At 70.9% G+C, this 56688-nt stretch carries 51 protein-coding genes, 2 tRNA genes, 3 pseudogenes and 1 riboswitch (1 of these 57 only partly in view); of the genes and pseudogenes, 34 read left to right on the top strand and 22 right to left on the bottom strand.

Annotated elements, in window-relative coordinates; genetic code table 11:
• A protein-coding gene (locus ACFHWY_RS16475; RefSeq protein WP_416581070.1) for a hypothetical protein crosses the window boundary here: on the top strand, positions 1 to 188 show its 3' portion. Its footprint begins 40 nt before the window's first position; only the last 188 of its 228 coding nucleotides appear in the window; the start codon falls outside the window, past its left edge; the stop codon is at positions 186 to 188.
• Positions 189 to 387: 199 nt separating this feature from the next.
• Here the strand turns inward: ACFHWY_RS16475 and ACFHWY_RS16470 are convergent, their stop codons facing one another.
• The 3 genes from ACFHWY_RS16470 to ACFHWY_RS16460 form a co-directional block, all read right to left on the bottom strand.
• Positions 388 to 1188, bottom strand: coding sequence for an energy-coupling factor transporter transmembrane component T family protein (locus tag ACFHWY_RS16470; RefSeq protein WP_416581069.1), 801 nt, complete (start codon positions 1186 to 1188; stop codon positions 388 to 390).
• Entirely contained in the window at positions 1185 to 2717 is a 1533-nt protein-coding gene (locus tag ACFHWY_RS16465) for an ABC transporter ATP-binding protein (protein ID WP_416581068.1), read from the bottom strand. Before ACFHWY_RS16465 ends, ACFHWY_RS16470 begins: the two co-directional genes overlap by 4 nt.
• 103 nt (positions 2718 to 2820) lie before the next feature.
• A complete protein-coding gene (locus ACFHWY_RS16460; RefSeq protein ID WP_416581067.1) occupies positions 2821 to 3411 on the bottom strand; it encodes an ECF transporter S component in 591 nt (196 codons plus the stop codon).
• A gap of 69 nt (positions 3412 to 3480) precedes the next feature.
• Positions 3481 to 3586, bottom strand: a riboswitch (TPP riboswitch).
• A gap of 196 nt (positions 3587 to 3782) precedes the next feature.
• On the opposite strand from ACFHWY_RS16460, the gene ACFHWY_RS16455 reads away from it, so the two are divergent.
• The 5 genes and pseudogenes from ACFHWY_RS16455 to ACFHWY_RS16435 all read left to right on the top strand — a co-directional run bounded on the left by ACFHWY_RS16455 (position 3783) and on the right by ACFHWY_RS16435 (position 8958).
• On the top strand, positions 3783 to 4859 hold the full coding sequence (locus ACFHWY_RS16455) for a permease (protein WP_416581066.1): 1077 nt from the start codon (positions 3783 to 3785) through the stop codon (positions 4857 to 4859).
• Positions 4856 to 5620 (top strand): TIGR03943 family putative permease subunit, encoded by a 765-nt coding sequence (locus tag ACFHWY_RS16450; RefSeq protein WP_416581065.1) that lies wholly within the window; start codon positions 4856 to 4858, stop codon positions 5618 to 5620. The genes ACFHWY_RS16455 and ACFHWY_RS16450 overlap by 4 nt, the downstream gene beginning before the upstream one ends.
• Positions 5621 to 5664: 44 nt before the next feature.
• Positions 5665 to 6495, top strand: a complete 831-nt coding sequence (locus tag ACFHWY_RS16445; protein ID WP_416581064.1) for an alpha/beta fold hydrolase — start codon at positions 5665 to 5667, stop codon at positions 6493 to 6495.
• A gap of 89 nt (positions 6496 to 6584) precedes the next feature.
• A pseudogene (locus ACFHWY_RS16440) lies at positions 6585 to 6842 on the top strand (DUF6328 family protein); the annotation flags it as partial.
• 211 nt (positions 6843 to 7053) lie between these two features.
• Complete coding sequence (locus ACFHWY_RS16435; protein ID WP_416581121.1) at positions 7054 to 8958, top strand: acyl-CoA dehydrogenase family protein; 1905 nt, start codon at positions 7054 to 7056, stop codon at positions 8956 to 8958.
• 42 nt (positions 8959 to 9000) lie between these two features.
• Here ACFHWY_RS16435 and ACFHWY_RS16430 read toward each other — a convergent pair whose 3' ends face one another.
• The 7 genes from ACFHWY_RS16430 to ACFHWY_RS16400 form a co-directional block, all read right to left on the bottom strand.
• Positions 9001 to 9612 (bottom strand): hypothetical protein, encoded by a 612-nt coding sequence (locus ACFHWY_RS16430; protein ID WP_416581063.1) that lies wholly within the window; start codon positions 9610 to 9612, stop codon positions 9001 to 9003.
• A 145-nt stretch (positions 9613 to 9757) separates the two neighbouring features.
• Positions 9758 to 10156: a Fur family transcriptional regulator gene (locus ACFHWY_RS16425; RefSeq protein WP_416581062.1), complete on the bottom strand. Its 399-nt coding sequence runs from the start codon at positions 10154 to 10156 to the stop codon at positions 9758 to 9760.
• Positions 10157 to 10223: 67 nt separating this feature from the next.
• Positions 10224 to 10523 (bottom strand): ArsR/SmtB family transcription factor, encoded by a 300-nt coding sequence (locus tag ACFHWY_RS16420; protein ID WP_092381975.1) that lies wholly within the window; start codon positions 10521 to 10523, stop codon positions 10224 to 10226.
• A gap of 37 nt (positions 10524 to 10560) precedes the next feature.
• Positions 10561 to 11430 (bottom strand): metal ABC transporter permease, encoded by an 870-nt coding sequence (locus ACFHWY_RS16415; RefSeq protein WP_416581061.1) that lies wholly within the window; start codon positions 11428 to 11430, stop codon positions 10561 to 10563.
• Positions 11427 to 12191, bottom strand: a complete 765-nt coding sequence (locus ACFHWY_RS16410) for a metal ABC transporter ATP-binding protein (protein WP_416581060.1) — start codon at positions 12189 to 12191, stop codon at positions 11427 to 11429. Before ACFHWY_RS16410 ends, ACFHWY_RS16415 begins: the two co-directional genes overlap by 4 nt.
• Positions 12188 to 13198, bottom strand: coding sequence for a metal ABC transporter substrate-binding protein (locus ACFHWY_RS16405; RefSeq protein ID WP_416581059.1), 1011 nt, complete (start codon positions 13196 to 13198; stop codon positions 12188 to 12190). Before ACFHWY_RS16405 ends, ACFHWY_RS16410 begins: the two co-directional genes overlap by 4 nt.
• A gap of 54 nt (positions 13199 to 13252) precedes the next feature.
• On the bottom strand, positions 13253 to 13510 hold the full coding sequence (locus ACFHWY_RS16400) for a hypothetical protein (RefSeq protein ID WP_416581058.1): 258 nt from the start codon (positions 13508 to 13510) through the stop codon (positions 13253 to 13255).
• Between the two features lie 29 nt (positions 13511 to 13539).
• On the opposite strand from ACFHWY_RS16400, the gene ACFHWY_RS16395 reads away from it, so the two are divergent.
• From ACFHWY_RS16395 to dusB, 4 genes are all read left to right on the top strand, one after another.
• On the top strand, positions 13540 to 13881 hold the full coding sequence (locus tag ACFHWY_RS16395; RefSeq protein WP_416581057.1) for an antibiotic biosynthesis monooxygenase family protein: 342 nt from the start codon (positions 13540 to 13542) through the stop codon (positions 13879 to 13881).
• A 154-nt stretch (positions 13882 to 14035) separates the two neighbouring features.
• Positions 14036 to 14563: a hypothetical protein gene (locus ACFHWY_RS16390; protein WP_416581120.1), complete on the top strand. Its 528-nt coding sequence runs from the start codon at positions 14036 to 14038 to the stop codon at positions 14561 to 14563.
• A gap of 113 nt (positions 14564 to 14676) precedes the next feature.
• Positions 14677 to 16056, top strand: coding sequence for a glycine--tRNA ligase (locus tag ACFHWY_RS16385; RefSeq protein ID WP_416581056.1), 1380 nt, complete (start codon positions 14677 to 14679; stop codon positions 16054 to 16056).
• A 308-nt stretch (positions 16057 to 16364) separates the two neighbouring features.
• The gene (dusB, locus tag ACFHWY_RS16380) at positions 16365 to 17456 is read left to right on the top strand and encodes a tRNA dihydrouridine synthase DusB (protein WP_416581119.1); all 1092 of its coding nucleotides are present in this window, start codon (positions 16365 to 16367) and stop codon (positions 17454 to 17456) included.
• Positions 17457 to 17678: 222 nt separating this feature from the next.
• Here the strand turns inward: dusB and ACFHWY_RS16375 are convergent, their stop codons facing one another.
• Together ACFHWY_RS16375 and ACFHWY_RS16370 are read right to left on the bottom strand one after the other, a co-directional pair.
• Complete coding sequence (locus ACFHWY_RS16375) at positions 17679 to 18338, bottom strand: C39 family peptidase (RefSeq protein ID WP_416581055.1); 660 nt, start codon at positions 18336 to 18338, stop codon at positions 17679 to 17681.
• Between the two features lie 388 nt (positions 18339 to 18726).
• A complete protein-coding gene (locus tag ACFHWY_RS16370; protein WP_416581054.1) occupies positions 18727 to 20469 on the bottom strand; it encodes a beta-N-acetylhexosaminidase in 1743 nt (580 codons plus the stop codon).
• Positions 20470 to 20784: 315 nt separating this feature from the next.
• Here ACFHWY_RS16370 and ppdK point away from each other — a divergent pair, with 315 nt between their 5' ends.
• Positions 20785 to 23541 (top strand): pyruvate, phosphate dikinase, encoded by a 2757-nt coding sequence (ppdK, locus tag ACFHWY_RS16365; RefSeq protein WP_416581053.1) that lies wholly within the window; start codon positions 20785 to 20787, stop codon positions 23539 to 23541.
• A gap of 26 nt (positions 23542 to 23567) precedes the next feature.
• Here ppdK and ACFHWY_RS16360 read toward each other — a convergent pair whose 3' ends face one another.
• A complete protein-coding gene (locus ACFHWY_RS16360) occupies positions 23568 to 24065 on the bottom strand; it encodes a roadblock/LC7 domain-containing protein (protein ID WP_416581052.1) in 498 nt (165 codons plus the stop codon).
• A gap of 290 nt (positions 24066 to 24355) precedes the next feature.
• On the opposite strand from ACFHWY_RS16360, the gene ACFHWY_RS16355 reads away from it, so the two are divergent.
• The 7 genes from ACFHWY_RS16355 (at position 24356) to ACFHWY_RS16325 (ending at position 31458) form a co-directional block, all read left to right on the top strand.
• Positions 24356 to 24709: a VOC family protein gene (locus tag ACFHWY_RS16355; protein ID WP_416581051.1), complete on the top strand. Its 354-nt coding sequence runs from the start codon at positions 24356 to 24358 to the stop codon at positions 24707 to 24709.
• The gene (locus tag ACFHWY_RS16350; protein ID WP_416581050.1) at positions 24706 to 25947 is read left to right on the top strand and encodes a deoxyguanosinetriphosphate triphosphohydrolase; all 1242 of its coding nucleotides are present in this window, start codon (positions 24706 to 24708) and stop codon (positions 25945 to 25947) included. Before ACFHWY_RS16355 ends, ACFHWY_RS16350 begins: the two co-directional genes overlap by 4 nt.
• A gap of 97 nt (positions 25948 to 26044) precedes the next feature.
• Positions 26045 to 26890, top strand: a complete 846-nt coding sequence (locus ACFHWY_RS16345) for a siderophore-interacting protein (protein ID WP_416581049.1) — start codon at positions 26045 to 26047, stop codon at positions 26888 to 26890.
• A 131-nt stretch (positions 26891 to 27021) separates the two neighbouring features.
• A complete protein-coding gene (locus tag ACFHWY_RS16340) occupies positions 27022 to 28662 on the top strand; it encodes a BCCT family transporter (protein ID WP_416581048.1) in 1641 nt (546 codons plus the stop codon).
• A 122-nt stretch (positions 28663 to 28784) separates the two neighbouring features.
• On the top strand, positions 28785 to 30647 hold the full coding sequence (dnaG, locus tag ACFHWY_RS16335; RefSeq protein ID WP_416581047.1) for a DNA primase: 1863 nt from the start codon (positions 28785 to 28787) through the stop codon (positions 30645 to 30647).
• Between the two features lie 2 nt (positions 30648 to 30649).
• A complete protein-coding gene (locus tag ACFHWY_RS16330) occupies positions 30650 to 31186 on the top strand; it encodes a hypothetical protein (RefSeq protein WP_416581046.1) in 537 nt (178 codons plus the stop codon).
• Entirely contained in the window at positions 31075 to 31458 is a 384-nt protein-coding gene (locus ACFHWY_RS16325; protein WP_416581118.1) for a Scr1 family TA system antitoxin-like transcriptional regulator, read from the top strand. Before ACFHWY_RS16330 ends, ACFHWY_RS16325 begins: the two co-directional genes overlap by 112 nt.
• On the opposite strand, the gene ACFHWY_RS16320 is transcribed toward ACFHWY_RS16325, so the two are convergent.
• The 5 genes from ACFHWY_RS16320 to ACFHWY_RS16300 all read right to left on the bottom strand — a co-directional run bounded on the left by ACFHWY_RS16320 (position 31443) and on the right by ACFHWY_RS16300 (position 38459).
• Positions 31443 to 32450 (bottom strand): TAXI family TRAP transporter solute-binding subunit, encoded by a 1008-nt coding sequence (locus ACFHWY_RS16320; protein ID WP_416581045.1) that lies wholly within the window; start codon positions 32448 to 32450, stop codon positions 31443 to 31445. The genes ACFHWY_RS16325 and ACFHWY_RS16320 overlap by 16 nt on opposite strands.
• Positions 32447 to 32839: a roadblock/LC7 domain-containing protein gene (locus ACFHWY_RS16315; RefSeq protein ID WP_416581044.1), complete on the bottom strand. Its 393-nt coding sequence runs from the start codon at positions 32837 to 32839 to the stop codon at positions 32447 to 32449. The genes ACFHWY_RS16320 and ACFHWY_RS16315 overlap by 4 nt, the downstream gene beginning before the upstream one ends.
• Positions 32836 to 35193 (bottom strand): nitrate- and nitrite sensing domain-containing protein, encoded by a 2358-nt coding sequence (locus tag ACFHWY_RS16310; protein ID WP_416581043.1) that lies wholly within the window; start codon positions 35191 to 35193, stop codon positions 32836 to 32838. Before ACFHWY_RS16310 ends, ACFHWY_RS16315 begins: the two co-directional genes overlap by 4 nt.
• A 63-nt stretch (positions 35194 to 35256) precedes the next feature.
• A complete protein-coding gene (locus ACFHWY_RS16305) occupies positions 35257 to 36273 on the bottom strand; it encodes a TAXI family TRAP transporter solute-binding subunit (protein WP_416581042.1) in 1017 nt (338 codons plus the stop codon).
• A 17-nt stretch (positions 36274 to 36290) separates the two neighbouring features.
• Positions 36291 to 38459: a TRAP transporter permease gene (locus ACFHWY_RS16300; protein ID WP_416581041.1), complete on the bottom strand. Its 2169-nt coding sequence runs from the start codon at positions 38457 to 38459 to the stop codon at positions 36291 to 36293.
• A gap of 559 nt (positions 38460 to 39018) precedes the next feature.
• Between ACFHWY_RS16300 and ACFHWY_RS16295 the strand changes: the two genes are divergently transcribed.
• From ACFHWY_RS16295 to ACFHWY_RS16250, 10 genes and pseudogenes are all read left to right on the top strand, one after another.
• Complete coding sequence (locus ACFHWY_RS16295; RefSeq protein ID WP_416581040.1) at positions 39019 to 40002, top strand: YihY/virulence factor BrkB family protein; 984 nt, start codon at positions 39019 to 39021, stop codon at positions 40000 to 40002.
• Between the two features lie 179 nt (positions 40003 to 40181).
• Positions 40182 to 41360 carry an ROK family protein gene (locus tag ACFHWY_RS16290; RefSeq protein WP_416581039.1) on the top strand — a complete coding sequence of 393 codons (1179 nt, stop codon included), beginning with the start codon at positions 40182 to 40184 and terminating at the stop codon, positions 41358 to 41360.
• Positions 41357 to 42946 (top strand): sugar ABC transporter ATP-binding protein, encoded by a 1590-nt coding sequence (locus ACFHWY_RS16285; RefSeq protein ID WP_416581038.1) that lies wholly within the window; start codon positions 41357 to 41359, stop codon positions 42944 to 42946. Before ACFHWY_RS16290 ends, ACFHWY_RS16285 begins: the two co-directional genes overlap by 4 nt.
• On the top strand, positions 42943 to 44058 hold the full coding sequence (locus tag ACFHWY_RS16280) for an ABC transporter permease (RefSeq protein ID WP_416581037.1): 1116 nt from the start codon (positions 42943 to 42945) through the stop codon (positions 44056 to 44058). Before ACFHWY_RS16285 ends, ACFHWY_RS16280 begins: the two co-directional genes overlap by 4 nt.
• Before the next feature lie 96 nt (positions 44059 to 44154).
• A complete protein-coding gene (locus ACFHWY_RS16275; protein WP_416581036.1) occupies positions 44155 to 45207 on the top strand; it encodes a substrate-binding domain-containing protein in 1053 nt (350 codons plus the stop codon).
• A 26-nt stretch (positions 45208 to 45233) separates the two neighbouring features.
• On the top strand, positions 45234 to 46433 hold the full coding sequence (locus ACFHWY_RS16270) for a Gfo/Idh/MocA family protein (protein ID WP_416581035.1): 1200 nt from the start codon (positions 45234 to 45236) through the stop codon (positions 46431 to 46433).
• Between the two features lie 448 nt (positions 46434 to 46881).
• A pseudogene (locus tag ACFHWY_RS16265) lies at positions 46882 to 47696 on the top strand (inositol-3-phosphate synthase); the annotation flags it as partial.
• Between the two features lie 44 nt (positions 47697 to 47740).
• Positions 47741 to 47974 carry a polyprenyl synthetase family protein gene (locus tag ACFHWY_RS16260; protein WP_416581034.1) on the top strand — a complete coding sequence of 78 codons (234 nt, stop codon included), beginning with the start codon at positions 47741 to 47743 and terminating at the stop codon, positions 47972 to 47974.
• The gene (locus ACFHWY_RS16255) at positions 47953 to 48582 is read left to right on the top strand and encodes a polyprenyl synthetase family protein (protein ID WP_416581033.1); all 630 of its coding nucleotides are present in this window, start codon (positions 47953 to 47955) and stop codon (positions 48580 to 48582) included. The genes ACFHWY_RS16260 and ACFHWY_RS16255 overlap by 22 nt, the downstream gene beginning before the upstream one ends.
• 186 nt (positions 48583 to 48768) lie before the next feature.
• Positions 48769 to 49266 (top strand): hypothetical protein, encoded by a 498-nt coding sequence (locus ACFHWY_RS16250; RefSeq protein WP_416581032.1) that lies wholly within the window; start codon positions 48769 to 48771, stop codon positions 49264 to 49266.
• Positions 49267 to 49669: 403 nt separating this feature from the next.
• Here the strand turns inward: ACFHWY_RS16250 and ACFHWY_RS16245 are convergent, their stop codons facing one another.
• Complete coding sequence (locus tag ACFHWY_RS16245) at positions 49670 to 49795, bottom strand: hypothetical protein (RefSeq protein ID WP_416581031.1); 126 nt, start codon at positions 49793 to 49795, stop codon at positions 49670 to 49672.
• A 177-nt stretch (positions 49796 to 49972) separates the two neighbouring features.
• Here ACFHWY_RS16245 and ACFHWY_RS16240 point away from each other — a divergent pair.
• Positions 49973 to 50181, top strand: a pseudogene (locus ACFHWY_RS16240) (RICIN domain-containing protein); the annotation flags it as partial.
• Positions 50182 to 50422: 241 nt separating this feature from the next.
• Positions 50423 to 51430 carry a sugar phosphate isomerase/epimerase family protein gene (locus ACFHWY_RS16235; RefSeq protein ID WP_416581030.1) on the top strand — a complete coding sequence of 336 codons (1008 nt, stop codon included), beginning with the start codon at positions 50423 to 50425 and terminating at the stop codon, positions 51428 to 51430.
• Between the two features lie 119 nt (positions 51431 to 51549).
• On the opposite strand, the gene ACFHWY_RS16230 is transcribed toward ACFHWY_RS16235, so the two are convergent.
• The 3 genes from ACFHWY_RS16230 to ACFHWY_RS16220 all read right to left on the bottom strand — a co-directional run bounded on the left by ACFHWY_RS16230 (position 51550) and on the right by ACFHWY_RS16220 (position 53082).
• Positions 51550 to 52383 carry an ROK family protein gene (locus ACFHWY_RS16230; protein WP_416581029.1) on the bottom strand — a complete coding sequence of 278 codons (834 nt, stop codon included), beginning with the start codon at positions 52381 to 52383 and terminating at the stop codon, positions 51550 to 51552.
• Positions 52380 to 52523 carry a hypothetical protein gene (locus ACFHWY_RS16225; protein WP_416581028.1) on the bottom strand — a complete coding sequence of 48 codons (144 nt, stop codon included), beginning with the start codon at positions 52521 to 52523 and terminating at the stop codon, positions 52380 to 52382. The genes ACFHWY_RS16230 and ACFHWY_RS16225 overlap by 4 nt, the downstream gene beginning before the upstream one ends.
• Before the next feature lie 169 nt (positions 52524 to 52692).
• On the bottom strand, positions 52693 to 53082 hold the full coding sequence (locus ACFHWY_RS16220; RefSeq protein ID WP_416581027.1) for a hypothetical protein: 390 nt from the start codon (positions 53080 to 53082) through the stop codon (positions 52693 to 52695).
• Between the two features lie 275 nt (positions 53083 to 53357).
• Between ACFHWY_RS16220 and ACFHWY_RS16215 the strand changes: the two genes are divergently transcribed.
• The 4 genes from ACFHWY_RS16215 (at position 53358) to ACFHWY_RS16200 (ending at position 56344) form a co-directional block, all read left to right on the top strand.
• Positions 53358 to 53430, top strand: a tRNA-Asn gene (locus ACFHWY_RS16215).
• Between the two features lie 449 nt (positions 53431 to 53879).
• Positions 53880 to 53956: transfer RNA gene (locus ACFHWY_RS16210), tRNA-Ile, on the top strand.
• A 139-nt stretch (positions 53957 to 54095) separates the two neighbouring features.
• Positions 54096 to 54545 (top strand): hypothetical protein, encoded by a 450-nt coding sequence (locus ACFHWY_RS16205; protein WP_416581026.1) that lies wholly within the window; start codon positions 54096 to 54098, stop codon positions 54543 to 54545.
• Between the two features lie 551 nt (positions 54546 to 55096).
• Entirely contained in the window at positions 55097 to 56344 is a 1248-nt protein-coding gene (locus ACFHWY_RS16200; protein ID WP_416581025.1) for a hypothetical protein, read from the top strand.
• Positions 56345 to 56688 lie beyond the last annotated feature (344 nt).

The raw sequence follows: 56688 nt of genomic DNA, 5'->3' as shown, positions 1-56688 counted from the left end.
ACCCCGCGCCCCAGGTCGCGGACCTCACGCCGGCAAACCTCGACCAGGTCGTCGTCGCGCCGGCCGCCGCCCTGCCGGCGGCGCGGCCGGCGGCACCGAAGGCCGGCCCGCCGGTGACCGGCGTCCCGGGCGTGGGGCGCGGGCAGCAGGCCGGCCCGGCTCGCCGGTACGCCTTCCGGCGTAGCTGACAGGTCGTCGGGTGTGGTCGCCGTACGGTGGCGACCACACCCGGTCTAAGTGGTCGGCGCAGCAGGGCGTCGCCCCGCACCTCGAAGGGGGCCAGACCTGCCGGGTGGTGTGGCCCGGTCGCCAGCACCAACTCGCCGGCCGCCTGGGTCGCCGCGCTCGACGCTGGCGGGGATCGCTGCACCCGCTGAGGGTGTGCGGTCAACCGATCAGCGGGCGGAAGGTGCCGAGCGTGATGCTGATCGCCAGCGCGGTGCCGGCCACCGCCGTCGCGCCGGCCACGAGCAGCCAGTCGGCGGCGCCGAAGTGCTGCCGGCGGGCAAAGGTGCGCGGCACGCCGGAGTCGAAGCCGCGGGCGTCCATCGCCACCGCCAGCCGGGTGCCCCGCCGGATCGCTCCGACCAGCAGCGTGAACGCGGTCGAGACGAACAACCGCAGCCGGGCCGCCGGGTTGCGGCCCGCCTCCACGCCGCGTGCCCGGCGGGCCATCGCGATCATCTGCCACTCCGCGCCGAGCAGCGGCACCAACCGGAACGCCGCCAGCGCCCCGATCGCGAACCGGGCCGGCACCTTGGCGTTCTGCACCAACGCGTCGGCCAGGTCGGTCGGGTCGGTGGTGGCGAAGACGATCACCCCGGGGAGGGCCACCGCGAACAGTCGCAGCACCAGACCGAGCGCGGTGACCAGCACCCCCGAGGTCACCAGGACCGGCCCCGCGTCGAGCAGCACACGTCCCGACCGGTCCGCCGCGAAGAGCACCAGGGTGACCAGTACGCCGCCGGCAGCGGCCAGCAGCGGCCAGGCCCGCCGGACCAGCACCCGGGGGTGTATGCCGAACAGCGGCAGTACCGCCAGCTCCACCGCGATCGCGATGGCCGGCGCCACCGGGTCCAGCGTTGCCATCAACGGGATCGCGAACAGCACCGCCGCCGCCAGCTTGGCCACCGGGTTGCGCCGGGCCAGCGGCGCGTCCGGCCGGGCGATCGGCGCCAGGTCGATCATCGCTGCTCCGGCGTGGGGCCGGTGGACACGGGCGTCGCGGTTCGGGCGCTGTCGGTGCCCGCGGCCGTACCCGCGGTTGCGGCCGGGGCGGAACTGGCAGTCTCGGCCGGTGCCGGCGGGTGGCCGAGGGTCAGCGTGCGGTCGGCGAGTGCGGTAACGAACTCGGTGTCGTGGGTGACCGTGACCAGGCCATGGCCCGCCTCCCGCAGCTCCGCGAAGAGATCCACCAACTCCCACCAGGTCCGCCGGTCCTGGCCGAAGGTGGGTTCGTCGCAGATCAGCAGGCGGGGGGCGGTGGCCAGGGCGGTCGCCACGCTCAACCGCCGCGCCTCGCCACCGCTGAGAGTGTATGGGTTGGCTCCGGAGAGCCGGGCCAGCCGTAGCCGGTGCAGCAGCTCCTCGACGCGGTCGTCGACCGCCGCCTCGGTGGCACCGGACCGGCGGGGACCCAGCGCCAACTCGTCGCGGACCGTGGCGGTGACGAACTGGTGCTCGGGGTCCTGGAACACCGAGCCGATCCGGCCGGCCAGCGCAGGAGCCCGCCAGCGGTGCGGGGCAGTGCCGGCGTCCTTTCCGGCCAGTTCCGGGCTTGCCGTCAGCCGCCCGCTGCCAGGTCTGCGCAGCCCGCCGAGCAGCAGCGCGAGGGTGGACTTGCCGGCGCCGTTGCGGCCGAGCACCGCGAGCGTCTCACCAGCGCGTACGGTCAGGTCGGTGGGGGCCAGCCGGGGCGGCAGGCCGAGCCGGTCCGTGGTGAGCAGCACCTCGCCGGCCGGGCCGGTGGCCCGGCGCGGTGGGATCTCCCGGCCGGGCACCCACACACCCTCGGCGGCGAGCGTGGCCCCGTGGGCGGCGAAGATCGCCGCTGGCGGTCCGTCGGCGCGCACTCCGCCACCGGGTTCGAGTACCACCACCCGGTCGACCAGGGGCAGTGCGTCGGTGACCCGGTGCTCGACCAGGATCAGCGTGGTCTGGTCGCCGACCGCCCGGGCGAGTGCCGCGCGGATCAGGGCGGCGCCGGCCGGGTCGAGGTTGGCGGTGGGCTCGTCGAGCAGCAGCAGCCCGGGGCGCAGCGCGAGCACGCCGGCCAGGGCGAGACGCTGCTGTTCGCCGCCGGAGAGGGCGGCGGTGGGTCGGTCCCGGTGGTAGGGGAAGCCGACCCGGTGCAGCGCCTGGTCCACCCGGGGCCAGATCAGCCCGGCCGGTACGCCCCGGTTCTCCAGCCCGAACGCCACGTCGTCGCCGCTGCGGGCCATCACGAGCTGCGTCTGTGGGTCCTGGAAGACGATGCCAACCCTGTCCCGGGCCTCGGCGGCCGGCCGGCCGCCGACCTCGATCGAGCCCTCGTGTTCGCCGGAGTCCTCGGGCAGCAGCCCGGCCAGCGCGGCCAGCAGTGTGCTCTTGCCGGCGCCCGAGGGCCCGAGGAGCAACACCCGTTCGCCGCGCTCGACCCGCAGGTCCACTCCGCGTACCGCCCAGGCTCGTCGCCCGGCGTGCCGCCAGCCGAACCCGCGCAACCTCACCCCACCCACGCCCCCACCCCCTCTCCCATGCTCGGCCGTGCCCGGTTGATCATGAGTTGGCGTGACTCGAAGGTCGGGCTGCCTCCTAATCATGATCAACGCGATGGCGAGGTCAGACGAGAGGGCGGTCGCGGCCGGAGGGGAAGCGGGCGAGGACGCCGGTGCCGGCCAGGGCGCGGGTGAGCAGGTGCGCGCCGGCGCCCGCGATCACGGTGGCGCTGAGCACGGTGAGCAGCGCGTACGGGATGCGGTAGCTGGCCATCGCATACGCGGCGTTCCAGACGAAGAAGTCGAACAACGCCGCGCCGAGCCCGGTCAACGCGCCGGCCAGCAGCGCGGTCGGCAGCCGGAACGAGCGGTATCGGAAGGCGGCGAACGCCAACTCCGCGCCGAGACCCTGGATCAGTCCCTGGAGGATGGTGATGCCGCCCCACTCCGAACCGAGCAGCGCGGAGACCGTCGCGGCGACCGCCTCGCAGAACAGCGCGGCACCCGGCTTACGGATCACCAACCCGCCGAGCACCGCAGGTACCAGCCAGACGCCGTACATGAGGGCCTGGCTGGCCGGGAAGAACGCGAAAGCCGGGTCGGCGGCCCGCCAGAGCAGTCCCCAGGCCCAGAAGATGACACCGAAGCCGACGGCGATCACCGCGGCCACGACGATGTCGATGGTGCGCCACCGGCTGCTGGTCGGTTGATTCATGATTGCTCCCAGTTCAAGGTCGAACCAAGGCAAGACGCACGCTCGGCCCGGCGGTGCCGGGCGTGGCGGGCTGGAGGTGGACCGAACTCCCTGCGCTGGCATTACCCAGATCAGGTATCGAGGGTCTGCGGGCGGACCCGCACTCTCAGCGCTGTGCGCTCCCCTGTCGGAGGTGTTGTCTGTCCCGCCGACGCTAGCATCCCCGAAGATCGACAGACAATGTGATCTTCGCAGGTGGCGAAGGGTGCTCGCCTCCGACCTGGCGGCGCGGATGGCACTCGGGCCCGGCCAATTTTGTGACGTTCATCGACGTTGCCGGCTCTGGGCGGTAATCTCAGGCCGCCGATCCGCAACTGGCCGAGGGGCGACGGGTGACCACAGACACTGAACATGCCTCGGCGGCCGGTGAGCCGGAAGGTCCGCTCACTGGCACAGGGGTCGTCACCAAGGCCCGCCCGCCGGAGACCGCCGCGGCGCCGCCGCCCCGCCGGTGGCTCGGCGACCGGATCGGGTCGGTGGAGGTCCTGGCGGCACTACTGGTCCTGCTGATCATCTTCCGGGATCCGCTGGCCGCCGCACTGGACGATCCCCGGATACAGACCTGGACCACCGTCTTCGTCTCGATCATGGTTCAGGCGGTGCCGTTCCTGGTCTTCGGGATCCTGCTCTCCGCCGTGATCGCGGTCTTCGTACCCCGGTCGTTCTGGGCGCGGGCGCTGCCTCGGCATCCGGCCCTGGCGGTGCCGGCGGCCAGCGCGGCCGGGGTGGTGCTGCCGGGCTGCGAGTGTGGCGCGGTGCCGATCGCTGGCTCGCTGATCCGCCGGGGCGTCACCCCGGCCGCCGCGCTCGCCTTCCTGCTCGCCGCCCCGGCGGTCAACCCGATCGTGCTCACCGCCACCGCGGTCGCCTTCCCCAACAACCCCGAGATGGTCGTCGCCCGGGGCGTCGCCAGTCTGGTGGTCGCGATGGTCATGGGCTGGCTCTGGCTGCGGCTCGGCCGCACCGAATGGATCAGGATGCCGCGCCGGCCAGAGTTGGACGACGCCTCCCGGACCCGCGCCTTCTGGGCCGCCGTCCGGCACGACGTGACCCACGCGGGCGGGTTCCTGGTGCTCGGCGCGATGGCCGCGGCCAGCATCAACGTGCTGGTGCCGGAGCGATGGCTGCAGACCCTGGCCGACAACGCCTGGCTGTCGATCCTGGCGCTGGCGTTGCTCGCGGTACTGCTCTCGCTCTGCTCGGAGGCGGACGCCTTCGTCGCGGCCTCTTTGTCGCAGTTCTCTCTCACGTCCCGACTGGTGTTCCTGGTGGTGGGGCCGATGGTCGATCTCAAGCTCATCTCGATGCAGGCCGGTGTCTTCGGCCGCCGGTTCGCCTTCCGGTTCGCGCCGACCACGTTCGCGGTGGCCCTGCTGGTCGCCACCGGAGCCGGCATGGTGCTGCTGTGAACCGGCAGGCGCAGGCGGTGGTCCTGCTGCTACTCGGCGGCGCGGTGATCCGGGCCAGCGTTACCGACCTCTACCTGCGATACGTCAAGGAGGGGCTGCGCCCCTTCCTGATCGCCGCCGGCCTGCTGCTGGTGGTCGCCGCGATCATGACGCTCTGGCACGAGCTGCGTCCGGCCGCGCCCGCCGCGCTCGCGCCGGCCGGCGGTGCCGCTGACGGCCCCGGCGTCGCGCCCGCCGACCGTGCCGCCGGCGACCACGACCATCACGAGCCGCGGATCGGATGGCTGCTCATCCTGCCCGTGCTCGGCCTGCTGCTGGTCGCCCCGCCGGCCCTCGGGTCGTACGCCGCCGGGCAGGCCGGCACCGCGCTCAGCAGCCAGCAGCAGTCGGACTACCCGCCACTGCCCGAGGGTGACCCGGTGCAGGTAAGCGTCCTCGACTACGCCTCCCGGGCGTTGTTCGACCGGGGCGCGTCGATCGGCGACCGGCGGGTACAGCTCACCGGTTTCATCGCCAGCGGGGCCGGTGGGGAGCCGATCCTGGCCCGGATGGTGCTGTCCTGCTGTGCCGCCGACGGCCGGCCGATCAAGCTCGGGATGCTCGGCGACGTGCCCGCCGGGCTGCCCAACGACAGCTGGGTGGAGGTCGTCGGGCGCTACAGCGACCGGCTGGGCCGGGATCCGGTCAACGACGCGGAGATCCCCTACCTCGAGGTCGAGTCCTGGCGGCAGGTGCCGGTACCCAGGCAGCAGTACGACTGACCCGGCCGGGCAGACCGGGTACGGGGCGTCGGTAGGCTGCCGGCATGCGTGTCGACGCCCGAGGTCTGCGGTTCGAGGTCACCGTCGGGGGACCCGAGCAGGGGGAACCGGTGCTGCTGCTGCACGGATTCCCGCAACATTCGGGTGAGTGGGACGGCGTGTCGCCAACCCTGCACGCCGCCGGTCTGCGCACCTACGCTCTGGACCAGCGGGGCTACTCGCCGCAGGCGCGACCCACCCAGGTCGAGGCGTACCGGCTCGCTGAGCTGGTCGCCGACGCGGCGGCGGTGCTGGACGCCCTCGGCGTGGCCACCGCGCACGTGGTCGGACACGACTGGGGCGCCATCGTCGGCTGGGCGCTGGCCGCCAGCCGACCGGATCGGGTACGCACCCTGACCGCGGTCTCCGTGCCGCACCCGGCGGCCATGGCGCACGCGCTGGACAACGACCCGCAGCAGAAGGCGCGCTCGGCGTACATGCTGCTGTTCCGGCAGCCGGTGGTGGCCGAGAAGACCCTGCTGGCCCTGGGCGCCGCCGGGCTGCGCCGGCTGCTGCACGGAGTCGGTGACGCCAACCGGGCGGCCGGGTACACCGATCCGATGCGTGGGCCGGGCGCGCTGACCGCCGCGTTGAACTGGTACCGGGCGATGTCCCGGCGGGAGTTCGCGGCGGTCGGCCCGGTGGCGGTGCCGACCACCTATGTGTGGAGCGACGGTGACGTCGCCATCGGACGGGTCGCGGCGGGGGCCTGTGCCGCCCACGTGAGCGGCGACTTCCGGTACGTCGAACTGGCCGGGGTCAGCCACTGGATTCCGGACGAGGCGCCGGCGCCGTTGGGCGAGGCGATCCTGGCCCGGACGCTTCCGGCCGGCTGAGTGAGCGCAGGGAAGACGCCGCCCGGCACCGAGGACCACCTGGTCACGGTGGCGAGACGATGAACCGGGTGGCGTACGGCCAGCGCGGGCAGGGTCGCAAGCCGGAGCTGGTGCGTTTCGCGCACCGGATGGCCAGTGGTGGCCTGGCCCTCATGCTGGTCGCGATGGTCAGCGCGGTGCTACTGATCACCGACTTCGTGCTGGACCGGCTGGTCGCCTTCCTGCTCAGCGCGGTCACCGGTCTCTGGTTTCTCACCTTCTGGGTGGCGCTGCCGTTCGCCCGGCGAGGTTGGGGTGAGGACGATATCGACGACGAGGAGGATCCGAGCGGCCTCCAGCAGAGCTGAGCACGAGGCCGCCGCGGATAATCGTGACTACCTTTGGGTAACAAACGCGGGTAGCCTACTGAGCAGGCGGAACAGTCTCCAGTGTCCGGATCGAGCCCGGGGGTTTGCCGTGGCCATTGCCGAAGACGACCGTTCGTCAGCCACCGACGACCGCCGCGCCGACCCACCGCCCGACGCGACAGGTCAGGCGTCGACCGACGCGGCGGCCACCGTGTCCGAGAAGGAGGCCCGCCAGGTCGCCGAGGGGGCCCGGCACACCAGTTGGGATCGGCCCAGCTTCGGCAAGGAACTCTTCCTGGGCCGGCTGCGGCTCGACCTGATCGACCCGTGGCCCCGACCGGACCAGGCCGAGCAGGCCCGGGCCGAGGATTTCCTCGGCAGGCTCCGCGACTTCGTGGCGTCCGAGATAGACGGTGCGGCGATCGAGCGGGATGCGCGCATTCCCGACGAGATCTTCCAGGGCCTGGCCCGGTTGGGCGCCTTCGGGATGAAGATCGACCGGGAGTACGGCGGGCTCGGGCTCAGCAACCTGCACTACTGCCGGGCACTCATGCTGGCCGGCTCGGTGAGTCCGGCGATCGGTGCGTTGCTCTCGGCGCACCAGTCGATCGGCGTGCCGCAGCCGGTGAAGATGTTCGGTACCGACGAGCAGAAGCGGCGGTTGCTGCCCCGGCTGGCCGCCGGTGAGGTATCCGCGTTCCTGCTGACCGAACCGGACGTGGGCTCCGACCCTGCCCGGTTGGCGACCAGCGCGCAGCCGACCCCGGACGGTACCGGCTACCGGCTCAACGGCGTCAAGCTGTGGGCCACCAACGGCACCGTGGCCACCCAACTCGTGGTGCTGGCCCGGGTGCCGAAGGGCGCCGGGCACAAGGGTGGCATCACCGCCTTCGTGGTCGACGGCGACGCCGAGGGCATCACGGTCGAGCGCCGCAACGCCTTCGTCGGCCTGCGCGGCCTGGAGAACAGCCTGACCCGCTTTCACGACGTCTTCGTGCCGAGGGAGAACGTGATCGGCGGCGAGGGCAAGGGGCTCCGGATCGCCCTGAGTACGTTGACCACCGGTCGCCTGTCGTTGCCGGCGATGTGCGTCGGCGCCGGCAAGTGGGCCCTGCACGTGGCCCGGGAGTGGTCCGCCGATCGGGTGCAGTGGGGCCGGCCGGTCGGCGAGCACGAGGCGGTCGCGCAGAAGCTCGCCTTCATCGCCGCCACCACCTACGGCATGGAGACGATGCTCGACCTCTGCTGCCTGCTCGCCGACGACGACCGCAACGACATCCGGATCGAGGCGGCGCTGGTGAAGCTCTACGCCAGCGAGATGGCGTGGCGAATCGCCGACGAACTGGTCCAGATCCGCGGTGGCCGGGGGTACGAGACGGCCGAGTCGTTGGCCGCCCGGGGCGAGCGCCCGGCCGCGGTCGAACAAATGCTGCGCGACCTACGGATCAACCGGATCTTTGAGGGGTCAACCGAGATCATGCATCTACTCATCGCCCGCGAGGCGGTGGACGCTCACCTTTCGGTCGCGGGGGACATCGTCGACCCCGACGCCGGGCTCGGCAGAAAGGCCAGGGCCGGTGCGCGGGCCGGCGCGTTCTACGCACGGTGGCTGCCGACCCTCGCGGTCGGCAAGGGACAGCAACCGACCGGGTACGCCGAGTTCGGTCCGCTCGCCGGGCATCTGCGTCACGTCGAACGCGCCAGTCGGAAGCTGGCCCGGTCCACCTTCTACGCGATGTCCCGCTGGCAGGGGAAGCTGGAACGCAGACAGGCGTTTCTCGGCCGGGTGGTGGACATCGGTGCGGAGTTGTTCGCCATGAGCGCGGTCTGCGTGCGCGCCCACTCGGAGCGCGACGCCCGACCGGAGAACGTCGAGCTGGCCGACCTGTTCTGCCGCCAGGCCCGGGCGCGGGTCGATGCGCTGTTCACCGCCCTGTGGGACAACACCGACTCGGTCGACGTGGTGGCAGCCAAGCGGATCCTCGCCGGCCGCTACGCCGCCGTGGAAGAGGGCGTCATCACCCCACCGGCCGACCTGCCCTGGGTGACCGGCTGGACTCCCGGCCCGTCCACCGTCACCACCGACGCCCGCCGCCGCATCCCCCCACCCGCCTGAACTTCGTTACCCCACGGCTTCTGTTGGTCAAGATGGGGTGGGTCAGTCGTGGTGAGGGTCGCGGAGGCCGAGGCGACGTAGTTCGAGGGCGGCCAGGGCGTCGACGGTGGCGTCGTCGCCGCGGCGCCACGCCTCGGCCACGTCCGGGGCGATCCGGGTCAGCTTGCGTAGCGGCTGTCCGGCCAGGGCGCGCAGGGCAAGCAGGTCCCGGCCGGCGGGCGCGCCGGCCAGCGCCGCCGCCGACCCGGCCCGGCGCATCCAGCGCACCCGAAGCGGCAGCCAGCCGAACAGCACCAAACCGAGCGGGACGATCAACAGGCCGACGGCCAGTGCCAGCGCCAACTGGTCGACGAGTTCCTGCTGGTCCCGTCCGGCCTCGGCGAGCGAACGGGCCGCATCGGCCGCCCGTTCGAACGGCGCGGTCAACTCGTCTCCGACCAGCGGTACCCGGCCGACTTTTCCGCCGGCCTCGGCGAGGTTGTCGGCGAGCCCGCCGCCGGCCCCCTCCATCTTCTGGCCCGGCACGGCCAGCTCCTGCACCAGATCATGCAGCCACCGCGCCCCCCGAATCGTCGCGTACACCCAGGCGACGACGAGCAGATCGGTGAGCAGTTGCCGCAGGGCGGCCGGAAAGCGATCAGCGTAGATCTTCACGCCGGACAGCGTGCCACGGCACGACCCATCAGGCATCCCGACGTCGGCGGTCGCCGGCCCGCCGATCATGCACTTCAGGTCGCCGGTGTGCCCACACCGACGGTTCTCGCCCGACGGACCGTACAAGGTCGGTAGGGCGGTGGGGTCAGCGGGCGCAGGCGGGGCAGGTGCCGAAGATCTCCAGGGTGTGGCTGACGTCGGTGAAGCCGTGCTGTGCGGCCACCCGGTCGGCCCAGGTCTCCACGGTGGGGCCGGCGACCTCGACCGCACGACCGCAGGCCCGGCAGACGAGATGGTGGTGGTGGCCCTGGCTACACCGGCGGTAGAGATGCTCCCCACCCGGGGGTCGCATCACGTCGATCTCGCCCGCTTCGGCCAAACCCTGCAACGTCCGGTAGACCGTGGTCAACCCGACCCGCTCGCCCCGATCGCGCAGCATCGCGTGCAGGTCCTGGGCGCTGTGGAAGCCCTCCACCTCCGCCAGCAGAGCACTCACGGCGGAGCGTTGGCGGGTGTTGCGGACAGCGGTACCGCTCTCACTCATGACTGCACTCCGTTTCGCCACACGCCGCCCTGAGGCGTCGCCGCGTCCAGCCGCCTGGTTCGCTCGCTCATGATCCCTCCCCGGCGTGGCTGACGGCGTCGGCCACGATATGCGCGACGTGCTCGTCGACCAGGGTGTACGCGATCTCCCGGCCCCGCCGGGAACCACGAACCACGCCCGCCCCACGTAGCACCCGCAGATGTTGGGAGACCAGCGGTTGCGTGACCCCGAGCTTGTCCACCAACTCGTGCACGCAACGCTCACCGCCGGCCAGTTCGCTGACTATGGCCAGCCGGATCGGCGCAGAAAGAGCGCGCAGAAGCTCGCTGGCACCCTCGTACGCGTCGTAGCCGGATCCACTGGTCACCCTGCAACGGTAACCAATACCGGCGTGGACCTCGTGGTCAGGATCCGCCGAGCACGACCTCGTGGGGTTCGGGGGTGGCCGCCGGCTCCGGTCTGGACCGCCGAATCCGCCGCCAGACAGCGGCCAGCAGGGTGACCACGACGAACGAGGCGATCGCGAGCACCACCACCGAGGCACCGGGCGCGGTGTCGGCGACCGCGGCCAGCCAGACCCCCGCGCCGGCGGCGAAGAGGCCGAGCGCCATCGCCGCCGCCATGGTGCTCCGGAACCCCCGGGTCACCTGCTGGGCGGTGGCCACCGGGACGACCATCAGGGCGCTGATCAGCAGTACGCCCACTGCCCGCATGGCGATTGTCACCGTGATCGCGGTGGTCACCGCGAGCAGCAGGTTCAGTGCCCGCACCGGCAGACCGGACACGCGGGCGTACTCCTCGTCATGGCAGACGGCGAAAAGGGCGGGTCGCAGCGCGATCATGGTGATCAGCACTGCCGTGCCGAGCACCGCGATGGTGGCCAGGTCGTTGCGGGAGGTGGTGGTGAGCGCACCGAACAGGTACGCGTTGAGGTTGGCGCTGGTGCTGTCGGAGAGCCCGACCAGGACCACCCCGCCGGCGATGCCGCCGTAGAACAGGAGCGCCAGGGCCAGGTCGCCGGAGGTACGGCCGCGCTCCCGGATCAGCTCGATGACGACCGCGCCGATGGTGGCCGCCAACACCGCCATGATCACGGGGGAGGTCTGAAAGAGCAGGCCGGCGCCGACCCCGGTCAGCGCCACGTGCCCGATGCCGTCCCCGATCAGTGCCAGGCGCCGTTGCACCAGGTAGATGCCGAGCGTCGGCGCGGCCAAGCCGATGATCAGTGCGCCGATCAGGGCGCGCACCATGAACTCGTACTGGAAGAGGCTCATCGGGATGTCCACAGCCCGACGGGTTCCTCGGGACCGTGCGGGTGCACGTGGTCGTGGTCCGGCGCGGCGTGGTGCCCGGCCGGTTCGGGCACGGCGCCGTCGTGCGCGATCAGCCCCTGGTGTACGACGACCGCCCGACTGATCAGCGGTCGCAGCGGACCCAGTTCGTGCGCGACGAGCAGCACGGTCCCCCCGTCGTCGACGAAGCTGCGCAGCGCACCGGCGAAGGCCTCCTGGCTGGCCGCGTCCACGCCGGCCGTCGGCTCGTCGAGCACCAGCAGTTCGGGCCGACCGGCCAGCGCCCGGGCGATCAGGGTGCGTTGCTGCTGCCCGCCGGAGAGGGTGGCCACCGGGTCCTTGGCGCGGTCGGCCAGCCCGACGGCGCGCAACGCCGCGCCGACCGCCTCCCGGTCGGTGCGCCCTGGCGGACGCAGGACGCCCCGGCGGGCCAGCCGCCCGGAGGCGACCACCTCGGCCACCGTCGCCGGCACGCCGCTGCCGGCACCGAGGCGTTGCGGGACGTACCCGATGCGGCGCCATTGCCGGAACCGGCGCCCCGGCTCGCCGAAGAGGCTCACGGTGCCGGCGCTGAACGGGACCAACCCGAGGATGGCGCGGATCAGGGTGGACTTGCCGGAGCCGTTGGCGCCGAGGACCGCGATCACCTCACCGGCGGTCACGGTCAGCGAGACGTCACGGAGCACGGGGCGGCCGTCATAGCCGACCACCCCGTGCGTGACGGCGATGACTTCAGGTGTCACGAGCAGCTCAACGCCGTCCTCAGGGCCTGCAGGTTGGTGCGCATGACCGAAAGGTAGTCCCCGCCGTTTTCCTCGGACAGTCCCTCGATGGGATCGAGCACCGCGGTCTGGGCGCCGACCTCCCGGGCGATCGTCTCGGCGACCTTGGGGCTGACCAGCGTCTCGAAGAAGATCGTGGTCGCTTTGTGCTCCCGGGCCTCCTCGGCGACCGCGGCCAGCCGCTGCGGCGACGGCTCGTCCTCCGGGGTCAGGCCGCTGATTCCGATCTGCTCCAGCTGGTACTTCTGCGCCAGGTAACCGAAGGCGGCATGGCTGACCACGATCTCCCGACGCTCGCAGGTCTTGAGGCCCTCGGTGAACTCGGTGTCGAGCTTCTCCAGCTCGGTCCGCAGGGCAGCCGCCCGCTGGGTGTAGTCGCCGGCCCGGTCCGGGTCGACGGCGCCGAGCCGATCGGCGAGCTTGTCGCCGACGGTGGCGAGCCGGGTCGGGTCGAGCCAGAGGTGTGGGTCCTTGGCGTCCGACTCGCCTTCGGCGTGCTCCTCCTCGGCGTGCTCCTCGTCCTCGTCGTGGCCGTGCTCGTCCTCGTCGGCGTGCTCCCCGTCGTGGTCGTGGTCGTGCCCGCCGGCCGCGGCGTCAAGCAGCGGCTGCACGCCTGCCACGTCGAAGGCGTGGTCACCGGCGTTCTGCTCGATCGCCTCGTCCACGGCGGGCTGGAAGCCGTCCAGGAAAACGACCAGCTGCGCCTCGCTGATCTGCCCGACCTGGCTCGGGTTCAGCTCCAGGTCGTGCGGCTCGGCACCGGGCCGGGCCAGGTTGGTCACGGCGACGCCGTCGCCGCCGATCTGCTCGGCGAGGAACTGCAACGGGTAGAAACCGGCCACCACGTCGATCCGCTCCGGGTCGGCGCCGGCCGGGTTGTCATCGGTCGAGCACGCGGCGACGCCGGTCAGGGCGAGCAGGGCGGCCGTGGCGGTGGCCAGGGCACGCGGGGCGGGGCGGAAGGTCATGTCACCGACTGTCCGCGACAACGAGAATGATTGTCAAAAAAGCATAATTGCATGTCAGAGCAGCTTCACCAGGGCCGCGATGACCAACAGGGTCAGCGCCAGCAGCCGGATCACCCGGGTCTGCGGGGTCTGCACCCGCCAGGTCGTCACCAGCAGCGCGACCAACCCGCCTGCCAGCAACAAGGTCAACAGCCCGCCGGGTACCCCCGGGGTGAAGAACGCCACCAACACGAGGAGCAGGGTGACCAGGAACACCGTCGTCGGGTTGACCCGGGCCAGCCGGCCGGTGATCCCGTGCTGCGTACGCTGCATTCCTCAGACTCTACGAGGAGGATGCTCCGGTGCTGGTGACCAACCGGTTCGTGGTGGACGACGACAACGCCGAGGCATTCGCCGCCCGGGCCCACGCGGCCCTCGCCGCGCTCGCCGCCGCGCCCGGCTACCTGCGCGGACAGCTGGTCCGGGCGCTCGACGACCCCCGCCACTGGTGCCTGGTCACCGAGTGGGAGTCGGTCGGCACCTACCGCCGCGCGCTCGGCGGATTCGACGTGAAGATCACGGCGGTGCCGCTGCTCGCCGAAAGCGTCGACGAGCCGTCCGCGTACGAGGCGTTGGCCACCGCCGCGCCGGGCGGTGACGTGGTGACGGTCGCCAGCGACCGGGCTGCGGGTCCTTACCGCTGAGCCACCGGGCACTACGCTGGCCCCTATGACCGCTCCCGGACCGGCAGCCCCACCACCGGACCCGTCGCTGCCCGACCAGCAGGGACCTCAGGTCTCGAGCGAGACCGGCATGTTGCCGGGCGCGTCCGGTCCGCCGTCCACCGAGGGCACCGCCGTGACGCCCACAAGTCCCGCCGCGTCGGCATCTCCGGATGCCTTCGAGCCGGGCGTCCCTGCGCCGCCGCCCGGTCCCGGAGTCGCACCGCCGTTCGCGGCCCCACCGACCGAAGGCGGCCGGTCCCGGCTCTGGCTCGGCCTGGGTGCCGGGGCGCTGGCCCTGCTGCTGTGCTGCGGTGGCGGCGGCACCGCGGTGGTCGGCCTGCTGGTCAGCGGGGTGCAGGCAATCGAGGAGCAGGGCCGTACGGTCTCCGGGGACTACTACCGGGCCCTCGCCGACGGTGAGTACGGCCGGGCGTACGACCAGCTCTGCGAGGACGCCCGGCGGCGCGAATCCCGGCAGGAGTTCGAGCGCCGTACCGCCGCGGAGCCGCAGATCGCCGCCTACCGGGTCGGCGAGGTGAACACCACCACCCTCACGGTGCCGGTCGAGGTGACCTTCGCCGGCGGTGGCCAGGAACGGCAACAGGTCGTGCTCGCACAGGACACCCAGACCGGTGGCATGGAGGTCTGCGGAGTCAACTGACCGGGCGCAGGTAATGTGCTCGGGCGGTGCCCACACCGGCCGTACCGTTGTCTGCGACTGTTCGATCCATCCCACCACGTCCCCGCCGACCGCCAGTCGGCGTAGGAGGAAAAATGCCAGCCGACCGAATCGACGCCGTCGTCAGCCTCGCCAAGCGCCGAGGCTTTGTCTTCCCCTCCAGCGAGATCTACGGGGGCACCCGGTCGGCGTGGGACTACGGTCCGCTCGGTGTGGAGCTCAAGGAGAACGTCCGCCGGCAGTGGTGGAAAACCATGGTCCAGCAGCGCGACGACGTGGTGGGCCTGGACTCTGCGGTGATCCTGGCCCGCGACGTGTGGGCCGCCTCGGGCCACCTGGACGCCTTCGTCGACCCGCTGACCGAGTGCCAGTCCTGCCACAAGCGGTTCCGTGCCGACCACCTGGAGGAGGCGTACGAGGCCAAGCACGCCCGCCCGCCGGCCTCGCTGGCCGAGCTGAACTGCCCCAACTGTGGCAACAAGGGCACCTTTACCGAGCCGCGGATGTTCAACGGCCTGATGAAGACCTACCTGGGCCCGGTGGAGAGCGACGAGGGCCTGCACTACCTGCGCCCGGAGACCGCCCAGGGCATCTTCGTCAACTACCGGAACGTGGAGACCGTCGCCCGCAAGAAGCCGCCGTTCGGCATCGCGCAGACCGGCAAGTCGTTCCGCAACGAGATCACCCCGGGCAACTTCATCTTCCGTACCCGTGAGTTCGAGCAGATGGAGATGGAATTCTTCGTCGAGCCGGGCACCGACGAGCAGTGGCACGAGTACTGGCTCACCGAGCGCTGGAACTGGTACCTCGACCTCGGACTGTCCGAGCACAACCTGCGCCTGCACGAGCACCCCAAGGAGAAGCTCTCCCACTACTCGAAGCGCACCGTCGACATCGAGTACCGGTTCCAGTTCGGCGGTACCGAGTTCGCCGAACTGGAGGGCGTCGCCAACCGCACCGACTTCGACCTCTCCACGCACAGCAAGCACTCCGGCGTCGACCTTTCCTACTTCGACCAGGCCAAGCAGGAACGGTGGATGCCGTACGTGATCGAGCCGGCGGCCGGCCTCACCCGCGCGGTGCTGGCGTTCCTGCTGGAGGCGTACGACGAGGACGAGGCACCGAACACCAAGGGCGGCGTCGACAAGCGGACCGTGATGCGCTTCGACCCGCGGCTGGCCCCGGTCAAGGTGGCGGTGCTGCCGCTGTCGCGTAACGAGGCGCTCTCGCCCAAGGCGAAGGCCCTCGCCGCGCAGCTGCGCAAGCGTTGGGTGGTCGAGTTCGACGACTCGCAGGCCATCGGCCGCCGCTACCGTCGTCAGGACGAGATCGGCACCCCGTTCTGCGTCACCGTCGACTTCGACACCTTGGACGACGACGCCGTGACCATCCGCAACCGGGACACGATGACCCAGGAGCGGATCGCCCTGGACCAGGTCGAGCGCTTCCTGATCGATCACCTCCCCGGCTGCTGACGGATAAGGAGGGGCCTTCCTGATCAGCGTCGTCCGGCTTCGTCGGGCCCGGCGGATCTCCTCGTCCAGGGACGCTAGGTCGGCGTAACCCGCTGGACGGCCGCTGCGACGGCCGCTCGCACCAGACGTAGCTGCCGCAGGTCGCGCGCCGCGTCCACGACCGCGCGAGCCGGCTCGCAGACCGGTAGAGCGGCGGGCGTCAGCAGGTGACCCCTCCTTACACTTGGGCGGTGCCGAAGATCGTTGCTGCCCCACGCCCGCTGAGCATCGCGCCGCACCAGGTGTGGCCGCCGGTGGTGCTCGCGCCGATGGCCGGCATCACCAACGTCGGGTTCCGGCAGCTCTGCCGGGAGCAGGGCGGCGGCATCTACGTCTGCGAGATGATCACCACGGTCGCGCTGGTCGAGCGGAATCCGAAGACGCTGCGGATGATCGCGTTCGGGCCGGACGAACGCCCGCGCAGCCTCCAGCTTTACGGTACCGATCCGGAGACGACCGCCGCCGCCGTGCGGATCGTGGTCGCCAAGGGGCTCGCCGACCATATCGACCTCAACTTCGGTTGCCCGGTCCCGAAGGTCACCCGTCGCGGTGGCGGTGCGGCGCTGCCCTGGCGGCGTCGGCTCTTCGCCCGCCTGGTGCGGGCCGCGGTGGACGCCGCGTCGCCCGCCGGTGTGCCGGTCACGGTGAAGATGCGCAAGGGCATCGATGACGACCACCTGACGTACGTCGAGGCGGGGCTCGCCGCGCAGGAGGCCGGCGTCGCCGCGGTCGCGCTGCACGGTCGTACGGCGGCGCAGCGGTACTCGGGCACGGCCGACTGGGATGCCATCGCCACGCTCAAGCAGGCGCTCGACGTGCCGGTGCTGGGCAACGGCGACATCTGGGAGGCCGCCGACGCGCTGCGGATGGTGGCGCACACCGGTGTAGACGGGGTGGTGATCGGGCGCGGCTGTCTCGGCCGGCCGTGGCTCTTCGCCGACCTTGAGGCCGCCTTCGACGGCCGCCCGCAGCGGCGGCTGCCCAACCTCGGTGAGGTGGCGGTGACCATGCGCCGGCACGCTGAGCTGCTGGTCGAGCAGTTCGGCGTGGGTGCGCGTAGCCCGGCCCGGGGGGAGCGCGACGGCTGCACCGATTTCCGTAAGCACGTCGCCTGGTATCTCAAGGGCTTCCCGATCGGCAGTGAGCTGCGCCGCGCCCTGGCGATGATCGACAGTATGGCGCAGCTCGACGACCTGCTCGGCAAGCTTGACCCGGTTGTGCCGTTCCCGGTGGAGACGCTGGGCCAGCCACGTGGGCGGACCAACTCCCCGGGCAAGGTCTTCCTGCCGGAGGGCTGGCTGGCCGGCCGGGACGACGACACCGTCCCCGAGGGCGCCGAGCTGGCCGACTCCGGCGGCTGAGGTGGAGCGCCGGCCATGGGCGACCTGCCGGCGCACGGAGCCTCCGAAGCGACGTCGCATGTTCAGGGATGTTGTGGTTTGCCGTGGCCGGGCAGGTCACGACATTCCTGATGGCACGGCCTGCCGGAGGTCACGGCCTGCCCGGGGATGAGGCGGCTCGGGGCGGAGGGCGGAGACGACGAAGGGCCGACCCGGTGGGGTCGGCCCTGTCGTGTGGTGTGGTCAGGAGGTGGCGCTGTAGCCGCGGGTGGCGATCCAGTCGGCGAGGTTGTCGGTGCTGATCTGGTAGGAGGCCTGGTTGGGGTCGGCGGAGTCGGCGATGGTGACGGTGTCGCCGTTGTCGTGGTAGCCGACGACGCTGATGTAGTGCCCGCCTTCGAAGGCGTGGGTGGTGCCGTCGGTGTCGGTGGTGGTGCCGGCGATGTTGGCGACCACGGCGCGGCCTTCGTCGACGGTCCGGACGATGTCTTCGCGCAGCTTGTGGGTCTGCTTGTCGTCGGCGGTGGGGTCGGGGATCTCGACGGACTTGTAGACGTCCTTGCCGGTCTCCTTGTTCAGTACGGGGGTGATGTCGTTGATGGAGTCGGTGCCGGCCTCGGTGGTGCCCATCTGCTTGGCCATGGCGTGCACGTCGATGTTCTTGCCCTGCACGCTGAGGGCGTTGCGGGTGGCGGCGGGGCCGCAGTAGTAGAAGTTCGGCTGGGCTTCGTAGCGCACGTCGAGCTGGCGCTCGCCACTGGTCTTGCGGTCGGCCTGCACAGTCGTGGTGATCTGCCCGGTCGGGGCCGCGTAGGCGGCGGTGACGGGGCCGGCGATGGCGCCGCCGGTGAAGGCGAGGCCGGCAGCGGTCAGGGCAGCCTTACGAAGAATGGCGGTACGCATGGTGAGTCACGCCTTTCGTTCGGGGGGTTCCGCAGGCACGCGGGGGTGCGAATGTGCTGCGGGAGGGGGACCGTGCTCGGGACCGTCGGAGATCCGGGGGGACCTGTTCACGACGCCGGGGATGTAGCGCCGGGCGGGGCGGGGTCATTCCGACCCGGGGGCCGGGGCCCGGGGTCGTGCCATGGTGCGGCGCCGGTGGGCACTGCGGTCACGCCATGTACAACGGCGGGGGTGGGGCCATGATTCCGCCGGGCGGGTGACAGGCACTACGCACTAAACTCGCATACCGGACGTTCATTACGACGTCCAGGGACGAACCCGACTCCGTCGACGAATGGCCGCAGGGCACCGTCCCGGAGCACGTCTCGCCCAACAGCCCCACCCGACCTCACCCGGGCGCCGGCTCCGCTCCTCCGGTTCGGATCGACTCCTGCTCCTGCGCCGGGTCACGCGGCGCGGGGACGCCCGCCGGTGTGCGCCAGGGCACCTCGGCGCTGCGATGGAAGGTGATCCCCGCCGTGGTCCAGCGGGGTCCGTGCCCGGCCAGCCGGCGCCGGAATCCGTCCCAGTCGTGTGTCGAGCGTGGTGACCAGCCCAGCTCGGCGATGGCGGGCAGTCGAGGAAGGAGCATGAACTCGATCTCGGCGAGCGTCGTCACCGACTCGGTCCACAGCGGCGCCTCCACGCCGAGCACCGCATCGGCGTGGACGCCGGTCAGGTGCGTCGCAGGATCCCAGTCGTACGCGCGGCGCACGTCGACGAGGCCGGCCCAGTCGTGCCCGATGGGGGTGTCCGGGGCGTACCTCATGTCGAGGTACGCGTGGTTGCCGGGGGAGAGGATCAGCTTGGCGCCCCGGCGTACCGCCTCGGCGGTGACCGGGTCATCGCCGGCGGTACCCCACCACTGGAGGATCCGCCCGTCGGCATGGGCGGCGGGGGCGATCTGGTGCCAGCCGACGACCGTCTTCCCGAGCCCGGCGACGATGCCCTGCACCCGCGCGACGAAACGGGCGTACACCTCTGCGGGCACCTTGAACGCCTCGTCTCCGCCGATGTGCAGCCACTGGCCGGGGGAGAGGGTGGCGAGTTCGCCGAGCACGTCGGCGACGAAATCGTACGTCCGCTCGCTGACCGGGTCGACGTAGCTGAACCCGATCTCGGTGCCGGTGTACGGCGGCGGTGCCAGCCCGTCTGGCGCCAGTTCGGCGTACGCGGTCAGCGCCGCGTTGGTGTGACCCGGAAGGTCGATCTCGGGGATCACGGTGATGTGCCGGTCGGCGGCGTACGCCACGATCCGGCGGTACTCGGCCTGGGTGTAGTGCCCACCCGGGCCGCCGCCCACCGCGCCGGCCCCGCCCACGGTGGCCAGCGCGGGCCAGGAGTCGATGGCGACCCGCCAGCCCTGGTCGTCGGTGAGGTGCAGGTGCAGCCGGTTGAGCTTGTACCTGGCCAGGTGGTCGACCACCCGCAGCACGTCGGTGACGCCGAAGAAGTGCCGGGCCACGTCGAGCATCGCGCCCCGGTGCGGATAACGGGGGCGGTCGAGGATCGACCCGCCGGGCAGGATCCAGCGTTCGCTGACCGGGGTGGCGCTTTCGACGGCGGCCGGGAGCAACTGCCGCAGGGTCTGTACCCCGTGGAAGAGGCCGGCGGCGGTGCCGGCGTTGATCTGTACCCCGGCGGCGGTGATGTCGAGCCGGTAGCCCTCCGGGTCGAGGTCGGCGTCGCCGGTCAGGAGCAGGGCGATGCCGACGGCCGGCGCGGGCGCGGCGGCCTCGGTCACCGGCAGCGGATAGCCGGTGGCTGGGCGCAGCAGCGCGGCGAGCTGCTCGGCGACGGCGAGAGCGGCCGGGTCGGCGCTGGCCCGGATCACTGTGTCGGGAGCGAGCAGGTGGTCACCGTCGGCGTCCGGTGTCACCTGCTCCGGCGCGGGCACCACGTCGCCGAGCCGCACCGGTGGTGGGGGAGCGAGCTGCGCGGCGGCGGCCCGCTCCGCCGCCCCGGCCAACTCCCCGGCGGTACGCGCCGAGATGCCCGGCAGCTCGTGAGCAGCCCGCCGAGGGGTGCTGTTGGCGGGGGTGTCGCCCACCGGTTCCAGCGGATCGGGTGTGGTGACGGGGGACGAGGACACGGCGACGCCTCCGAGGGGTGTATTCGCGGCGGTTGTGGCAATGGTGCGAGGTGTGGTGACGCTGCGTGCCCTCTAGCGTACGGGGAGGTTCGCGATTGTTCGTTGGTGCTCATGGGACCGTTCCCAAAAGCTGTCGTGAACGCGGACAGTCGGGATTGCTGTGCCTATTGTCACCGAATGCTCGCGGCTTGCGCCGTGGTCGCTTAACCTTCGCCCACCGACCGGCACGGCTCCCTGGATAACCAGTGGCCAGTCCCGGGGTATCGAAGACCTGAACCTTCGTTAAGTGTCATTCCGGGCGCGTGGGAGGCTTTGGTGACAACGCAACAGACGGCCGAGCGCAAGTACGTCTACGACTTCGCCGAGGGCAACAAGGACCTCAAGGACCTCCTCGGCGGCAAGGGGGCCAACCTGGCCGAGATGACCCGGCTCGGCCTGCCCGTGCCGCCCGGCTTCACCATCACCACCGAGGCGTGCAAGGCGTACCTGGACACCGGTGCCGAACCCGCGGGGCTGACCGCCCAGATCGCCGCTCACCTCGGCGCACTGGAGCGGGAGATGGGCCGGCGGCTCGGCGACCCGGACGACCCGCTGCTGGTCTCCGTGCGTTCCGGGGCGAAGTTCTCGATGCCGGGGATGATGGAGACCGTCCTCAACGTGGGGCTCAACGACCGCAGCGTCGAAGGTCTCGCCCGGCAGGCTGGCGGCACCACCGACCCCGCCCCCTCCGGCGGCTCGAGCGGTCCGGCCGGCGGAGGGGACAGGTTCGCCTGGGACTCCTACCGGCGCCTGATCCAGATGTTCGGCAAGACGGTCTGCGAGGTGCCGGGCGAGGAGTTCGAGCACGCGCTCGACGAGGCCAAACGCGCCCGGGGTACCAGCGACGACCTCGACCTGGAAGCGGCCGACCTGCGCGGGCTGGTCGACGCGTTCAAAAAGATCTTCAAAGAGCACACCGGACGGGAGTTCCCTCAGGACCCGCGCGAGCAACTCGATCTGGCCGTGCGGGCGGTGTTCGAATCGTGGAACGCCGAGCGGGCGGTGGTCTACCGTCGCCAGGAGCGGATCCCGGCCGACCTCGGCACCGCGGTCAACGTGGTGGCGATGGTCTTCGGCAACCTCGGCCCCGACTCCGGTACCGGAGTCGCCTTCACCCGCGACCCGGCCAGTGGCACGCAGGGCATCTACGGCGACTACCTGGCCAACGCCCAGGGGGAGGACGTCGTCGCCGGCATCCGCAACACGGTGCCGTTGCAGGAGTTGGAGCGGATCGACAGGCACTCCTACGACGAGCTGCTCGACTACCTGGCCCGGCTGGAGCGGCACTACCGGGACCTGTGCGACATCGAGTTCACCATCGAGCGCGGCAAGCTGTGGATGCTGCAGACCCGGGTCGGCAAGCGCACCGCCGCAGCCGCTTTCGTCATCGCCGGCCAGCTGGTCGACGAGGGGCTGATCGACCTCGACGAGGCGCTGCACCGGGTCAACGGTGCGCAACTGGCCCAACTGATGTTCCCCCGTTTCCGACTCGACCACGACATCCAGCCGGTCGCCACCGGCATCGGTGCCTCGCCGGGCGCGGCGGTCGGCAAGGTGGTCTTCACCTCGGCCCGCGCGGTGGAGCTGGCCGCCGCCGGTGAGGCTGTCATCCTGGTCCGTCGGGAGACCAACCCGGACGACCTGAACGGCATGATCGCGGCGCAGGGCATCCTCACCTCGCGTGGCGGCAAGACCAGCCACGCCGCGGTGGTCGCCCGGGGTATGGGCAAGACCTGTGTCTCCGGCGCCGACGAACTGGACATCGATGTGCCGAAGCGGCGCTTCGCGGTGGCCGGGCGGACGGTCACCGAAGGCGACGTCGTCTCGATCGACGGCACCACCGGCAAGGTCTACCTGGGCGAAGTGCCGGTCAGCCCGTCGGAGGTGGTGCGGTACTTCGAGGGCGAAGTCGACCCGGCGAGCATCGACGACGCGCTGGTCCAAGCCGTACATCGGATCATGTCGCACGCTGATGCCCACCGGCGGCTCGCGGTACGCACGAACGCGGACACCGCGGCCGACGCGGCCCGGGCCCGGCGGTTCGGCGCCGAGGGTATCGGGTTGTGTCGGACCGAACACATGTTCCTCGGCGACCGGCGTGAGCTGGTCGAGCGGTTGATCCTGGCCCGCGCGGCAGGAGAGCGGGAGAAGGCGCTCGCCGCGCTGCTTCCGTTGCAGCGGGCGGACTTCGTGGACATCTTCCGGCAGATGGACGGCCTGCCGGTCACCGTCCGGCTGATCGACCCGCCGCTGCACGAGTTCCTGCCCCCGCTGGAGCAGCTCGCGGTCGACGTGGCGGTCGCCCAGGAGCGTGGTGAGGACGTCGCCAAGGAGGAGGCGTTGCTCGCCGCCGTACGCCGGATGCACGAGGAGAACCCGATGCTGGGACTGCGCGGGGTACGCCTCGGCCTGGTCATCCCCGGGCTGTTCGCGATGCAGGTGCGGGCCATCGTGGAGGCCGCCGTGGAATCCGCCGAGGGCGGCGGCGACCCGAGGCCGGAGATCATGGTGCCGCTGGTCGGTGCGGTGCAGGAGCTGGAGACGGTCCGCGCCGAGGCGGAGCGGATCATCGCGGAGGTGACCCGGGAGAAGGCCGTCGACGTGCTGATCGGCACAATGATCGAGGTGCCCCGGGCGGCGCTGACCGCCGGCCAGATCGCCGAGGCTGCCGAGTTCTTCTCCTTCGGCACCAACGACCTGACCCAGATGGGCTGGGGTTTCTCCCGCGACGACGTGGAGGGCGCGTTCTTCTGGCGCTACCTGGAGCTGGGCATTTTCGGCATCTCGCCATTCGAGTCCATCGACGCCGACGGCATCGGGCGGCTGGTGCGCATCGCCACCGAGGAGGGCCGGGCGGCCCGTCCCGGGTTGAAGATCGGCGTCTGCGGCGAGCACGGCGGCGACCCGGACTCGGTGCACTTCTTCCACTCGGTGGGGCTGGACTACGTCTCCTGCTCGCCGTTCCGGGTGCCGGTGGCGCGACTGGAGGCCGGCCGTGCCGCGATGGTCACCACCGGCTCGGACAGCCGCTGACGCTCGACCCTGCCGGGCCGGTCCGGTCAGATCGGCGGTCGACGCCAGCTGACGGGATCCCGGCGCGGACGCTGGTTCGGCAGGGTCGCCATCGGGCTCCGCACAGCCAGCGGGGCGTGTGGATCCGGTTGGTTGGGCAGCAGGGTCGGGCGCCGGCAGGCAGCCAGCGCCGGGCCGGAGCGGTGGACCATCGCCCGTGCCTCCTCGCGCAACGCCGTCAGGTCTGCCCCCGGCGAGGCGACCAGGGTCAGCAGGGCGTCCCGGCCGGCCGGGTAGGTGACCACGCAGCCGGCCGCGGTGTGCACGACGGACTCGTGGAACTCGCCCTGCCGGACGGTGGCCGCCATCCGGTGACCGAGGCCGAAGCTGGCCGCGGCCAGGGCCGCCAGGTGGGTGGCGTCGGTGGTGGGCAGGTCGCTGGAGATGAGCAGCCCGTCCGTGCCGGCCAGGACCGTGCCGGCGACCTCAGGGCGCCGCTGGCGCAGCCCGCGCAGTTCGGTGCCCATCATCGTTTCCGCGTTCACGAGCGTGTCTCTCCCACCGGTCGTGTCTCGCCGCAACAGGTGACGTTCCGCGATGGCGACGCTACCTGCGGGCGTCGATGTACGCGATCCCGTGACTGTCGGCGATCGGGCCGCAACTCTCGTCTGATCGGTGGATGCGGACCCGTCGGGCCACGCCGCGGGCGCGCCGTACGGGGCGGCCGGGCGTAACCTGAGCTCGCCCGAGGACCGTCGTCGCGAAGGGGTGGCCCGATGAGATCGCGTACCGAGCTGTCGATGGGACGTGTCGCCGGCGCGGCGGCGGTGTCGGCATGACCAGCGTTTGGGCGAGCTTGACCGTCGACGCCCGGGACCCGGGCCGGCTGGCCCGCTGGTGGGCGGAGGTGCTCGGCTACCAGGTGGTCGACGAGCGGCCGGCGGAGGTGGAGATCCGGCAGGGCGTCGACCGGTTGCCCGGCATCGTCTTCGTGGCGGTCCGCGGCGGCAAGCAGGGCAAGAACAGGTTGCACCTCGACCTGCGCCCGGCGGATCGGGAGGCCGAGGTGGAGCGGCTGGTCGACATGGGAGCCCGGCATGTCGACGTGGGTCAGGACGGCGACGACTGGACGGTGCTGGCCGACCCGGAGGGTAACGAGTTCTGCGTGCTGCGGCAGCGTGGGGATTGAGCGCTACGCCGATCGGGCCGGACGCGGCTCGCCGGGTGGCCGAACCGGCCAAGGATCCCGGCCACGACCGGTCGCCGTTCGAGCGGGACCGGGCGCGGGTGCTGCACTCGGCGGCCTTCCGCCGGCTGGCCGCGAAGACCCAGGTGCACGCGGCGGGCACGGACGATTTCCTGCGTACCCGGCTGACGCACTCCCTGGAGGTGGCTCAGATCGCTCGCGAGATGGGTGCCGGTCTGGGTTGCGACCCGGACGTGGTGGACACCGCCGGCCTGGCTCACGACCTCGGGCATCCGCCGTTCGGACACAACGGCGAGGCCGCGCTGGACGAGGTCGCGGCCGGCTGCGGTGGCTTCGAGGGCAACGCGCAGACGCTGCGGGTGCTGACCCGCCTGGAGGCGAAGGTGTACGGCCCCGACGCCGCCTCCGCCGGACTGAACCTCACCCGCGCGTGCCTCGACGCGGTCGTCAAGTATCCGTGGACCCGCCGGCCGGGTCGCCGCAAGTTCGGGGTGTACGCCGACGACCTGCCCGTCTTCGCCTGGCTCCGGGAGGGTTCGCCGGCCGGTGAGCGGCGTTGCCTGGAGGCGCAGGTGATGGACTGGGCAGACGACGTGGCCTACTCGGTGCACGACGTCGAGGACGGTATTCACGGCGGCTACCTGACCCTGGAGCCGCTGCTCGCCGACTCCGACGAGCGGGCGGCGCTCTGCGCCGACGTGGCCACCGCCTACTCGACCGAGTCGCCCGGCTACCTCGGCGAGGCGCTGGTCGACCTGCTCGCCGATCCGGTGCTCGCCCCGCTGGCCGGCTATGACGGCAGCCATCGCGCGCAGGCCGCGCTCAAGGCCACCACCAGCGCGCTGACCGGCCGTTTCGTGACGAACGCCGTCGCCGCCACCACCGACCGTTTCGGTCCCGGGCCGCATCGACGGTACGCGGCCGACCTCGTCGTACCCCGGTCGTTGCGGGCCCGGTGCGCGCTGCTCAAGGGCATCGCCCTGCGGTACGTGATGCGTCGGCCCGACGCGCAGGGGCGGTACCAGCGGCAGCGGGAGATCGTTACCGGTCTGGTGACCACGCTGGTGGCGCGGGCGCCGGAGGCGCTCGACCCGCTCTTCGCCCCGCTGTGGCGGGCGGCGTCCGATGACGCCGCCCGGCTGCGGGTGGTGGTCGACCAGGTGGCCTCGTTGACGGATCCGGCCGCGGTCGGCTGGCATGTTCGTCTGATCGGCAGCTGACACCAGGGTCGGTGGGCACCGCGCTGCTCCGGTGTCGGGTAGCCGCACCGCCGTGGGTGGCCGATGGTCGCGTTTCGAGTGAGGTTAGCCTAACCGAATGAGTGAGCGCCCGAAGAAGGTCACCTCCGCCCGCGTGCTGCGCACCTGGCGGCCCACCGCGCACGTGATCCGGCTGGTGCTCGGCGGTCCGGAACTGGCCGGCCTGCCGGTGGGCGAGTTCACCGACCACTACATCAAGATAGTGTTTCCGGTCGTCGGAGTCGATCATCCTCGGCCGACCGACCTCGCCGCGATCCGTCGCGAGTTGCCGCGCGAGCAGTGGCCCCGACTGCGCGCCTACACGGTGCGTGCCTGGGACGCGGTCAACGGTGAGTTGACGCTCGACGTGGTGCACCACGGTGACGAAGGGCTGGCCGGACCGTGGGCCGCCGCGCTGCGACCCGGCGACGAGGTGCTGTTCACCGGCCCGGGTGGGGCGTACGCGCCGAGCCCGGAGGCCGACTGGCACCTGCTGGTCGGCGACGAGAGCGCGTTGCCGGCGATCGCCGCGTCGCTGGCCCGGCTGCCGGCCGGAGCGTCCGCGCACGTGTTCGTCGAGGTCGACGGCGCGGCCGACGAGCAGCCGTTGCCCAGCCCCGGCGTGGTACACCCGACCTGGCTGCACCGGGGCGCTCGGCCGGTGGGTGAGGCGCTGGTGGCTGCGGTACGCGGACTGGACTTCCCGTCCGGCACGGTGCACGCCTTCGTGCACGGCGAGGCGTCCGTCGTCCGTCAGTTGCGCCGTCTCCTGCGGGTGGAGCGTGGCCTGTCCCGCGAATGGTTGTCCATTTCCGGGTACTGGCGTCAGGGCCTGGACGACGAGGGCTGGCGTGCCACCAAACCGGACTGGAACCGACAGGTCGAGGCCGACGAACAGGCCCGCAGTCTCGCCCGGCTCGGTTGACCATCGGGTCGGCAACCGGCAAGGTGGCATCCCAACGTGCCCGTCTGTGGCCGAAAGCCGACCGTCGGGTGTGATTTGCCGAATCGGGCATCGCAGGTGGCGGCGGACCAGGAGGATGGTCGGGGGTGACCATGAGTGAGCAGGCAGACGAGAAGACCGTTGGTACAGGCGGCACGATCGACCGGGTGGTGCTCGGTCTCGGTGTCGGCGGCGTGCTCGCCGTGGTGGTCTGGGGCGTGCTGGCGCGCGGCTCACTGGCCAGCGTCGGAGAGTCGGGCCTGGCCTGGGTGATCGAAACGTTCGGCTGGTTCTTCGTGGTGGCGGCAAACGCCTTCCTGGTGCTCGCGGTGGTACTGGCGCTGTCCCGGTTCGGCCGGATCCGGCTCGGCAAGGACGACGACGAGCCGGAGTTCACCGCGCTGGCCTGGATCGCCATGATGTTCAGCGCCGGCATGGGGATCGGCCTGGTCTTCTTCGCCGTCGCCGAACCCATCCAGCACTACGCCACCCCGCCTCCGGCGACCGGCGTCGAGCCGCAGACCGGCGCGGCGGCCTCGGCAGCCATGCAGTACACCCTCTTCCACTGGACCCTGCACCCGTGGGCGATCTACGCGGTGGTGGCGCTGGCGCTGGCGTACTCGACGTTCCGTCGTGGCCGGCAGAACCGCATCTCGGCGGCCTTCCAGCCGCTCATCGGGGACCGGGCCGACGGCACCACCGGTCGGGTCATCGACCTGCTGGCCGTCTTCGCCACCGTCTTCGGCTCGGCCACCAGCCTCGGTCTCGGCGCCCTCCAGGTCGCCGCCGGGCTGGACCTGGTCGCCGGCGTACCCGACAGCACCGCGGTGGAGCTGATCGTGATCGGGGCGCTCACGCTGGCCTTCGTGATCTCCGCCTTCACCGGACTACATCGCGGCATCAAGTGGCTCTCCACCACCAACGTGGTGCTGGCCGTCGCGCTGATGTTCTTCGTCTTCGTGGTCGGGCCGACCATCTACACCCTCGAGGTGCTGCCCGCCGCCATCGGGGACTATCTGAGCGGCCTGGTCGTCCTGTCCACCCGTACCGGTGCCTTCTCGGACCCGGCCTGGCTCGGCGGCTGGACGATTTTCTACTGGGCGTGGTGGATCTCCTGGGCACCGTTCGTCGGCACCTTCATCGCCCGCATCTCCCGAGGGCGTACGGTCCGGCAGTTCCTGATCGGCGTGCTGCTGGTGCCCAGCGGTGCCAGCGCCGTGTGGTTCGCGATCATGGGTGGCAGCGCGCTGCGGGTGCAGGCCACCGGGGCCCGTGACCTGGTCGCTGACGCCGCGACGAGCAGTGAGCAGGCCCTGTTCGGGTTGCTTGACGCGTTGCCGCTGGCGGCGGTGACCAGCGTGCTGGCCATGGTGCTGGTGGCGCTGTACTTCGTCACCAGCGCCGACTCCGCGTCGTTGGTGCTCGGCTCGCTGACGTCCCGGGGCGCGCTGCGACCGCACCGGGTGCTGGTGGTCCTCTGGGGCATCCTGATCGGCCTGGTCGCAGGGGTGCTGCTGTTCACCGGCGGTCTCGACGCGCTCCAGCAGGCCACCATCATGGTGGCGCTGCCGTTCGTGGTGGTGATGCTCGGTTTGGCCGCTGCCCTGATCAAGGACATGGCCCGCGATCCGCTGCTCGCGGTGCCGCCGCGCAACCGCCCGCAGGGCCTGGCGGAAGCGGTGCGCGCCGCCCGGTCGTACGAGGAGGAGGATCCGCCGCCGGTACGCCGTTACCTGCGCCGTCGCCCCGACTGAGGATCGGCTCGGGCTGCTCCGGGTGTTAACAGGGGCCCCTTCCTATGCCGTAGGCGTTAGGAAGGGGCCCCTCCTTCGCTGTCGGCCGGGCAGGGCAGGATGTAGCCGAGGAGGTGGCCGAAATGGCGGGGCGGATCCGGGACGAGGACATCGCGTTGGTCCGGGAGCGCACGTCCATCGCCGAGGTCATCTCCGACACGGTGACGCTCAGGTCGGCGGGCGGCGGCAACCTCAAGGGGCTCTGCCCGTTCCACGACGAGAAGAGCCCGTCGTTCAACGTGTCGCCCGCCCGCAACGTCTGGTACTGCTTCGGTTGCGGCGCGGGCGGGGACGCCATCAAGTTCCTGATGGACGCCGAGCACCTCAGTTTCGTCGAGGCGGTGGAGCGGCTCGCCGGCCGTGCCGGACTGCAACTGCGCTATGTCGAGGAGGACCGCGCCGCGCCGCGTGGCAACCGCCCGCAGCAGGGACAGCGGCAGCGGCTCGTCGCCGCGCACGCCGCCGCCGTGGAGTTCTACACCGCCCAGTTGGGCGCGGCCGGCGCGCGTGCCGCCCGGGAGTTCCTGGCCGAGCGCGGTTTCGACCGGGCTGCCGCACAGCGGTACGACTGCGGCTTCGCCCCGGACGGCTGGGATCTACTGACCCGGCACCTGCGCCAGCGTGGTTTCAGCCACGAAGAACTGGTCACCGCGGGGCTGTCCCGCCCGGCCCGGTCGGGCAACCTGATCGACCGCTTCCGGCGTCGGCTGCTCTGGCCGATCCGCGACCTCACCGGCGACGTGGTCGGCTTCGGTGCGCGCAAGCTCTTCGCCGACGACGACGGCCCGAAGTACCTCAACACACCTGAGACTCCGATCTACAAGAAGTCGCACGTGCTGTACGGCATCGACCAGGCCAAGCGGGAGATCGCCAAGCAGGGGCGGGTGGTGGTGGTCGAGGGCTACACCGACGTGATGGCCTGCCACCTGGCCGACGTACCGACCGCCGTCGCGACCTGCGGGACCGCGTTCGGCGGCGACCACATTGGCGTCCTGCGTCGGCTGCTGCTGGACACCGACGCGGTAGCCGGTGAGATCATCTTCACCTTTGACGGAGACGCCGCAGGGCAGAAGGCCGCGCTGCGCGCCTTCGAGGACGACCAGCGCTTCGTCGGACGTACCTTCATCGCGGTGAGCCCCGACAACATGGACCCGTGCGACCTGCGCCTGGCAAAGGGTGACCTGGCCGTCCGTGACCTGGTCGCCCGCCGCGAACCGCTTGTCGACTTCGCGCTGCGTCACGTCATCAGCCGGCACGACCTGGACACCGTGGACGGCCGGGTCGAGGCGATGCGCCGGGCGGCGCCGCTGGTGGCCAAGCTCAAGGACCAGGAGAAGCGCCCGGAGTACGTGCGCAAGCTCGCCGGTGACCTCGGCATGGAGATCGAGCCGGTGCAGCGGGCGGTGCTGGCGGCTGCCTCGGGTCGACCGGCGGACGGGCCCGCGCGTCCCGCCCGGAGCGGGCCGACGCCGGACAGCCCGCAGTCGATGGTGGAGCGGGAGGCGCTCAAACTGGCGCTACAGCAGCCGGTGCTTGCCGGGCCGATGTTCGACGCGGTCGAGGCGGCCGACTACCGGCATCCCGTGCATGCCGCGGTCCGGACGGCGATCGCGGCGGCCGGCGGAGCCTCGGGGGCGGCCGGCGGGGCGGTGTGGATCTCCTTGGTGCGGGACGCCTGCGAGGACCTCGCCGCCGCGGCACTCGTCGGTGAGCTGGCCGTGGAGCCGGTGCGGATCGACGGCGAGCCCGACCCGAGGTACGTCTCGATCACCATCGCCCGCCTACAGTGGGGTTCGGTCACCGCGCGGATCCGGGAGCTCAAGTCGCGGATCCAGCGGATCAACCCGGTTAACAACAAGGACGAGTATTTCGCCACCTTCGGCGAACTGCTGTCGCTGGAGCAGCACGCCCGCGCGCTGCGCGAGCAGGCGGCGGGAGAGCTGTGACCATGAGACTGTTCCGCCGCCGGCCGAAGCTGCCACCGGCCGCCCGGCCCCCGTTGGAGCGCGACGAGCGGCTGCTGGCTTGGGCTGCCGCCGGTAACGGCGAGGGTGACGGCGTGGTCGTCGCCACCAACCTCGGGCTCTGGCTGCCAGGTCGGAGTCACCGAATCGGCTGGCACGACCTAGTCAAGGCCGTCTGGTCGGGGCGGGAGTTGACCGTCATCCCGGGTGAGCCGGCCGCCGAGCGCGACGGCTACCAGCTGGTCGTCGACTCCCCGGCCGAGCGCTACCTGCTGCTCGATCCGGGTGACCTGCCGCACCAGGTACGCACCCGGGTGACCCGGTCGGTGGCGTACACCCAACAGCACGCCCTGCCGGGCGGCTCCGGCCGGATCGTCGGCCGCCGCATCTCCGGCGTGGACGGTCTGACCTGGATGGTCCGGCTGGACCCCGGCACTCCCGTCGACGACGAGGCGGTCCTCGCCGAGACCGATCGCCTGGTCGCCGCGGCCCGCGCCGCCACCACACCCTCCGACCTGTAACGCGCGCCCCACTCGCGCTGCGTCGCCGGATCGGCGGCCCGGAGGTGATGGGCGAGCAACTGCGACACCTGGTGAAGCTCGGCTCTCCGCTGCCCGGGTCCCAATCCAGGTCGTGCCGCGGGGCCAGAGGCCTGGTGCGACGACACAGACGGATCAGCTCCGCAGGGGTCGCGGGAGGCCAAGGAGGAACCCCGCCGTCCTGCAGCTGCCGGTCCCCCTGGTCCACACTGTTGCAACGCGACGCCAGGGGCCGGGGTCAGCCGCCCTGGTAGTAGCGGCCGGCACCGGGGTGCAGGGGGATGGGATCGGTGGTGGCGGCGCTCTGTCGGTCGAAGTTGCGTGCCTCCGGGTGCGCCGCGGCCAGGTCCGCCTGGTAGGTGAAGAGCAACCGGGTCAGGTCGTACGCCAGTTGGTCGGGCATGTCCGTGCTGACCAGGATCACGTTCGCGACCGTGACGGTCGGGGTGCCGGACGGCGTGTCATAGGCGTCGCGGGGGAGCTCGGCGGTGGTGTACACCGAGCCGTGGGCCGCGCTGAGCGACTCGCTGAGGTTGGCGACCGGCAGCAGTGCGAAGCGGTCCGCGGTGCTGGTGAGCAGGTCGGCGATGCCCGGGGTGGGCAACCCACCCGAGAAGAACATCGCGTCCAGCGTGCCGGCGCGCATCCGGGCCACCGTCTCCGGCAGCGAGAGGCGGGCCCGGCGGACGTCCCGCTCCGGATCCAGCCCGGCGGCGGTGAGCATCCGGCCGGCGATGACGTCGGTACCGGACTTGGGTGAGCCGGTGGAGACCCGCATACCGCGTATCGCCGCGAGGTCGGTCACCTGCGAGTCGGCCCGGACGATCACGTGCGTGTAGTTGCTGTAGACGCGGGCCAGCGCACGCACCGGTTGGGGCCGGCCGGCGAAGGCGCCACGGCCCGCGCTGGCGTCGGCAGCCGTGTCGGCCAGGCTGAAGGCGATCTCCATGTCGCCGTCAACCAGCCGGGTGATGTTCTCGCCCGAGGCTCCGGTCGGTTCGGCCCGGGCCTCGTAGCCGGGCAGGTGACGGCTGATGATGTCGGCGTAGCCGCCTCCGAGTTGGTAGTAAACCCCGGTGGTGTTTCCGGTGGCGAGGAAGATCCGCCCGTCGTGCCACGGTCGTGGCTGCCGGGTGTCCTCGGTGGCGCAGCCGGCGACGAGCGTGACCGCCACCAGCACCGCCGCCAACCAAACACGCCCGCCGGCACCGCTGACGGGGTCGGTGGTGTGAGGACGACCACTCATGCCCGTACCGCCGGTTCGAGTGCCTCGGCGACCCGTTGGACCAGGGTCGCCGTCTCAAAGCCGATCTGGCCCAGGTCACAACCCGAAGCGGCCAGTACCCCGAGCAGGGCGCGGTCGCCGACGGCCATCACCAGCAGTACCCCGCCGTCCATGTCGATGATCTGCTGCCGAACCCGGCCGGCCGACATCAGCCGCGCGGCGCCGAAGGTCAGGCTGGCCAGGCCGCTGATCACAGCGGAGAGTTGGTCGGCCTGGTCGGTCGACAGATGCGGCGAGGCCGCCAGGCGTAGACCGTCTCCGGACAGCGCGAGGGCGTGCGACACGTCGGGTACCTGATCGGCGAAGTTTGCCAGGAGCCAATCGAGGCCGGGGCTGCCGTTGGGCGTCATCTAGGTCTCCCGTTCGTCTGCTGGTTACGTCGCATCGCATGGGCCACGCCGGCGGAGAGGGCGGAGAGCCGGGCCCGGACCACCTCGGGGTCGAGCAGGTCGGTGGCGGCCTGCGGCGGGGGTACGTCGTGCAGTTCGGCCTGCAGTCCGCCACCGCGTACCCGCCGGGGCAGGCCGGACCTGGTGGCTTCCGCAGTCTGCACGGCGCCAGGCTGCCAGGCCGGCGCCACGCCGTTCACCACCGGCAGGGCCATCGTCGGCGCCTGGTGGACGTTGAAGTGGTCCGGTGCGGCACCGACCGTCGCCCTCGGCGCGGGCGCCGACCGGCCACCGGCACCCCCGGTCCGGAACCAACCGTCGACGCTTGCGGACACCGCTTTGCGGTCTGCCGTCCGAGCGGTGCCCGCCGGCCGGGCGCCGGGCTGCTCCATCCGGGTGAGCACCGTCTCCGGCACGTCCACCTGTGCCACGGTGCCGGAACCGGCGCTGTGCAGCCGCACGTGGATTCCGTGCCGGGTGGCCAGGTGGGAGACCACGTGCAGGCCCATGCTGCCGGCCGCCGCGCTGGACAGCATGGCCGGCGCGCGCAGACCTTCGTTGATCTCGGCAAGCCGGTTCTCGCCGATACCGATGCCCTGATCGTGTACGCGCAGAGTGAGCCCGTCGATCGTCCGGCGGCCGTCCACGTGCACCGGTGTCTGCGGCGGTGAGTACGAGGTGGCGTTCTCCAGCAGTTCGGCCAGCAGGTGCACCAGGTTACCCACGGCCGAGCCGGTCACCGCGACGGTCGGCACGTTGATCTCGACCCGGGCGTACTCCTCGATCTCGGAGGCGGCGCCGCGTACCACGTCGGCGAGCAGGTGCGGCCCCTCGTGCGAGCGGCCGGGTTCGCCGCCGGCGAGGACCAGTAGGTTCTCCCCGTTGCGTCGCATCCGAGCGGCGAGGTGATCGAGCGCGAAGAGCCGGGCCAGCGCGTCCGGGTCGGTTTCGTCCTGCTCGAACTCGTCGAGCAGCCGCAGTTGCCGGGTGATCAGCGTGCGGATCCGGCGGGCCAGTGCCTCGACCATCCGGGTCACGTCCATCCGCAGCTCGGCCTGTTCGCCGGCGAGTCGCAGGGCGGCCCGGTTGACCGTGTCGAACGCCTCGGCCACCTGGGCGATCTCGTCGCGCCCGCGGCTGATGCCGGCGGTGAGCTGGGACGCGGGGCCGTCGCTCCGGCCACCCTCACCTGCTGAGATGGCGGTGATCCGTGCCGGCAGTTCGCGGTGCGCCATGGTGAGCGCCGCCACCCGCAGTCGGCGTAGTCGGCGGCTGGTGCGTACCGCCAGCAACGCCGCGGCGGCCAGCGAGGCCAACGCCAGCGCTCCGGTGGACCCGCCGGTGAGCAGCGCCCGCTGGCGGGCGTCGCCCGCCAGTTCGGCGGCGCGCCGGTCGAGTTCGTCGGAGAGTTCCCGCCCGAGCAGATTGATCCGGCGGATGGCGCCGCTCTGGGCGACGTACCAGGCGTCACCGTCGACGGCGAGCGCGGCCGGCTCGGTGTCGGCGTTCAGGGCGCTGTCGCGCATCCGCCGCGCGGTGGAGACGTCGGTGCCGGCGAGCAGGCGGGCGTACGCGCCGGTGGCGCGTTCACCGGCGATCCGGGAGAATTCCGCCTGGCGTTGTTCCTGCGCGCCGCGCAGCCGGCCGAGCTGGGTGAGTTCGCCCGGGGCCAGCGTGCCCCGGACGAAGACGGCCCGCAGCAGGTCACGTTCCAGGGACGCCAGGTGCTCCTGGGCGGCGACCGTGGCCACCTCGCGGGCACGATTGGCAAGTTCGGGGTCGCGTAGCTGGGCGGGGAGCGCGTCCGCGACGGCCAGGAGTGAGTCCACCAGGCCCACGTAGGTCGGGTCGGCGGTGGCGGCGCGGAGCGCGGTGCCCCGCGCATCGTCGAGCTGGTCGAGGTGCTCGTTGACCCCGTCGAGGGCCCGGCCGAGGTCAGGGGTGGTGCGGCGGGCGTCGGCGCTGGCGGATCTATACCGCTCGGTGGCCTCGTCGACCCGCCGCCGCTGGGCGTCTACCAACTGCCGGCCGGAGGTCCCGCCGCGTTGGCGTAGTGCCGCCGTCTCGCCGAGTTCCCGCTCCAGTTCGTGCACCAGTGAGACGGTCGCGGTGGCGGTGCCGGCCAGCACCCTGGCGCGCTCGGCGTCGGTGGAGGCGGCCAGCGCGTTTCCGGTCTGGATGGCGCCCAGGACGAGCAGGCCGGTGGTGGCGACGAGGATGGGCGCGAGCAGTTGGGTACGCACCGACCACAGCCGGCCGGTGTGGCCGGACGGACGGTTGTGCCGGCGCACGCGGGCCAGGGAGGACAGCGGCACGGGGATCTCCCGAGGTCGGGGGCGGCCGGACCGGGTGGGGAGCCCCGGTCCGGCCGCCGTCGGTCAGCTTGCGCCGAGGTCCAGCAACGCCTTGGCCGCGCCCCGGTGCAGGCCGACCGGGTCGGTCCGGCGGGCGGTGTTCAGGGCGATGCCCCTGGCCGCGGGATTGGCCTGGGCCAGTGCGTCCTTCTTCTCGAACACGGTCCGGGTGATGGCACAGGCCACGTTGGCATCGAGATCCTTGCGGACGAGTAGCACGTTCGGGACCACAATGGTCGGGGTGTCCGCCACTGTGGAGTACACGTCCTTGCCGATCGTGCCGGCCTGGTACGCGGGGTTCAGCTCGCTCATCTTAGGTAGTAGAGGCGCAATGTCGATGAACTTCACCTTGTCGCCGGCGGTGGTGAAAAGATCCGTGAGCCCGCCGGTGGGTAGGCCGCCGGACCAGAAGAAGCCGTCGACACTGCCGTCCTTGACGCCCTCGACCGTCTTGGTGAGATCCAGCCGCTGGGCCTGGACTTCCGTCGCCGGGTCGAGGCCGGCGGCTTCCAGCAGGCGGTTCGCGATGACCTCGGTACCGGACTTGGGCGAGCCGGTCGATACCTTCCGGCCCTTCATGTCGGCCACCGAGTTGATGCCCGAGTCGGCCCGGACGACCACCTGGGTGTAGTTGTCGTAGATCCGGGTCAGGGCCTCGACCGGCTGCGGTGCGGTGAAGCTGTCCTTGCCCTCCACCGCGTTGACGGCGGTGTCGAACAGCGAGAAGGCCACGTCGTACTGACCGCCGACGAGTTGTTCGATGTTCTGGACCGACGCTCCGGTCTCGGCCGCGGTGCCGGTGAGTCGGCCGCCGGTGCTGTCCGAGAGTTGCCCGGCCAGGGCGTTGCCGACCACGTAGTAGACGCCGGTGGCGTTACCGGTGGCGATGCCCACCCGGGTGTTCTCGGCCACCTCACAGGTGACGGCGCTCGCGGTGTCGTCCGTTGCGGCGGCGCCCTGACGACCTCCGCAACCGGCGCCGCCGGCGACGAGGACGAGTGCTCCCGCCCCCGCGACGAGGCGCACGTTGATCCGTCCCACTCTGTCTCCTTCCAAGGTCATGCCGGTGATCCGGCTCGCGTCCCGCCGGAGGGGCCGGGGGATCCGCGTCGTACGAAAACGCCCACCGTCATGACACCGGCCAGCACTGCGCCGATCGCGATGGGCACGGGTTGCAGCCAGAGCAGGGTCAGGCCGGCGGCCACGCCGACCAGTCGTTCCGGTACCCCCACCGGGCCGACGCCGGGCAGCCAGCCGCCGGCTGCGACGGCCAGTACCGCCACGCCGAGCGCGGTGACCGCGGTGGCGACGAGAATGCGCCGCGGGCCACCGATGCCGAGCAGACCGAGCCCGGTCGGGGTGATCACGAAGGCCAGTGGGATCAGGTACGCAGGCAGCGCGTACCGCAGGGTGTGCCACATGGTCGGCACCAACCGTCCGCCGGTGATCGCGGCGGCGGCGACGGCGGCGAGCGCGGTCGGCGGCGACACCTCGGAGAGCACCGCGAAGTAGAAGACGAACATCGCCGCGGCGGGTGCGCTGACCCCCAGGTCGAGCAGGGCCGGTCCGATGATCACCCAGCCGATCACGAAGGAGGCGGTCACCGGGATTGCCAGGCCGAGCAGGCTGAGCGCCACTGCGGCGAGCAGCGCGGTGAGCGCGAGCACCACGGCCGGCTCGGAGCTGACCGCGCTCGCGGCGTCGACCAGCAGCGCGGCGGCCTGCGGACCCAGCCCGGTCTTCGTGGTGGTGGCGGTGATGATGCCGGCCGCCGCACAGACCACGGTCACCGCGAGGACACCGCGTACCCCGCTGGAGAGCGCGGCGACCATCCGGCGTGGGGTGAGTCGGTGTGTTCGGTCCAGGAAGGACAGCGCGATCGCGAGCAGGGTGGCCAGCACCACGGCGCGGGTGGCCGACAGCCCGATGGCGAGTAGACCCACGATGGCGAACAGGGAGGCGAAGTGGTACCCGGAGCGGGCCAGCAATCGCCAGGCGGAGTGGGCCGGCATGGCCGCCGGTCGCACCCCGGACCGCCGCGCGTCGATCTCCACCGAGAGCACGATGCCGAGGTAGTAGAGCACGGTCGGCACCATTGCCCAGCCCAGCACCTGCAGGTAGGACACGCCGAGGTACTCGGCGATGATGAAGGCCGCCGCGCCGAGCGTCGGCGGGGAGAGGATGGCGCCCACGCCTGCGGCGGCGAGCATCCCACCGGCCCGTTCCGCCGGATAGCCGGCGCGGCGCAGGATCGGCCAGGTGACCGCACCGATGCTGACGGTCGTGGCCGCCCCGGAGCCGGAGACGGTGCCGAGCAGGAAGCCGGAGGCCACCGCCGTGCGACCGGCGGCGGTGCGGGAACGCCGGAACGCCGCGGCGGACAGGTCCACGAAGAACCGGCCCGCGCCAGAGATGTCGAGCACCGCGCCGTAGATGGTGAACAGCACTATGTACGTGGCTGCCACGTCCAGCGGGGTGCCGTAGAAGCCGCTGTCGGAGTTGTAGAAGGCGTCCACCAGTTGCCCGAAGTCCAGGCCGGCGTGAGCGACCGCCCAGGTCTGCGGGAGCAGGCCGCCGTAGTAGCCGTAGCCGAGGAAGACCAGGCAGACCGCCGGCAGGATCCACCCGGTGGTGCGTCGGCACGCCTCCAGCAGCAGGAGCAGCAGTACGGTGCCCAGCAGCACGTCCACGCCGACGAGCAGGCCCTGCCGATCGAGGAAGGCGTCGTAGCCGCCGCCACCCCCACCGAGCGGGATCGGCAGCACCGGGTAAAGGCAGCCGGCCAGCGCGACGGCGGCCAGCGCCCAGTCGACCCGGCTCGGGCCGCTGTGGCGGGTGGCCGTCCTCCGGCGCGCCGGCGTCGCGGTCCGGCGGGCGGAGAGCGACCGCAGCAGGCGGGGCAGCCGCCAGTCGGCCGGGTAGGCGAGGAAGACCAGCGGGAGCACGCCGGCCAGGAAGAAGATCAGGTAGTACTTGCTGCCCTGGGCCAGCGGCCGGAATACCTGCCAGAGGGCGAACAGGGCGATCGCCAGCGTCGCGGCGGTCAGGATGAGGGCGACCGGGCCGGTCAGCGTACGGCCGGGCTTCTCCTCCTCGAATTGGGCGGCGAGTTCGGCCGGGTCGACCTCGGCGGCGGGTGGCCTGGTCTCCGGGTCGGCCTCTACTACTCGGGCGTGGGCGCCGGGGCGCTCGGGTCCGGGGTCATCGGTGAATCGGATAGCCGACACGAGGGGGGACGATACGCGAATCGGCTCCGCGTTGGGGGCATTGTCTACGGTCACTTCACTGAGTGACTTTCGATTTGTTCAAGTCGTGCCTGGGTGAATGTTTCAGAATAGCCTTCGCAATCGCGGCGGACGTGCTGATCGCCGTTCGCGTGTCGATCGTGGAGGCTGTGTACGTTGTCCGCTTTCAGGCATTCGGGCGTATATTGATGTCACATCTTAGGTGGTACGGATTGGTTCAGACGATTACTCTCCGTGCATGTTGGTGCGGATGGTGGCGCCCGGATCGGTCCGGTCGCGGTCTGTCGCCGTGGTGTGTCTCTGCCCGGCCGGCAGTTGCGCCCGGCCGGGGCCTCCTTCGTGCCGATCGGTCCGGTGGGCGCGAGCCGTGCTAGTTGCCAAAGCCGGCCGATGGGAACCCCGAGCAACGCGCTTCCCACTGATTTCGAGGTGACGTCGAATCGGTGGCCGGTGCCGGTTGATCGGCAGCTTCCGGGGGTTACCCGACGACCGTGGCCGGGCAAGTGTCGAGGGTGAGTAGATCGAGTTGAGGGGAGGGGCGATGGCCTCCGAGGAGTCTTCCCGCCCGGACGCGCCGACGAGCCCGAGCCGGCGGTCGGGCAGCGAATGGGTGGCGGCGGCGCGCCGGACGGTACGCGAGTTCGGCGACGACGGCCTGACCGACTGGGCCGCAGCGCTGACCTACTACGGCGTGCTCTCCATCTTCCCCGGGCTCCTGGTGCTGGTCTCGTTGCTGGGTCTGCTGGGGCCGTCGGCCACCGAGGGGGTGCGGGACACCGTCGCGGAGACGGTGCCCGAGCAGAACATCCGGCAGATCCTCGACGCCGCCATCGGGCAGGCCCAGCAGAACGGCGGGCTGGCCGGCCTGACCGCGATCGTCGGCCTGCTCGCAGCCTTCTGGTCGGCCTCCGGCTATGTCGGCGCCTTCATGCGGGCCGCCAATGTGATCTACGACGTGCCGGAGGGGCGGCCGATCTGGAAGATCCTCCCGATCCGGGTCGTGGTCACTGCGGTGATCGGCGTGTTGCTGCTGGCCAGCGCGGTGATCGTGGTCTTCACCGGCCGCTTCGCCGAGCAGGTCGGCGCCGCGCTCGGGGTCGGCCGGACCGCCGTGACGGTGTGGGACGTGGCCAAGTGGCCGGTGCTGCTGATGCTGGTCAGCCTGATGTTCGCGATCCTCTACCGGGCGTCGCCGAACGCCCGGCAGGACGGTTTCCGCTGGTTAAGTCCGGGTGGCGTGCTGGCGGTGCTGATCTGGTTGCTCATCTCCGGCCTGTTCGCCCTGTACGTCGGCAACTTCGGCTCGTACAACAAGACATACGGCGCGCTCGCCGGGGTGATCATCTTCCTGGTCTGGCTCTGGCTGAGCAACATCGCGATCCTGTTCGGGGCGGAGTTCGATGCCGAGCTGGCGCGCGGCCGGGCGATCGCCGGTGGGCTGCGGCCAGCTGGCCGGGAGCCTTATGTCGAGTTGCGGGACGACCGCACGTCGCGTGCGAAGGACGACGAGCAACCCATCGAGTGATCTTCCGGCCGCTTTCGGATCAGCCGCGGGCGGCCGCTCACATAGCTTTTGCTAGCTCAGGCAAAAGTTGCTGTCAGATCGCCCTAAGATCTGGACATCGCAGGCCGAAGCCTCTTACTGTGTCGGGCACCACACGTTGGCATCTCGTCGATGTGAAAGCCCGGTAGGAGAGGTGAGCCGTGCACACCGCCGACCCTCTGCACGTGCGGCTGTTGCGGTTGCTCCGCGACGCGGGAGCGCTGTCGCGGGCCGAACTGGCGGACCGCCTACAGATGGCCCGCCCCCGGCTGCTCGCCGAGTTGGAGCGGCTGATCGGCCTCGGCTATGTCGCCGAGGCGGGCAAGGCCGCCTCCCGTGGTGGCCGCCGATCTACTCTGGTCGAACTGAGCCCGCACCTGCGTTTCGCCGCCGTCGATCTCGGCGCCAGCTCCATCGACGTCGAGGTGGTCGATGGCCGGCTGGAGCCAGTGGCAGGGTACGCGGAGGCCGCCGACATCCGGTCCGGGCCCAAAGCGATCCTGCAACGCGTCCACGAACTGCTGCACAAGGCGCGGGTCGGCGGCGTCTACGAACGGCTCGACGCGATCGGCATCGGCGTGCCCGGCCCGGTCAGCTTCCGCGACGGGGTGCCCGTCTCGCCGCCAATCATGCCCGGCTGGGACCGCTTCCCCGTCCGGGAGCTGCTGACCCGCGAGCACGGCTGCCCGGCGGTGGTCGACAACGACGTCAACATCATGGCGATCGGTGAGCGGCACGGCGGGGTCGCGCACTCGGTCGACGACTTCCTGTTCGTCAAGATCGGCACTGGTGTCGGGTGTGGGATCTACCTCAGCGGAGAGGTCTACCGCGGCATCGACGGCTGTGCCGGCGACATCGGCCACATCCAGGTCGACCCACACGGACCGGTCTGCTCCTGCGGCAACACCGGCTGCCTGGAAGCGCTCTTCAGCGGCGCCGCGCTGGCCAAGGACGCGACCGTCGCGGCACGCTCCGGCACCTCGCCCGCGCTGGCCGAGCGGCTGGTCGCGAGCGGCACGGTCACCGCCCTCGAGGTGGCCGCCGGGGCCGTCGAGGGGGACGTGACCTGCATCCAGTTGATCCGCGAGGGCGGACGACGGGTCGGCGGCGTACTCGCCGGCCTGGTGAGCTTCACCAACCCCTCGATGATCGTGATCGGCGGCGGGCTCGCCCAGCTCGGGCACGTCCTGCTCGCCGAGATCCGCAGCGTCGTGTACCGCCGTTCACTGCCCCTGGCGACCGGCAACCTTCCGGTGGTGCTCTCCGAACTGGGCCCGCGCGCCGGGGTGGCCGGTGCCGCCGTCCTCGCCAGCGACCTGGCCTTCGGGGAGGCGGCATGACCGAGCACGGAGACGGCGTCACCGAGCACCAGACGCCGGTGGCCGAGACACCGACCGACGTGGTGACCGGCGAGGTGGTCCTGCGCCTCACCGACGTGGTCAAGACCTTCCCGGGCGTACGCGCGCTCGACGGCGTGCAGCTGGAGGTGCGCGCGGGCGAGGTGCACTGCCTGCTCGGCCAGAACGGTGCCGGCAAGTCCACGCTGATCAAGGTGCTGGCCGGGGTGCACCGACCAGATTCGGGAGCCGTCGAGTGGAGTGGCAACCGGGCGGCCTTCGTCAACCCTCAGGCCGCCATGCGCGCCGGAATCGCCACCATCTACCAGGAACTCGACCTGGTCAACGACCTTTCGGTGGCGGAGAACGCCTTCCTCGGGCATGAGCCGCGCCGGTTCGGGTTCGTCCGCCGGGGCCACATGGCGGGCCGGACCCGCCAGATCCTCGATCGGCTCGGCCACGCCGAGATCCCGCCGAATCGGATGCTGCGATCGCTGCCGGCGGCGGGCAAGCAGGTGGTCAGCATGGCTCGCGCGCTCTCCCACGAGGCCCGACTGATCATCATGGACGAACCGAGCGCGGTGCTCGCCCATGACGAGGTGGGCAATCTCTTCCGGATCATCCGCGAGCTGACCGCACAGGGCATCGCGGTCATCTACATCTCGCACCGGCTGGAGGAGATCCGTGAGATCGGTGACCGGGTGACCGTACTCAAGGACGGCCGGACCACTGCGGCGAACCTGCCGGCCCGCGACACTCCGACCCGCGACCTGGTCTCCCAGATGACCGGCCGGAGCATCGAGTACGTCTTCCCGGACCGGCCCGCCGACACCGCCGGCGGCGACGACCTGCTCCAGGTCGACGGGTTGACCCGCGCCGGTGAGTTCGCCGACGTGTCGCTCGCCGTCCGGGCCGGTGAGATCGTCGGCATCGCCGGGCTGGTCGGCTCCGGCAGGTCCGAGCTGCTGGAGACAATCTACGGCGCGCGGCGGGCGGAGGCGGGCACCGTGCGGATGGCCGGTCGGGCGCTGCGTCCGGGCAGCGTCGGCGCGGCGGTGCGGGCCGGTATGGGTATGGCCCCCGAGGAACGCAAGAGCCAGGCGCTGCTGCTCGGTGAGCCGATCTACCGCAACGTCACGCTGGCGACCTTCAGCCGGTACGCCCGGTTCGGGCTAACCGACGTCGGGCGGGAACGGGCGGAGGCGGACCGGGTCGCCGGAAGCCTGGAGATGCGACCGCGCGACGTCCGCCGGGCGGTACGGACCCTCTCGGGCGGCAACCAGCAGAAGGTGGTGGTCGGGCGCTGGCTGCTTGGTGACACGAAGCTGCTGCTGCTCGACGAGCCGACCCGCGGCGTGGACGTCGGGGCCCGTGCCGAGCTCTACCAGGTGATCCGGCAGCTCGCGGCCCAGGGCGTCGGGGTGTTGCTGGTCTCCAGCGAGGTGCCCGAGGTGCTCGGGCTCGCCGACCGGGTGCTGGTGATGCGGGAGGGGCGGGTCGTCCGCACCTCCGCCGCCGACGAACTTGACGAGAACACCGTGCTCGACCTCGTGATGGCGGGATCCCTGATGGAAGGCGCACCGGCATGAGCGACAGCCCACCCGCCGCGACGCAGCTGCCGGCGCAGTCGCCGCCGGTGGAACCGGCCGAGACGAATATGGCGGCCGGGTACGGGCGGCCGACGGGCTCCGGGGCCCGGCTCTCCTGGTTCAACGGTGACGGCGGTGAGGGCGCCAAGCGGAACCTGGCTCTGATCGGGGTGCTGCTGGCGCTGTTCGCGATCGGCGCGGCCACCCGTTCCGACCTCTACGCCAACCCGGACTGGGTCTGGGCCAACATGCTCAGCATCCTCAAGCTCGCCTCGGTGGTCGGCGTCGTCACCGTCGGGATGACCTTCGTGATCATCGGCGGCGGGATCGATCTCTCGGTGGGCGCGATCGTCGCGCTGGCCGGGGTCTGGTCCACCACGGTCGCCACCCAGAGCTTCGGCGCGGGCGGCATGATCTTCACTGCGATCGTCGTCGGGGTGGCGGTCGGTCTGGTCAACGGTACGCTCATCGCGTACGGGCGGTTGGTGCCCTTCATCGCCACCCTGGCCATGCTGGTGGCCGCCCGAGGGCTGGCCGCCGAGATCTCCCAGAAGCAAACCCAGATCTCACAGAACAGCGTGATCAACGGCATCGCCAGCAACGATCTGCTCGGCATCCCGCTGCTGGTCTACATCCTGGCCGCCGTCGTCGCCGCCGGGTGGGTACTGCTCAACCGCACCACCTTCGGCCGGCGCACCGTAGCGGTCGGTGGCAACCCCGAGGCCGCCCGGCTGGCCGGCATCGACGTCAAGCGGCACACCCTGCTGCTCTACGGGCTCTCCGGCCTCTGCTGCGGGATCGCCGCCATCATGCTCACCGCCCAGGCCACCTCGGCCCAGGCGGCGATGGCAAACCTCTACGAGCTGGACGCAATCGCCGCCGTGATCATCGGCGGCACGCTGCTCAGCGGCGGGCGGGGGACCATCATCGGCTCGCTGCTCGGGGTGATCATCTTCGCCACCATCACCAACCTCTTCGCCATCAACGGCCTTTCCACCGAGGCGCAGAACATGGTCAAGGGCGGCATCATCGTCGCGGCCGTCCTGATCCAGCAGGTCCAGTTCGGCAGCCTCTCCCAATTCTTCCGCCGCAACCGACTCACCACCACCTGATCCTCAGCCGAACCACCCGGGCCACCCAGCGCGCGACGGTGGCCGGGCCCCGCGCACCCGAATCCCCTCTCCACCACTGATAACCAGGAGGTCGTCATGACCCAGCACAGTCGCGACATGTCGCGGCGTCGGCTGCTCTTCGGCGGTGCGGCCGTCGGCGCAGGCGTGATCCTCGCCGGCTGCACCAGCAACGAGCAGGCGCCGACCGAGGCGCAGACCAAGGCGGCGGACAACGGCGCCAACGCCGAGCCGGGCAAGCAGGTGAAGATCGGCTTCTCCGCGCCGGCCGCCGACCACGGCTGGATCGCGGCGATCACCAACAACGCCAAGGAACAGGCCGCCGCGTACTCCGACGTCGAGTTCAACATCGTCGAGGCGGGCGCGGACGCGGCGGCCCAGCGGGCGGTGCTGTCCACCCTGATCTCGCAGCGGCCCGACGTGATCGTGCTGCTGCCACACGACGGCAAGGAGCTCAACTCGTTCGGGCTGGAGGCGATGCAGGCCGGCATCCCGGTGGTCAACCTGGACCGGGCCTTCCCGGACGCCAAGGCGTACCGGTTGCAGATCAAGGGCGACAACTACGGCATGGGTGTCTCCGCCGCCACGTACATCGCGGAGCAGCTCAAGGCCAAGGGAGTCAGCAACCCGGTGATCGCCGAGATCGCCGGGATGGACGAGCTGGAGCTGACCCAGGAGCGGACGCAGGGCTTCAACGACACCCTGACCCAGCACGGCCTGAAGGTCGAGAACCGCCGGGCGGCCCGGTTCACCGCCGACTCCGGCCAGCAGGAGGCTAGCCAGCTGCTCCAGGCCCTGCCGAAGATCGACGCGATCTGGAACCACGACGACGACCAGGGCATCGGCGTGCTGGCCGCGATCAGCCAGGCCAACCGCAGCGAGTTCTTCATGGTCGGCGGCGCCGGCTCGAAGAAGGCGATGGAGGACATCCAGGCCGACAACACGGTGCTCAAGGCCACCGTCACCTACAGTCCGTCAATGGCGTCCTCGGCGATCTCGCTGGCCCGCCTGATCGGCCAGGGTCGGGGCATGTCCGACCTGGTGGAACTCCAGGTGCCCAAGGAGATCGTCCTCGCCTCCGAAACGATCATCAAGGAGAACGCGAGCGACTACCTGAAGCTCGGGTTCTGATTCACGGGGGGAGACCCACCTTGTCCATGAACGACAACCAACTGCGGGTCGGCATGGTCGGCTACGCGTTCATGGGCGCCGCGCACTCACAGGCGTGGCGCACCGCGAACCGGGTGTACGACCTGCCGGCACAGGCCCGGATGGCGCTTATCTGCGGCCGTGACCCGGGAAAGGTGGCCGAGGCCGCCGACCGGCTCGGCTGGGAGGAGCACACCACGGACTGGCGGGAGCTGGTGGCCCGGCCGGACATCGACGTGGTCGACATCTGCACACCGGGGGACAGTCACGCCGAGATCGCGCTGGCCGCGCTGGCCGCCGGCAAGCACGTGCTGTGCGAGAAGCCGCTGGCCAACAGCGTCGCCGAGGCACGGGAGATGACCGTTGCGGCGGCCACCGCCCGGGCCAGCGGGGTGCGGTCGATGTGCGGCTTCAACTATCGGCGGGTGCCCGCGGTGGCGCTGATGCGTCAACTGGTCGCCGACGGGCGGCTCGGCGAGATCCGGCACGTCCGGGCCAGCTACCTGCAGGACTGGATCGTGGACCCGAAGTTCCCCCTGGTCTGGCGGCTACGCAAGGAGGTGTCGGGCTCCGGGGCGCTGGGTGACATCGGTGCGCACATCATCGACCTCACCCAGTACGTCACGGGTCAGCGGATCGCCGGCGTCAGCGCGGTGACCGAGACCTTCGTCAAGCAGCGGCCCCTGCCGGCCGAGTCGAGCGGACTGGCCGCGAAGGTCGACGGAGCCGCCGCCACCGGCCCGGTCACCGTCGACGACGCGGCGATCTTCGTCGCCCGGCTCGACGGCGGGGCGCTGGCCACCTACGAGGCGACTCGGTTCGCCACCGGCCGCAAGAACGCTCTCCGCGTGGAGATCAACGGGTCGCTGGGCAGCGTCGCCTTCGACCTGGAACGGCTCAACGAACTGGAGTTCCACGACGCGACGAGACCCGCCGCCGAGCAGGGCTTCAGCCGGATCCTGGTGACCGAGAGCGAGCACCCGTACCTGTCGGCCTGGTGGCCGCCGGGCCACATCATCGGGTACGAGCACTCCTTCACCCACCAGATGCGCGACTTCATCGAGGCGGTGGCGACCGGCGTCGACCCGGCGCCCTCCTTCGCCGACGCCCTGCAGGTGCAGCTGGTGCTGGACGCGGTGGTCCGATCGGCCGAGCTGGGCTCCTCGTGGGCCGAGGTGCGGCCGGCGCTGGCGACGGTCGCCAGCTAGAACCACCTCCGGCACCGACCGGCGAGGGGCGGCCGCGGTTGCGCCCCGCGACCGATGCGGGTCGGCACCGGAGGTCGTGCCAACGGGCCAACCGGGCCCGCTGGCACGAGCAATGCGGTTCCTCCGGTGCGGTCGGACCGGGATTCCCGGCCGCACCGGAGGACCGCCGCAGCAACCGTCCACCGAGACCCATCTGCCTCCGGGCGGGACCGCGTCCGAACGAGTCCTCCGATCGGGCCACTGTCGTCCCGAGCGGCCGGATGCGGGGCAGGCAGGGGCGCGACGCCGACCGCCCCTGCCTGCCAGCCCCGTCTGTCCGTACCCGTCCCGAACGCCGGTCCGGCGTTGTCGCCGCCGACCTCGGCGCCGGCCGGTGAGCTACACCGGGGCGGGGGCGGACGGGGCGCATCCACCCAGAAGTGCGGCTCTCCGACCGGGAAGGAAAGCCATGCGTACGGGTGTCTGGCTGGTGGGGGTACCCGGCTCGGTCGCGACCACAAGCATTGTCGGGGCGCTGGCCCTGCGGGCCGGGCTGGCCGGGCCGACCGGCTGCGTGACGGAGTTGCCCGGCGTCCGCGGCCCGGCCCTGCCGGCCCTCGCCGACCTGGTCTTCGGTGGACACGACATCATCGACACCCCGATCGTCAAGCGCGCCGAGGCGCTCGCCACCGCCGGCGTGCTGCCGGCCCGGCTGGTCGCCGCGCTGCCCGAGGAGTTGGCCGCCGTCGAGCGGGACCTGCGTCCCGCCCCGACCGCCGGTAGCCAGGCCGACCGGGCTGCCGCGATGATCCGCGACCTCACCGAGTTCCGTGAGCGGCACGGGATGGTCCAGGTGGTGGTGGTCAACGTCGCGGCCACCGAACCGGTACCGAACCCGCCTTGCGGGCACGTCGACCCCGATGCGCTGCGGGCTGCTCTCACCGGCCCCGACGAGGTGCTGCCGCCCAGCTCGCTGTACGCGTACGGGCGGTGACGGCGGGCTGCCCCTACGTCGATTTCACCCCGTCGACCGGGCTGCGGCTGCCGGCGTTGACCACGCTGGCCGACGACCACGGTGTGCCGTACGCCGTTAACCTGCTGGGGGGAGGTGACGGCGCCACCCTGTCCGAAGCGGGAGCAAACGCCGCGAAGGTACGCAGCAAACAGCGGGTGCTCGGCGAGACGCTCGGCTACCTGCCGCAGGGCGACACCCGGATCGAGTACGTCGAGGAGTTGGGTGACTTCAAGACCGCCTGGTACCTGGTCACCTTCGCCGGCTTCGTTACTGGGGTTGGCGCGGTGCGGGCGGGCCGGACGGCACTGCGATCGTGGTCGCCGCCGCCGCGTTGGAGCTGTTCCACGCGTTCGCGCTCATCCACGACGACATCCTGGACGGCAGCGAACGCCGCCGGGGGAGCCCTCGGAGCACCGGATCTTCGCCGATCTGCACACCCGATCCTCCTGGCGGGGCGACCCGGAGGCGTACGGGCGCCACACCGCGCTGCTCTGCGGCGACCTGTGTGCGGCCTGGTCCGACCAGATGTTTCACGAGTGCGGCCTGAGCCCGGAGACGGTGCACCGGGGGTACGCCGTGTTCTCCCTGATGCGGACCGAGGTCATCGCGGGGGAGTACCTCGACCTGGTGTCCGGGGTCGGTGGCGGGTCGGTGGCGAGCGCGCTCACAGTGATCCGGATGAAGGCGGCCCGGTACACGGTCACCCGCCCGCCGCAGATCGGCGCCGCGCTGGCCGGCGCGCCGGCCGAACTCCTCGACGCGCTGGCCGAGTTCGGCGACCCGCTGGGTGACGTCTTCCAGCTCCGCGACGACGTGCTCGGGGTCTACGGCGACCCGGCGGTGACCGGCAAATCCGTCCTGGACGACCTGCGGGAGGGCAAGCCGACGGTGATGATGGCGTTGGCCCGCGATGCCGCCGGCCGGTCTCAGAGTGCCCGGCTGAGGGAGTTGTTCGGCAACCCCGACCTGGATGCGGAGGGCGCTGCCGAGCTGCGCACGATCATCGTCAGCGTCGGTGCGCTGGAGAAGATCGAGCAGATGATCCGGGTGCGCACCGAGGCCGCGCTGGCCATGCTGGAGCACATGGCGTTGACCCCGCAGAGCCGGGCCGCGCTGGCGGCGCTGGCCACCCAGGCGGTCGACCGCCAGCGGTGAGCTGACCTCCGGAAATGGCACCTACCGCTCTTTCTCGGGGGCGGGGGATGACATTCTGGGCGGTGGGACAATGAGCCGTCCACTTCTTTCGCACGGGAACTTCTTACTCGGGGCGTTGATTGGTTGGGCTTGAATCGTTAGGCTGAGGAAAGTCCAGTTCAACTGGAGCACCGGCAGAACGGGGAGATGGTGTTCATGGTCCGAAGCTATCTAATGGCCGTGCGACTGCTTGCGGCAATGGTTCTGGCGCTTGGTGTCGGAGCTGTTGCCCTGTCGCCGGCGGCGCAGGCGGCGGCCCAGCCGCAGGTTTCCGACCAGGCGGCGAGCGCCCCGGGGGCGGCGGCCTGCTACGAGGGGCGGATTCCGAACAGCAGTCGGTGGGACGGAGTTATCAGCGTCCATGTGCACGGCTCGGCCTGCACGACCCGGTGGGCCCAGTTGGTGTGGGATGACAACAACAACTGCTGTGTCCCGCTCTGGGTGAAGGTCGAGCGGCAGGTGAACGGCAGCTACGGGTGGTTGCCGACTCACACCAAGACGAAGAAGGTCCTGTTCGGCGCCTTCGGCACCCACAACACGGGAACCGTTCCCTGGGTCCAGTACAGCAACCAGCGCTTCCGTGCCTGCTGGGGTACCGGGAGCAGCGAGCCCAGCACCTGGGTCTGCGGCCCCTTCGTCAACTGACCAACCGAAACCCTCGACAGGCGCTAAGGGTGGGTCCGCTGCTAGCGGTCCCACCCTTACTGTTCAGTTCCTGCTCTCGGTCGGGTGAAAGTGCGTAGTTGCCGCACCACTGATTTCGTACGTATGCAAGGACTGCCTAAAATGAATTCTGAATCTCGGCCGGCAGAGTCGCCAATAAATTGAGTCAGGTTGCCTCCGAGTCGCTGATCCGGTAGCCGGGCCATTCGACAGATTCGCGTTGTCGGAGAGCCGTTGTGGTTATCCCGTGAGCATGATCTGGGCGTTCGGGGCCATCACCCGGATGGCGCGGAGCGCCGTCACGACGGACTGGCGGTCCAGCGCTGCTGCGGGTCGTCCCGCAATTTGGTCGGTCAGCGCCCCGGTGGTTTCCGGATGATGTAGCTCAGTGACGCCGGTCATTCTCGGCGGTGCAGTCGACGCAGCCAGTGGCGAGCAGGAGGACCGCCACGCCCAGCAGCGCGGTCGCGGTATGCCGGTTGACGACGAGCCGCCGGCAGGGGCTGTTCACGTCGGCGTCGGCAGTGCAGCGCCAGTACACGTTCGCCCGGTCTGTCTGTTGTGGATCCGCACTGTCCTACCCCCGTAGTCGTCACGTGCCGAGTACCCAACTGGCAGCGATCTTACTGGCGCGGGTCGGCTTGTCAATCGACGGACTCCGCTGCGCCTGAGTGCAGACGACCGGCAGACTTTGAGTAGATCAAACGGCACGGGGATCCAGCTCTGGACGTGCAACGGCACGGCCGCCCAAGACTGGTCGGCGCAGTCGAACGGCACGCTGCGCAACCCGCAGTCGAGCAAGCGTCTGGACGTGTCGAACAACTCGGCCGACGGTCAGGCGGTCCACCTGTGACCTGCCACATCAACGCCAACCAGCGCTGGACCCTACCGTCATGAGTAAGGAGGTACCCCTTGTCAACGCCTAGCGTGGTAAAGGGGCCTTCTTAACCCGCGCGCCCTCGGCCTAGAGTGAAGGCGGCGACCGCGAGGTGGCCGGTGAACCGGCGGGAGGCGCAACCCGTCGGTCCCAGGCGCGAGAGCGCCCGCCGGAGCACCGTCGAGGCCGCCCCTCCGGCCATCCCTCGCCCCGGCCACGCAGCTACGGAATCCCCCACCCACGTACAGGGGAGAAGGACACATGGCGCGACCGATCACGCTGTTCACCGGCCAGTGGGCCGACCTTCCGTTCGACGAGGTGTGCCGGCTTGCCGCCGAGTGGGGCTACGACGGCCTGGAGATCGCCTGCTGGGGTGACCACTTCGAGGTGGACAAGGCCCTGGCCGACGAGTCGTACGTCGAGCGCAAGCGGGAGACGCTCGCGAAGCACAACCTTCAGGTCTTCACGATCTCCAACCACCTGGTCGGCCAGGCGGTGTGCGACCATCCGATCGACGAGCGGCACCAGGGCATCCTGCCCGCTCGGATCTGGGGCGACGGCGAGCCCGAGGGGGTACGCCAGCGGGCCGCCGAGGAGATCAAGGACACGGCCCGCGCCGCGGCGAAACTCGGCGTCGACACGGTCGTCGGCTTCACCGGATCATCGATCTGGCACACCCTGGCGCTGTTCCCGCCAGTGCCGCCGTCGATGATCGAACGCGGGTACCAGGATTTCGCCGACCGGTGGAACCCGATCCTGGATGTCTTCGACGAGGTCGGGGTGCGGTTCGCCCACGAGGTGCACCCCAGTGAGATCGCCTACGACTACTGGACGACGAAGCGGGCCCTCGACGCGATCGGGCACCGGCCCGCGTTCGGACTGAACTGGGATCCGTCCCACTTCGTGTGGCAGGAACTCGACCCGGTTAACTTCATCTTCGACTTCGCCGACCGGATCTACCACGTGGACTGCAAGGACGCCAAGGTGCGTACCGGCGACGGGCGACGTGGCCGGCTCGCGTCGCACCTGCCCTGGGCGGACCTGAGGCGCGGCTGGGACTTCGTCTCGACCGGGCACGGCGATGTGCCCTGGGAGGACTGCTTCCGGGCGCTCAACGCGATCGGCTACACCGGGCCGATCTCGATCGAGTGGGAGGACGCCGGCATGGACCGGCTGGTCGGCGCCCCGGAGGCGCTCCAGTTCGTCCGCCGGCTTGCTTTCGACGCGCCGGACGCCGCCTTCGACGCGGCGTTCAGCAGCAAGGACTGAACCGACCGACTCCCCGGGGGCGGCACCCTTCGGCCCCCGGGGACGTCGTCCCAGACGTGCGGCGACGCGGATCATCAGGCGGCCCCGGTATGCGGTGCCGGCAGCTGCCGTGCCGGCGGTCAGCCGAGGGTGAACACGTGGTCGCTGGCCAACCGGGCCCCGCCCACCACCGCGGCCCGGTCCGCCAGATCGGACAGGACGATCGGCATGGTGCCGGTGGCGACCGGTGCCGACCGGCGGTAGACCACACCACGGACCTCGGCGAGCAGGATGTGCCCGAGCCCGTCCGGAGCGCCACCAATCACCACGATGCCCGGGTTGAAGAAGCTGACCAGCCCGACGAGTACCTGGCCGAGGCGGCGTGCGGTGTCCCGGAACAGCGTCTGGGCGGCGGGGTCGCCGGTGATCGCGGCCGCCGCGACGTCCGGCACGGTGAGTGTGCCGGCCGTAGCGTGCCGGGCGGCCAGCGCCGGGGACCGACCCGAGCGCGTTACTGCCAGCGCCGTCCTGACCAGTCCGGCATCGCCGCAGTACGCCTCGAGGCAGCCGGTCTCACCGCAGACGCAGGCCGGCCCGTCCTCGCCGAGCGGTAGGTGCGAGATGTCTCCCGCGCTGCTGGTCGCTCCGCGGTAGAGCGACCCGCCGAGCACCAGGCCACAGCCGATCGCCGTGCCGAGCTTCAGGTAGAGGAAGCCCTCGAAGGTACGCCCGATCCCGGCGTGTTGCTCGCCGGGGGCGAACACGTTGGCGTCGTTGTCGACCAGCGCGGGACAACCCAGTTCGGTTGCGAACGCGTCCCGTACCGGAAAGCGCTGCCAGCCGGGGAGCACGGCCGGCGCGATGGAGGTGCCATTGTCGACCGGTCCGGGCATCGCCACGCCGACCCCGGTGAGTTCGGCCACGCCCGATTCGGCGTGGAGCTTGCCAAGCAGCTCCACGGCTCGCCCGATCACCGCCGCCGGTCCGTGCGCACCTCGGCCGGCTCACCGGTCTCGGCAAGCACGTTCAGCTCGCCGTCGGTCACCGCCGCCGTGATCCGGTCCGCCGCGATGACCACGCTGGCGAAGCGCACCCCGGAGGAGAGGCGCAGCAACGAAGAGCGGCGCCCACCACGGCCCGTGGCCGGCAGGCTCGGACTCCGTCAATGGATGTGGCCCGTGGTGTGCCCGGGCCACAGCGCACGGTGACCTGCTGACCCTCGGGACACCCCGACACTGACGGGTCCGACCACCAGTTCGGCGGTCGGACCCGTCAAGGCGTGACTAGACGGTGCTGCCGTTGGCGCCGGAGCTGGACGGCTTGCTGCGGGGGGTGGCGGACGTCGAGCCGGTGGCCGTGCCCGACGTGCCGGAGCTCGACTTGGCCCCGGCCGTCGCCGGCGTCGCGGCGAAGGTGTCGTCGGCGGGGGTGAGCCCCTGACTGCCGTTCTGGCTCAGCTTCTCGCCCAGCTTGGAGTGGCCGAGCTTGTCCTTGCCCTCGTGGTAGAGCCGGTTCGCCTGGGCCTGCGCGACACCGGCCGCCTCCTGGACGGTCGGGTGGTCGAGCACCTTGCGGCCCTGGATCACCAACTCCTCGTACTTCTCTCGGCCAGCTCGGGCGCCCAGGACGAATCCTGCAGCCAGCCCGCCAAGGAACATGATCTTTCCGCGCATGGCGGCTCCTTTCGTACCTGACGCGCCGTCATCCCGCTCCGGTGACCCGGTGGTGGGACTGACCAGTTCGCGCCTGCGTCCTGTCATCGGAAGCTAACTACCCATCCTGCTCTCCGGTCATACCTCCTTGTGCCGCGATGACGATTTATCCCTTCAGTTCGTTTTCTGGCAGCTGGTGCGGCTACCCAACCCCCTGGACCAACACCCCCCCCGGAATCCTGTACTCTTGTGCCCGGCACGCCCGGCGGAGAGATCCGTTCCGAGCGACACTACGGTCCCCCGTAGCTCAATTGGCAGAGCAGCCGGCTGTTAACCGGCAGGTTTTTGGTTCGAGTCCAAACGGGGGAGCTTCCTTCATTCTGACGCCCACCGGCAAGCCGGTGGGCGATACGTTTCCCCGCACCCGCCAGCCTCGCGTGAGTCCACCGCAGGGTACCGCCCTGGCCGGCGTCTGGTCGCTCCGACCGGCTGCGCTACGCGGCCACCGTCGCGGGCTCCGCCCCAGATTCCCGACGCCCCCCGGCCATGCCGCCGCAAGGGCGGCTGCGCAAGTCGGTGGCGCTGGAGGAGAGCCTGTTCGTCGCCGGTGACCACCGCGACAGCCCCCATGCAGGCTGCTGATCAGTTCCGCCGCCGAGGAGGACGCGGCCAACTGTGGGTGTGGTCGTGGTCGGCCGGCTGCTCACTGTTATCCTCGCCATGCCCATCGTGCTGCTGGCCCGAGGGCGACGCCGGTGAGAAGGGCAGTCGACGCTGGCCGGTGGTCGATCGGGCGGGATAAGATCCGGCCCGGTACCGGGGCGGTAGCTCAGCCGGTTAGAGCAGGGGACTCATAATCCCTCGGTCGCGGGTTCGAGCCCCGCCCGCCCCACCAGCACAAACGCTAGATCAGGGATCTTTCCGTGGGCCACTCGTGGTGCGAGCGAGCTACGGTCGTCCCCATCGGGACATCGACGGGGCGCGCGAAGCGCCAGCGCGGCGAGATCGAAGAGCTGCCCAGCGGTTCACTCAGGGTGAAGGTCTACGCGGGCATCGACCCCATCACCAAGAAGCGGCACTACCTGACCGAGACCGTCCCGCCCGGCCCGACCGCCCGAAAGGAAACCGAGAAGGCGCGTACGCGCTTCCTCGCCCAGGTGGACGACCGGCGCAACCCGTGCACCCGTGCCACCGTCGACCAGCTGCTTGACCGGTGGTTGGAAGTGCTCGACGTGGAGATGTCGACCCGGCAGGGGTACGTCAGGAAGCTGAACAAGCACGTCCGGCCGCTGTTGGGCAAGCTGCCGGTGGGCCGACTGGACGCCGAGACGCTGGAGTCGTTCTACGCGGTGCTGCGGAAGTGCCGGGACCACTCTGGAGGCGCGCGGAAGGCCATCGAGCATCGCAAGGCAGGGCTGCACGACTGCACCGACAAGTGCCGGCCGCATGAGTGCAAGCCGTTGGCGCCGGCCTCGATCCGGTAGATTCACTGGATCCTGTCCGGGGCGCTGAACCGGGCCGTCCGGTGGCGCTGGATCGCCGTCAACCCGGCAGATCAAGCGGAGAAGCCGGGGATGCCGCAGCCCAACCCTCACCCACCATCGGCCCCGAAAGCAGCCGGCCGGCTCACGGCAACCCAGCTGCAGCTCAACAAGGCCCACAACAGCCTGCGCGCCATCGGCGAACGCGGAAACTCGCTGCTCAAGACCACATTCAAGGCACTCCGGAACGTCAGCCTGAACCCTGGCGCATCGGCGAGATCGTGGCAGCCGCCCTCGCCCTGCTGCACTTCGACCACGCCCGAACCACATGATCACCACCCGTGATCAAGTCCTTGCGCGGCATGGCTCAGATCGGCACGTCATGCTTGGCTGCAGACAGCGGCAGCGGCTGCCAGCGATGAACATTGGTTGGCCTGCAATGGCCTGTCGGTCGGGGTGGTGGCGTCGGTGGCCCAGGTAGGGTGCCTGCCGTGCCCGTGTCTCGTAAGCGGAAGAAGAAGTCTCAGTCCGGTCGTCGGTCCGAGCGTCAGTCGGTGACCGTGAGGGCGAACAGGGCTGTCCAAGCCAACGCTGTCACCGAATTGTTCCACTACCGCCGGAGCCTCGCCGACCATCGTGCCGCGCTGGCCGCGGACACGGCCCGCCTGGTGGTGGACGAGTTGGTCGCGGTCGCCCCCGGGCTGTCCGATGACGACCTTGAGGACGTTTTCTGCCTCCGTTACGGCGCGGCGATGGCGAAGTTCGACGGTGGTCGACTGGAAGATCTGGTCAACCCGGAGGACCTCGCTGGCGCACTGCTGTCGGCGATCGGTGAGCGGCTGCACGAGGCGGTGGACTCCGGCACCGACGTCGATGTTCTGCAGCGACTGCTGACCGTCGTCGCCGACGTGGTGCCGCTGCCGCTGAGCGAGCTCGCCTGTGATCTTGTCACCGAACATGTCGACGCTGGTGCGGCAGGACAGGTGGCACGGGGGCGGACCATCTCCGGTGAGGTGCTGTGGGCGCATGACGCCTACGGCGGCCGCTGGGCGGTGGTCGCACCGTTCGCTGCGGTAGGCGGCCGGGACAGGTGGTATCTGTGGGACGTGGACACCTGCGGCTACGAGGTCGTCACCGTCTACAGTGGCTTTCACCCCTCGGCCGAATCCGCGCTGGCCGTCTGGTCCGGAACGGTTGGTCACACCGCAGCCGAGGTGACCCTGACGGCGGTGGACGACGCGGAAACACTCGGTGCACTCCTGGGCGGCGAAGTCGAGGAATTCCGACCCGGCGGTGAGAGCCAGGAGCAGTACGCCGAGTTCCTGCGCAGCCGGCGGCTCGGCCGAGCCGCCCGGGAGGCGACCCGCAGGGTGCGTGAGGGGGCTTCCGTAGAGCTGACCGTGCAGGAGGCGGCTGAAGGGTTCGCCCAGCGGTTGCGGCAGATGGGTTACCACGACCGGCCGGCGGGCGACCGTTCGGGCGAAGGCCCGGCCGGGGCTGACGATCTCGCTGCGGAGTTGGCCGACTCCTGGTTCCAGCGGGACCACCCCAGGCTGTATCCGCTCTGTTCGCCGCACAAGGTCGCGGCGACGGTGCTGCACCTGCGCGATTATTACCAGGACGACTTCGCCGCCGAACTCGTCGCGGTGCTGCCCGAATGGATCCGCTTTTTGGCCGAGCACACCGGCATGGTGGCGGAGTTGACCGAACGCTGCCTCGCGTACGCCTCGGGCGAGCTCACGTTTCCCGGGATCCTTGATGACCGGGGACGGCCGAATCTCATGGCACGGGTAGCGGAGTAGCTCCGCCACCGCGCCACCGCACTGACGTCCGGGCGGCCCGCGCGGTCGGGAGGATTCGGGAGCTGGTTGGTCAAGACCGGTGTGTTTTGCCCGGTGGCCTCCGGCCCACCAGGCAAAACAGGCGTTTCTGATCTAGGTCAGGGCGATCCGAGGAGGGTCCGCGTCGGGCGGCATCGTTCGGTCAACCCGGCACGAGTCTTGGCGACGCCCTCGTCCACGCGGGCGGCCGTATCCGCCTGATCTTTTCGCCCGTGGCGGAGCTGGCTCGCCGCCTGGCCGCCAGCTAGTGTTCTGTTTCGTAAATAGCTAGCCGTTTAGTAGGCTCTGCGTGTGACACGTGCTGC

Origin of the sequence: Micromonospora sp. LOL_024 (genome assembly GCF_048060415.1) — a bacterium.
In the GTDB taxonomy this organism is placed as follows: Bacteria; Actinomycetota; Actinomycetes; order Mycobacteriales; family Micromonosporaceae; genus Micromonospora.
Note: the sequence above shows the minus strand (reverse complement) of the source record. Positions and strands in the feature narration are given on the sequence as shown.

Bases quoted from the DNA above. Each gene is read 5' to 3' on its own strand.
- ACFHWY_RS16470 (WP_416581069.1), bottom strand. From the start codon at position 1,188: ATGATCGACCTGGCGCCGATCGCCCGGCCGGACGCGCCGCTGGCCCGG.
- ACFHWY_RS16460 (WP_416581067.1), bottom strand. From the start codon at position 3,411: ATGAATCAACCGACCAGCAGCCGGTGGCGCACCATCGACATCGTCGTG.
- ACFHWY_RS16445 (WP_416581064.1), top strand. From the start codon at position 5,665: ATGCGTGTCGACGCCCGAGGTCTGCGGTTCGAGGTCACCGTCGGGGGA.
- ACFHWY_RS16425 (WP_416581062.1), bottom strand. From the start codon at position 10,156: ATGAGTGAGAGCGGTACCGCTGTCCGCAACACCCGCCAACGCTCCGCC.
- ACFHWY_RS16415 (WP_416581061.1), bottom strand. From the start codon at position 11,430: ATGAGCCTCTTCCAGTACGAGTTCATGGTGCGCGCCCTGATCGGCGCA.
- ACFHWY_RS16405 (WP_416581059.1), bottom strand. From the start codon at position 13,198: ATGACCTTCCGCCCCGCCCCGCGTGCCCTGGCCACCGCCACGGCCGCC.
- ACFHWY_RS16400 (WP_416581058.1), bottom strand. From the start codon at position 13,510: ATGCAGCGTACGCAGCACGGGATCACCGGCCGGCTGGCCCGGGTCAAC.
- ACFHWY_RS16385 (WP_416581056.1), top strand. From the start codon at position 14,677: ATGCCAGCCGACCGAATCGACGCCGTCGTCAGCCTCGCCAAGCGCCGA.
- dusB (WP_416581119.1), top strand. From the start codon at position 16,365: ATGGCCGGCATCACCAACGTCGGGTTCCGGCAGCTCTGCCGGGAGCAG.
- ACFHWY_RS16375 (WP_416581055.1), bottom strand. From the start codon at position 18,338: ATGCGTACCGCCATTCTTCGTAAGGCTGCCCTGACCGCTGCCGGCCTC.
- ACFHWY_RS16355 (WP_416581051.1), top strand. From the start codon at position 24,356: ATGACCAGCGTTTGGGCGAGCTTGACCGTCGACGCCCGGGACCCGGGC.
- ACFHWY_RS16345 (WP_416581049.1), top strand. From the start codon at position 26,045: ATGAGTGAGCGCCCGAAGAAGGTCACCTCCGCCCGCGTGCTGCGCACC.
- ACFHWY_RS16340 (WP_416581048.1), top strand. From the start codon at position 27,022: ATGAGTGAGCAGGCAGACGAGAAGACCGTTGGTACAGGCGGCACGATC.
- dnaG (WP_416581047.1), top strand. From the start codon at position 28,785: ATGGCGGGGCGGATCCGGGACGAGGACATCGCGTTGGTCCGGGAGCGC.
- ACFHWY_RS16330 (WP_416581046.1), top strand. From the start codon at position 30,650: ATGAGACTGTTCCGCCGCCGGCCGAAGCTGCCACCGGCCGCCCGGCCC.
- ACFHWY_RS16320 (WP_416581045.1), bottom strand. From the start codon at position 32,450: ATGAGTGGTCGTCCTCACACCACCGACCCCGTCAGCGGTGCCGGCGGG.
- ACFHWY_RS16315 (WP_416581044.1), bottom strand. From the start codon at position 32,839: ATGACGCCCAACGGCAGCCCCGGCCTCGATTGGCTCCTGGCAAACTTC.
- ACFHWY_RS16295 (WP_416581040.1), top strand. From the start codon at position 39,019: ATGGCCTCCGAGGAGTCTTCCCGCCCGGACGCGCCGACGAGCCCGAGC.
- ACFHWY_RS16285 (WP_416581038.1), top strand. From the start codon at position 41,357: ATGACCGAGCACGGAGACGGCGTCACCGAGCACCAGACGCCGGTGGCC.
- ACFHWY_RS16280 (WP_416581037.1), top strand. From the start codon at position 42,943: ATGAGCGACAGCCCACCCGCCGCGACGCAGCTGCCGGCGCAGTCGCCG.
- ACFHWY_RS16275 (WP_416581036.1), top strand. From the start codon at position 44,155: ATGACCCAGCACAGTCGCGACATGTCGCGGCGTCGGCTGCTCTTCGGC.
- ACFHWY_RS16270 (WP_416581035.1), top strand. From the start codon at position 45,234: ATGAACGACAACCAACTGCGGGTCGGCATGGTCGGCTACGCGTTCATG.
- ACFHWY_RS16255 (WP_416581033.1), top strand. From the start codon at position 47,953: ATGTTTCACGAGTGCGGCCTGAGCCCGGAGACGGTGCACCGGGGGTAC.
- ACFHWY_RS16250 (WP_416581032.1), top strand. From the start codon at position 48,769: ATGGTGTTCATGGTCCGAAGCTATCTAATGGCCGTGCGACTGCTTGCG.
- ACFHWY_RS16235 (WP_416581030.1), top strand. From the start codon at position 50,423: ATGGCGCGACCGATCACGCTGTTCACCGGCCAGTGGGCCGACCTTCCG.
- ACFHWY_RS16220 (WP_416581027.1), bottom strand. From the start codon at position 53,082: ATGCGCGGAAAGATCATGTTCCTTGGCGGGCTGGCTGCAGGATTCGTC.